We start from the raw sequence: 57,671 nt of genomic DNA, 5'->3' as shown, positions 1-57,671 counted from the left end.
GACGCCGGGACAGGCCGAGGCGCCCGCCGACGACGACTTCTGGAACGACGAGGAGTCGCCGGACCCGGTGTGCACACCGGGCACCGCGACGCGCTTGACCGCCGAGCAGCAGCAGGCCGCCGGCTCCACGTACATAGCCGCCGCTGCCCGGGTGTTCGTCGCAGGCGACGACCGGGTCCGGCCCCTGCTGGACGGCTCCGGCGTGAGCGCGGAGTCCGCGGGTCCCGCCCGCGTCCTCACCCACGCCGTCGGCGCCCGTCGCGCCGGCGCGTTCCTGCCGGACCCCTCGATGAAGGTGGACGGCGGCCGGCTGTGCGAGCAGGTCGACCCCGACCCGGCGACGGCCTGCCTGAACACTGACGAGTCCGGCGCGTCACCGCACTTCGCCGGCTGGGAGACGGAACGGGAAGCGGGCCGCAACGCCGTGGCGCTCGACTGGTCGACGCCCGGTTCCGCGGTACGGGTGCAGCCCGAGCGACCGGTCTCCGTGACCGGAGCCGAGTCGCTGGCCCTGCGCGTCATCGTGCCGCCGAACACCACCGGCACCCGCATGGACGTGTCCCTCACGGACACCGCGGGCCGACGGGCGAAGCTCGGCGACATCCGCCTCGACGGACTGCCGGGCTCCTGGCGGACGGCCTCGTACTGGGGCCAGGAGGTACGCGTACCGCTGACCGCCGCGACCGCGGCCGGGCTGGACCTCAAGCAGGTGAAGTCCCTGGAACTGACCCCCCGCAGTGGATCGGGGAAGGCGTGGCTGATCGACGCCTGGGGCTGGCGCCCCGGCATGGCGGAGGTACAGCCGGTCTCACTGCCCCGCGTCGACATCGGCAGGCTGACCGCCGACGAGGGCGACTCCGGAGTCAAGACCTACCGCGTGCCGGTACGGCTCTCCGGGCAGGGCAGTGGACAGATCCGGCTCTTCGTCTCGGACTCCAAGACCCGTGAGACCACGTCCAGGGTGGTGACCGTGCGCCCCGGCGGCGAGAACATCGACGTGCCGGTCGACGTGCCCGGCAACACCCGCTACGACTACGGCACGACGTACAACGTGTTCGCGAAGGCCGTCCACGACACGGTGGTCGGCAACCACCTCGGCGGCATGATCGTGAAGGACGACGACCCGCTGCCCACGTTCAGCGCGACGCCGGTCCCGAACCGGGTCACCGAGGGGCAGAGCATGACCTGGCGCATCACCATGTCCGCGGTCGCCGACACGGAGATCTGGTTCGACGCCGAGTTCGCACCGGTCGACGGCGCCGAACTGTCCACCACCGACGTCGATCCGACCTGGCTCGGCGAAGTCACCGATGAGTCACCGCCCCCCGCCCGGCGGTCACCGACCCCCGACCGGCCGCTGTCCCAGCTGGAAGGGCTCCATCTGTCCATCGCCATCGCCCCGGGCGAGCTGAGCACCGACGTGACCGTCCCCACCGTCGTGGACGGGGTGAGCGAGCCGGAGGAGTCGCTGCGGATCCAGCTGTCCCTCTGGACGAGGGAAGGCGAACGCGTGGAGGGGCCCACGCTCGATGGCACGGTGACGGACGCGGCGTAGTGGCTCTGTAGGAACGGGAATCAGCTGCGGGGGCCCGGAAGTTCCGGGCCCCCGCTTCGCGTTCCCGGGTTCAGTCCGTCGGCCCGTGCGCCATGATGCGGCGCAGTTCCTCGCTGAAGTCGGCCACCGTCGGCTCCAGCAGCAGCGCCGCCAGGGGGATGTCCGCCCGCAGCCGTTCCCGGAGGGTCTCGACGACGCGCAGCACCTTGAAGGAGTCGCCGCCCAGGTCGAAGAAGTCGTCGTCCCGGCCGACGGCGGAGACCTGGAGCACCTCGCACCACACCTCGGACACGACGCTCTCCACGTCCAGATCCATGTCCGTATCCGTATCCGTATCCGTATCCGCATCCGCATCCGCATCCGCATCCGCATCCGCATCCGCATCCGCATCCATGTTGCGCGCGGGCACGGATTCGGCGGCTTCGGCCGACCGCTTCGCCGCCCAGGTCTCCAGGAGACGGCGGTCCAGCTTGCCGTTCGGCGTCAGCGGGAGTTCGTCCGTCACCTCGATGGCCGACGGCACCATGTACGGCGGGAGCCAGGTCCGCAGAGCCTCGCGTACGGACGACGGCAGGCTGTCCGGTGCCACGCCGTTCTCGGGCACCACGAACGCGGCGAGCCGCTTCTCGGGACCCGAGCCGTGCGCGACAACAGCCGCCTGCCGGACCCCCGTACAGCGCTTGGCGGTCTCCTCGATCTCACCGGGCTCGATACGGATGCCCCGGATCTTCACCTGCCGGTCGGCCCGGCCCAGGAACTCCAGCGCCCCGTCGGGCCGCGCCCTGACCAGGTCGCCGGAACGGTAGAGACGGCCGTCCGGGCTCACGGCGAGGGAGGTGACGAATCGCTCGGCGGTCAGTTCGGGCCGGTTCAGATAGCCGAGGGCGACGCCCGCGCCGCCGATGTAGAGCTCGCCCGGTTCCCCGTCGGCGACCGGAGTGCCGTTCTCGTCGAGGATCCACAGCTCGGTGTCCTGGATGGCGGGACCGATGAGCACGGTGTCCAGGCCGGGATCGCGCGGGCACACCCAGGCCGTGCTGTAGATCGTGCACTCACTGGGCCCGTAGATGTTGGTGAGCGACGCGGTGGAGCGTGAGTGGAAGCGCCTGACCAGGTCGGCACCGAGTACTTCGCCGCCGGTGAGCACCTGCCGCAGCCCGTCGTACCGCTCGGCGGGATCGCGGGTCAGCAGGAAGAGTTCGAGCTGGGACACGCCGAAGTAGACCGTCGTGATCCCCCGGTCGCGTATCAGCTCCGCGAGGTGGTCCGCGTCGCGATGGCGGCCCGGGGCCGCGATGACGACGGTGGCACCGGCGAGCAACGGCCAGTACAGCTCGCCGAGATGCATGTCGAACGTGCACACCGTGTGGTGCATCATCCGGTCGCGCTCGTCCATGCGGTGCGTGGTCTGCAGGGCCGTGATCCGTGAGACGAGAGCGCGGTGGCTGATCAGCGAGGCCTTGGGGCGGCCGGTGGACCCGGACGTGTAGATGACGGCGACGGGGTCGTCCGCCGAGGCGTCCGCCCGTACCGGCTCGGGCGTCGGCGGGTACGTGGCGCACTGCTCGTCCGTCAGGACGACCAGGTCCGGCAGACCCTGCACGTCCGGCACGTCCGGCAGGCCCGGTACGTCCGAAAAGCGGTCGCGCAGCGCGGAGTTGGTGAGTACGGCCCGGGGCGCGCAGTCCTGGACGGCGCGCAGGATCCGCTGCGGCGGGTCGTCCACGCCGAGTGCCGCGTGGGCGGCGCCCGCGAACATGGCGCCCAGCACGGCCACCACGAACTCGACGGAGCGCTCGTGGTGGATCACGACACGGTCACCGGCCCGTACGCCGTGCGCGCGAAGGGCCGCGGCCGTCCGCAGGACCCGGTCCCTCAACTCGCCCACGGTGAGGACGGTTTCGCCGGAGACGATCGCGGGGAGCCCGGGATCACGCTCCCACCGTTCGAGCAGGAGTACGTCGAGCCGGTGGTCCGCCGCATCGGCTGACGGGCGGTCGGCGGAGGCCTGGACGGTCGTCATGGAGGTCAACCTCGGTTCGGCCGGGCGGGAGGGCTGGGACTGGGACCGGGCTAGGGCTGTTCAGCCGCGAACTGCGCGAACTGGTCGAGATTGCCGACGAGGGCGTCCACCACCAGCGCGGGGCTGTCCGTCAGCAGCATGTGTCCGCCCGGCAGCCAGACATTGCGGGTGTTCTCGCTGAACAGGGCCCAGTCGGCGGTCCGTTCCTCGGGGCACAGCGGGTCCTCGTCCCCGATCACGGTGAGGAGCGGACACCGAAGAAGGGGGTCGGGGCCCGACGAGTAGTCCTCGACGGCACGGATGTCCGCCACGATCGTCGGCAGCACCAGTTCGAGCATCTGCTCGTTGGCGGCGAGCCTTTCGGGGACTCCGCCGAACCCGTCGAGGATCGCCAGTACGTCGTCGGCGTCGTCCGTGTCGCGCAGCAACCGGCGCTCGGGGTCCGGCTTCTCGGTCACCGCCCACTGCGAGACGGCCACCATGCCTGCGACGCGGACGCCGTCGTCCCGCTGCAGTGCGCGCACGGCCTCCAGGCCGACGATCGCGCCGAAGCACACCCCGACGACGACCAGGGGGGCGGTGCCGGGCAGCGCACGGGCCGTGGCCACGACGTCGTCGACCAGACCGGGCAGCTCCGGAACGCTCTCCCGGATGCGCGTCTCCCTGCCCGGCAGCCGGGCCGTGGCCACCAGCCAGTCGGCCGGGGCGTGCTCCGCGAAGCCCTGGCCGCTCGCCGCCCCGGCGCCCGCGTGCGGAACGATCAGCACGCGCAACGAGGCGTCCTGCGGGTCGGCGCCCTTGAGCGCGAAGGTCTTTGCCGACAACGTTCTGTCACTCTCCATGATTGGTCTTCGATACCGGATGCGGGTTTCCGTGCGGGACCCGCTCTCAGCTCGTCGTGACGAATTCGGCGAGCGCCTGCGCCAGATAGCCGGGGTCCCTGGCGCCGACGAGTTCCCGTGCGGAGTGCATGGACAGGCCGGGCACGCCCACGTCGACCGTCGTGACGCCCAGGCGGGCCGCGGTGATCGGCCCGATCGAAGTCCCGCAGGGCATGGCGTTGTTGGACACGAACCGCTGCAGCGGCACCCCGGCCCGCTCGCACGCGGCCGAGAACGCGGCGAGGCCGGTGCCGTCGGTGGCGTACCGCTGGTTGACGTTGACCTTCACCACGGGGCCGCCGTTGGGCAGCGGGTGGTTGTCCGGGTCGTGCCGCTCGCTGTAGTTCGGGTGGACCGCGTGGGACATGTCGGCCGAGACGCAGAGCGCGCCCGCGAGGGCCCGCGACCAGTCCTCGCCGCTGCCGCCGCGGGCGGCCACCGAGCGGTTCAGGAGGCGCTCCAGGAGCGGGCTCTGGGCACCGGTCTCGGAGCCGCTGCCGACCTCTTCGTGGTCGAAGGCGGCGAGCACCGGAACCCGGAACGACTCGGCGTCGGCGTCCTGCGGCCAGGCCTCGGTCGCCGCCGTCAGCGCGGTGACCCCCGCGTGCACGGACACCAGGTTGTCCAGGCGCGACGACACCAGGAACTCGCGCTCCGCGCCCAGGTGTCCGGGTGCCTGGATGTCGTGCAGCATCAGGTCCCAGCCGAGGATCTCGGTGGGTTCCAGATCGGCCTCGTACGCGATCCGGCGCAGCAGCGCGCCCTGTTCGGGTCTGCCGAGGGACCAGATCGGCTGGGTCTGGCGCTGGCGGTCCAGGGCCATGGACTCGTTGACCGAGCGGTCGAGATGGATGGCCAACTGCGGTACGCGGAACAGCGGTTCGTCGACCTTGACGAGGGTGGAGGTGCCGTCGCGCAGCGTCAGACGTCCCGAGATTCCCAGGTCGCGGTCGAGCCAGGTGTTGAGCGGGACGCCTCCGTAGATCTCCACGGCGACCTGGCGCCACCCCGCGGAACCGGTGTCGGGCCTCGGCTTGACCCGCAGGTTGGGCGAGTCGGTGTGCGCGCCGACGATCCGGAAGGGGGTGTGGGCGGGCGCGCCCTCGGGGACGTACCAGGCGATGAGCGCACCGCCGCGGGCGACGAAGCAGCCGCCGCCGCGCCCCGTCCACTCCTCGGTCTCGCTCAGCTCCGTGAAGCCCGCCTTCTCCAGGCGGCGCGCGGCCTGGGACACGGCGTGGTAGGGCGAGGAGCTGCCCTGGAGGAAGGCGAGCAGGTCCTCGGTGTGGCTGGGGTCGGTGGCCAGGGTCATTCGGCGTCCGCCTTCCGGGGCGTCGTGTGCGGGTCGAGCAGTGCGGCGACCGGACGGTCGGGCCGCGCGCACAAGTCTCCGATCACCGAGACGTACTCGGCGAGCAGGTCTTCGGCCGATTCCCGATCCCAAAGATCGGCCGAATACTCCAGGAAGGTCCGGTAGCCGAGGCCCGGATCACGACGCGGCGAGAGACCGAAGACCAGCTCGGCCCGGGCGACCGGCGGGGCCACGTCCTCCACTTCGACGTCGAGGCCGGGGATCTCGATGTCGGAGTCGGCGTAGTTCTGGAAGGCGAGGCCGTTCGGCACCCGGTCGGGGACCTCGGTCGCGCCCGCGTCGCGCATCGCCTGAAGGATGCGGGCGGTGGGCAGCACGTTCGCCATGATCCCGAGGGCGCCCGCGCCGGTACGGGTCACCAGCTCGGCGACGGTCTCGGCCGGGTCGATCCGCACCCTGACCAGGACGGCAGTGGAGACCACCGACACGAGCGACTCGCAGTCCAGGTCCTCGCGGTTGGCGTACGGGACGCTGAGCAGTACGTCCCGCTCCCCGGAGAGCCGGGCGAGGTGGATGCCGAGCGCGGCGGCGGCGACCGCGAACGGCGTCACGTGCCGCTCGGCCGCCAACTCCTCCATCGCCGTACGGAGTTCACCGGAGGCGGACCCGCGTACGGTGCCGCCGTCGCCGCTCAGCCGCTCGGGCCTGGGGCGGTCGGTCGGAGTGTCGAGCCGGCACGGCACCCCTTCCAGATAGGCGGCGCAGTGCGCGGCCCGCCGTTCCTCGTCCGACAGGGCCTTCGTCTCCAGCTGACGGCGGGCGAAGTGCGTCGCCTGGACCGGGGGCGCGTCGAGTGTGTGCGCGGTACCGGCCGCTGCCGCCGTGTAGAGCGCGGCCAGCTCCGCCATGAGCACGGAGTGGGCCCAGCCGTCGGCGCAGATGTGGTGCATGACGAACATCAGCACCCACTCGTCGCGCTCGACCCGCAGCAGCCTCAGCCGGGGCAGGGTCGGACGGGTGAGGTCGACGGGCGCCGCGGCCATCGCACGGCACACCTTGTCGACGCGGGCGGCACGCTTCTCCGGTTCGAGGCGGGTGAGATCGTCGATCCGCAACCGCAGCGGCGGCGCGGCGACCACTTCCTGCCACCAGACTCCTTCGCCGTTCCCGCCCCCGCCTTCGCCCCCTTCCTCCCGCACGAAGCGGGTACGCAACGAGTGGTGGCGCTCGATCAGTTCGGCGAGGGCCGCGCGCAGGGTGTCCGGGTCCAGGGCGCCTCGGAAGCGGATCCGCGTCGGCACGTTCCAGACCTGGGCCTGGGGAACGGCGTAGTGACCCGCGATCATCCGGTTCTGCTGGTCGCTGGCGGGGGCGCGGTCCACGACCTCGGGGTCGAGGGAGGGGGCCGGGGCGGCCTGGACCACTTCAGCTCCGGCTTCGGTCACGGAGGCGTCGGCGGGCTCATGTGGGTCCCCACCGAGTCGACGTGCCATCGCGCCCAAGGTCGCGTCCGCGAAGAAGTCCGCGAGGCCGATGTCCACGTGCAGCGCGTCACGCACGCGGTTGACGAGCCTGATCGCCGCGATCGAATTGCCGCTGAGATCAAAGAAGTTGGCGTCGTCGGCCACATGGTCGACGTCGAGGACCGACTTCCAGACGGTACGGAGCGTCTCCAGGACGGAGGGGGCCGATGGGACGGACACGGTCGCGGCCGGGACCGAGTTCGGAACCGAGACCGGGACCGGGGCGGCGGTGTCCCGCACCAGCTCCGCGCCGCCCGACACCATGGCGCCCAGGATCCGGTCGAGGTCGCCCAGACAGTCCCGTACCGTCGCCGCGTCGAAGAGATCGGCGTCGTAGCGGATGCGCAGCCGGAGCCCCGAACCCGTGCGGACGGCCATCAACCCCATCTCCAGCGGCGCCGATTCGGAACCGCCGTCGATCGCCTCGGCGTACAGCCCCGGCAGCCGGATCCCGGCGAGCGGGGCGGTGTCCAGGTCCGCCGAGACGGTGATCAGCGGGCGCGGGTTGCCGGGGTCGGGGTTGACGGCGGCGAGGAGCGCGTCCAGGTCGACGTGTTGATGCGCGTCCGCCGCGAACAGGGCGTCCCTGGTGGCCCGTACGGCGTCGGTCAGCGGTGTCGACTCCGTCAGCGTGGCCCGCAGCGGAAGGAGCGCGACATGGAATCCCACCGTGCCGGCGGTCTCCGGGGTGCGCCGCCCGAAGGTCGAGCCCACGACGAACTCGTCCTGGCCCGAGCGCTCGCGCAGCACCAGCTGCCAGGCGGTGAGCAGCGTGGCGAAGAGCGTGACGCCCTGTCGGCCGCTCCACTCCTGCAGTGCCGCAGTGCGGACGCCGTCGAGCCGGATCCCGGCGGCGGCCCCGCTGCCTGCCACCCGTCGGCCGCGCGGACGCCGGGTGGGCAGGGCGGGTACCGGTGGCAGCGGGTCGAGGTACCGCCGCCACCACTCCAAGTCCGCTGGATCCCGGTCGGGTTCGGCGGCGCCGGCCGTGCTGCCCGCGGGCGCCGCGAACCGCGCGGGGCGCCCCTCGACCACGGCCTTGTAGAGCTCCTCCAGGTCAGCCGCGAGGATGCCGGCCGAGTGGGCGTCGGTGATGATGTGGTGCAGCCCGAGTACGAGCACGTGGTCGTCGTCTGCGAGCGTCAGGAGCCGTGGGGTGAACAGCGGCCCCTCGGCGAGGTCGTACGGCCGCGAGCTCTCTTCCCGCAGCACCGCAGCGACGGCCGCGTGGGGTTCGTCGGGCCCCGGTGCCTGTGAATCGGTCAACTGCCCTCGGACGTCGGTCACTCGGAGCGGGACGCGCATGGCGTGCCGTACGACCTGCAGTACCGTCTCGTCGCCACCGCCCGGGCGGAACACGGTCCGCAGGCCCGCGTGCCGCTCGACCAGCCCGTCGACCGCGGCGGCCAGCGCCTCCGCGTCCAGCGGGCCGCGCAGCCGTACCGCCTGGATCTCGTTGTACGCGGCCGGGTCGCCGATCAGCTGGGAGGCGAGCCAGACTCGGCGCTGGGCGTCGGTGGCGGGCGCGGAGACGTCGGAGTCGGGAGGGGCGCCCACGGGGCTTGCGTTCTGGTGGCGCTCGCGCAGCGCGTCGAGGTGTTCGAGCCCGGAGCGCATCAGGTCGGTGGGCATGCCGAAGTCGACGAGCGCGGCGATCTCGTCGACACCCGCCTCGTACAGCGCGTCCACCACGGGCGCGCAGGTCTCCGGCGTGCCGATCAGGGCCCGCTCGTCGCAGTACCCGTCGTACGCCCGGCGGAAGAGGTACTCCAGGTCCTCCTCGCTCGCCGTGGCCAGGTCACGCGGATCGCCGCCCGGCGTGCCCAGCGCGCTCGCCGCGGAGCGCAGCTGCAGCGAGGAGCGCAGATAGCGGGTCATCGGCTCCAGCGCCTGGGCGCGTGCCGTCGCGTGGTCGTCGCCGAGGTAGGTGTGCAGGAGCACGGTCACCCGGCCGGTGTCGGGGTCGAGACCCTGCTGCTCGCGGGCCTTGCGGTAGTGGCCGATGTTCTCGGCGAGTTCGGCGACCGTCTGGTTCATCAGGTTGGTGACGATGCCCAGACCGCGCCGCGCCGCCTCCTCGTACGACTCACGCCGCCCCGAGGTGGCGAGGAACATGGGCGGCATGTCCTGCACCGGGCGCGGGTGGATACGTACCGCGGTCTCCCCGCCGTCCCCGGTCCGCCGCGACAGGGTGCCGCCGCTCCACAGCGTCCGTACGTCGTCGAGGTGGGCGAAGCCGAACTCCTTGCGGCGGGCGAAGCGGTCCGGGTGGAGGGCGAAGTCCCGCGCGTGCCAGCCGGTGGCGCAGCCGATGCCGACCCGGCCGCCGGAGAGGTTGTCGACGACCGACCACTCCTCGGCGATCCGGACGGGGTCGTGCAGCGGCAGTACGACGGAACCGGCGTTCAGCCGGATCCGGGTGGTCTCGCGGGCCAGCGCCGCCGCCAGCACGGACGGGTTGGGGAAGAGGCCGCCGAAGGAGTGGAAGTGCCGCTCCGGCACCCAGAGGGAACTGAAGCCCCGCTCGTCGGCGAAGCGGGCCGTCTCCACGATGTGGTCGTAGGCGTCGGAGGGGCGGGGGGCGTCCGGTCGGCCGCCCGCGGTTCCCTCCTCGCCGGCGGTGGCCTCCGCATCCGGGTAGTCGCCGAAGAAGTAGACGCCGAAATCGGCGGCCGGGCGGGGGCGCGTGGACTTCGACTGCGGCAGGGGCCGGGAGCGAGGGCGGGGGCGGGCCGTGGGGAAGAAGCCGCCCTCGCGCAGGGCTCGCAGGGAGTCCTTCACGGCGTCCGAGACGCGCTCGACGTCCGCGTCGGTGTGTGCGGTGGAAAGGTAGAAACTGCGCCACTCCCAGACGTAGATGCCACGCAACAGCAGGTGCTGGTAGAGCAGTTCCATGTCGGCCCGGTGCGTGAACCGGAACATGGACCCGAAGTGGCTGAGTTCCAGGGGGAATTCCTCGGCCCTGAAGAACTCGTTCAGGCCTTCGGCCAGCATGTCGGTGCGGGCGTTGAGCCGTTCCTGGAGGGCGGGGCCCTCGACGGCGAGCTGGGTGAGTACGGCTTTGGCCGCCGCCATGGACAGCGGGTGCTGCATGTACGTACCGCCGAAGAACGTGGTCTCGGTCTCCGGTCGGCTGTCGTCGCCGTACCGCCAGAAGCCGCCGTCGACTCCGTCCAGGATGTCGGCGCGGCCCGCGATCGCGCCGATCGGGAAGCCGCTGCCGAGCGCCTTGCCGTAGGTGGCGAGGTCCGGGACGACGCCGAAGTGGTGCTGGGCGCCGCGCGGATGGGGGCGCAGCCCGGTGAGCATCTCGTCGAAGAGGAGCACGATGCCGCGGCGCCGCGTGAGGTCACGCAGCTCCCGCAGGAACGCGACCGGGCGCAGGGCGGGGTTGCGGCACTGGACCGGCTCGACGAGGACCGCCGCGATGGTGTCGCCGAGCGCTCCGATGGTGTCGAGGGCTTCCTGGCTGCCGTATTCGAGGACGATCAGCTCGGAGACGGCGCTGTGCGGGATGCCGCGCGAGACGGGCACGGCGTTCGTGCCGTCCGGCCCCGGGCGGCCGAGCACGGAGTCGATGTGGCCGTGGTACGAACCGCGGAACATGACGATGCGGTCGCGGCCGGTGGCGGCGCGGGCCAGCCGAATGGCGGCGGAGTTGGCCTCGGTACCGGAGCCCGCGAACGCCACGCGTTCCATGCCCGTCAAGTCAGCCAGCAGCTGGGCGACTTCACCGGCCTCGACCGGGCGGGGGCCGAATCGTAGGCCCTGAGCAAGGTGCTCCCGCACGGCCTCGGTGACGGCCTCCGGCTCATGGCCGAGCAGCAGGGCGCCGAAGCCCATCGTGATGTCGGTGTACTCGTTGCCGTCCACGTCGGTCAGACGCGCGCCCCGGGCCGAGCGGGCCGCGAGCGGGTACAGCGTCTCCTTCGTGGAACGCCGGAACCCGACGACGGCCCGGCTGTCGGCAAGCACGGCACGCTGCCGCTGGGCCAACTCCTTCGATGTGCCGGTCCGTTCGGCCAGCCTGCGACCTAGCTCGACGGCATGCGCCCGCTGACCGGCATTCGCGTCGGCGCCCGCGCCGACCATGCCTGAGCCTTCGGGGAGGGTTACTCGGGGGCCGTGGAGGGTGGGTTGCGGGGTCCCCGGCACGGAGGTGGGGCTGGGGGTGTGGGTAGGGGCCGAGGCCGGTCCGGGTGGCTGCGCCGCCGAATGTCTCTTGGCCGCGGCGAGTTGTGCCGTGAGCTTCCGGGAGAGTTCCGCGGCCCGGTCCGCCGCCGTCGCACTCATCGGACACGCTCGGCACCGAGCAGGGATATCGCCTCGGAGAGCTGGGTCAGCATGGCCGCCTGCGTCTCGGCCAGCAGATCGATCTGCCGACGAAGCTCGGCGACCTCGGAGCGGAGCGCGTGGTCGGAGCGGAGCGCGTGCTCGGGGCCCGCGGGTGTCGGGCCCGCGGGTGCCGGGGCGGACGCCGCCGCGGGCTCCGCGGAAGACACGGCTGCTGGCGCTGGCGCGGTCACAGGCGCAGGGGCAGTGGCCCAATCCGACGCCGGAGCCGGAGCCGGGGCAGGGGCAGACGCCGGAGCCAAAGCCGGAGCAGACGCTGGCACAGGCACAGGCACAGGCACAGAAGCAGGCGCGGGTTCCGGGCCGATGTCGTCCGGCCCGGTCTCCGACCGCGAAGTCGGTCGCGAAGTCGGTCGCGGCCCCTGCGACCCCGTCCGCGCGGCGATCAGACGGGCCGTGAGCTCAGGAGTGCCCGCCTCCTCAAGGATCTCCCGGACGGACATCCGCACACCGAACTCGCTCTCCAACTGCCGCAGCAACCCGATGAGTTGCAGCGAGTCCGCACCGAGGCCGACGAACGTCTGCCCGGCGCCGAGCTCGTCGGCGCCGTGGCCGAGATGCCGGGCCGTGAGCTCCCGTACCCGTTCGAGTACTGCCCGTTCGAGTGCTGCCTGTTCGGTCATGCCGTCCTCCACTGAACCTTCCTCTGCAGGTAATCGGTCCACTCCCGGACCGGGATGCGGTGGCGGACCGGTCCAGTACGACCGGTGCTGGAACGGGTAGACGGGCAGCGGAATCCGGCGCCCCCCGCAGCCGTCGAGGAGCGCCGCCCAGTCGAGGTCCACCCCGGCACAGTGCAGGCGGGCGACCGCCGTCCACAGCCCGTCGGTGTCCGCGCCGCGGCCCTGCGTAGGCACGCAGAGGGCCTCCGGAACGGCACGGCGGGCCATGCCGGTCAGCGGCGCACCGGGCCCCAGTTCCACCAGGGCGCCCCTGGGCGCGAGCGTGCGCAGCACGGCATGGAAGTCGGCGGTGTGCCGCGCCTGCCGTACGAGATAGTCGGGGTCGGGCAGCCAGCCCACGGGATACGCCGTACCGTCCAGCCCGCTGACGAACTCCACCTGTACAGGCCGGAGTTCGGCCTTGTCGGCGGCGACACGCAGCTCGTCGAGCATCGGGTCGAGCAGTGCCGTGTGGAAGGCACGGTCGACGGGGAGCGGCTCGCCCGCCACGTCGTGCTCGGCCAGCCAGGCCCGGGCCGCCGCGACCGCGGCCGGCGGACCGGCGACGACGTGATGCGCGGGGCCGTTGGACACCGCCAGTTCGAGACGCCCGTACCGCGTCGCGTCGATGTCCCCGAGCAGCCGCCGTACGAGTTCCGGCGGGGCGAACACGGCGAGCATCGCGCCCGGTTCGGTGTCCTGCATGAGTCGGCCCCTGCGGCAGACGAGCCGCATGCCGTCCTCCGGCGACAGGGCTCCCGCGACGCACAGGGCCGCGTACTCGCCCACGCTGTGCCCGGCGACGGCCGACGGTCGCACGCCGAACTCCTGCCAGAGCCGGGCCTGCGCCACCTGCAGCGCGAACAGCGCCGGCTGGGCGAAGGCGGTGTCCCACCGCTCAGGGCCCCCGCCGCCGACGACCCGGTCGAGGAAGCCCGGCTCCCCGGTCTCCTCCTGATGGATGCGGGCGCACCGCTCCAGGACGTCGGCCACCACGGGAAACCGGCCGGCGAGCGCCGCGGCCATCCCGGGCCGACCGCCGCCCTGCCCGCTGAAGACGTACGCGGGTGTGACCGGGGCCGGGGTCTGGGCCGGGGCCGGGATCGGGGTGTCCACGGTTCCGGTGTGGTACGCGGCGGCGGGAGGTGCGGGACGCCCCGGGTCCGCCAGGAAGGCGTCGAGGCCACGGACGAGCCCGCCGACGAGCCCACTGACAAGGTTGTCGACAAGGTTGTCGGCCGGGCCATCGGTGGGCGCCGTGACGACAAGCCGGTGGCGCAGGTGCCGACGCCCGAGCGCGGTCGTCGTGAGGAGGTCGGCCGGGGCCATGTCCGGGCGCCGCACCAGGGCGTCGCGGAAGGAACGGGCGTACTCCTCAAGGGCTTTGGGGCTGTGAGCGGAGAGCGGCAGGAGTACGGGAACCGAGGTATCCACGATCCGACCCGGGCCTGCCGGGGCCTCTTCCGGGATCTCCGGAATCTCCGGAATCACCGGGGCCTCTTCGAGGATCACATGGGCATTGGTGCCTCCCATCCCGATGGAGTGCACGCCCGCCCGCCGGGGCCCGTCGCCCGCCAACGGCCAGGGCATGGCATGTAGCGGGAGCGTGAACGGGCTGTCCTCGACACCGAGTTGAGGGTTGGGCCGGGTCAGGTTCACCAGCGGCGGGACGACACCGTGCCGCAGCACCAGAACGGCCTTGACCAGCCCCGCGAGACCGGCCGCGCTGTCCAGGTGTCCGATGGCGGGCTTGGTGGACCCGAGCGCGCAGAAGCCCTTGCGGTCCGTGTGCCGCCGGAACGCCTCGCTGAGCGCGGCGAATTCGATCGGATCACCCTTGTACGTACCGGTGCCGTGCGCCTCCAGATAGCCGATCGTCTCGGCCCCGACCCCCGCGCGGTCCAACGCCCCGAGCACGGCGTCGCGTTGGCCCGCGACACCCGGAGCGGCGAAACCCGCCTTGCCCGCACCGTCGTTGGTGACGGCGGAGCCCAGGATGACGGCGTGCACGGTGTCACCGTCGGCGAGGGCGTTCGCCAGCGGCTTGAGGAGTACGGCCGCCACTCCGTTGCCGCCGACCGTGCCGTCCGCGGCGGCGTCGAAGGCCCGTACGGCACCGGACTTGGAGATCGTCGAGCCCTTCACATGGCGGTGCCCGGTGACCTGCGGCAGATGGAGGGCGGCCGATCCCACCACCATGAGGTCCGCGTCGCCCGCGAGCAGCGCCTGGCAGGCCAGATGGACCGAGACGAGCCCACTGGAACAGGCGGTCGCGACATTCACCGCCGGACCGTCGAGCCCGAGCCGGAACGCGGCCCGGTTGGCGGTGAAGTCCGGGTAGTTGCCGACCTGGATCTGCTTGACCGTGGTCCAGTCGTCACCGCGGCTCGCCTCACCGAGGTTGGAGGCCAGATAGCTGTGCAGCGAGTAGAGCCGATAGCCGACACTCGCGTAGACCCCGATCCGTACGCCCCCGGACCGGCCGCCGCCACCCCCCTCGCCGCCCCGGTCGCCGGATCCGGCGTAGCCACCGTCCTCCAGCGCGTGGTGAGCGCACTCAAGGAACAGCCGCTGCTGGGGGTCGGTGAGGGTGGCCTCCCGGCCACTCATCCCGAAGAACCCGGCGTCGAAGCCGTCGACACCGTGCAGCAGCGCGCTCGCTCCGGTGAAGTCCGGGTCCCGGTAGAGATCCTCGGGCAGGCCCGCGGCGGCGAACTCGGAGTCGGTGAAGGGGCGTACGTGGGACACACCGGACCGGATGTCCTGCCAGTACTCCTCGGGTGTGTCAGCCCCCGGAAACCTCAGCGCCATCCCGATGACCGCCACGCGCGGGTCCTGCACCGCTCTCCCCCTCCCGCTCGTCACTCCCCGGCTCGTCACTCCTCGGCTCGTGACTCCCTGGTACGTCGCTCTCCGGTACGTCGCTCCCGGGTTCGGCTTCCTGCGCTCGGCGCCCCCGCAGCACCCGGGCCACGTACACCAGGGCGAGGACGATGGCGGCACCGTGCGCGACGCCGACGACCGACAGCGGCGTGAAGACGTCGAGGGCCGCGGCGACCACGATCATGCCGACGCCGAAGCCGAGGTTCTCCACCGTGGCGGAGAGCCCGAAGGCGTGGGTGCGCAGGGGGTTCGGCAGGGTCTGCAGATGCGAGGTGTACGACACCTCGGTCAGCCCGTCGGCCGCACCGGCCAGCAGCGCGACCACCACCGTCGCGGCCCAGGGAAGCCCGGCGAAGGCCAGGATGAAGGTGCCCGACATGGCGATGGTGCCGAGCCCGAAGCCCAGGGCACCGACCGAGCGTCCCGTCCGCTTGGTGTACCGCTGCAGCACCTGCTGGACGAGGACGTTGCCGAGCGCCCAGACACACCAGAAGACGCTGACGAACACGGCCGGGTTGTCGGCGTCGAGTTCGGTGGAGTACACGGGCAGCGCCGCGTTGTGCGAGGAGGACCCGAGCGCGTCGATACCGCGCAGCGCCACCATCAGCCCGAGCACAGGAACCGTACCGAGCGCCACGAGAGCGGCGGGCACCCGCCGCCGACGGCCCTGGCCGTCCATCTCGCTGCCCTTCTCGCTGTCGCTCCCGCCGTCGCTCTCGTCGCCGCCGCGCGCCGGGCTCAGGGGCATCGGGAGGAGCAGGACGGTGAGGGCACAGACCAGGAAGGTGGCCATGTCCACGAGGAAGGCGGCGGTGTAGCCGAGCAGTGACACCACCACGCCCGACGACGCGAACCCGGCGACCATCGCCATGGAACGCCCGCTGACCATCAGCGAGTTGGCCCAGGTGTGGCGCCCCTCGCCGACCATGTCCGGGATGGAACTGCGCAGCGTGACCATGAACAGGGTGCCCGAGGCCCCGACCACCGCGGAGACGGCGAACAGCGTGCCCGTACGGAATCCGTCGGGAGCCAGCACGAGCAGGAGCAGGGCCGCCGCCTGGGCCACGTTGGCCCAGAACATGACGCCCTTCGCGGACCAGCGGGCCAGGACCGCCACGACGGCCAGGCCCGCGACGAACCCCGCGGCGAGTCGTACGGCCATGAACACACCGACGGCCAGCGCCCGGTCCGTGACCGCGTAGACGTACAGGCTGAGCGCCACGACGTTGAGGAAGGTGCCGTACGAGGAGATGGCGTAGCCGGTGACCAGGATCCGGTACCGGCGCTCCTGAAGTGCTGCCCTCCCGGACGTCGTACCGGACGTCACGAACGAACCTGCGCCAGGACGTCCTCGTGTCGTACAGAGTCGGGCATGACGGCATCCTTTGCGAACACATGGGCGAAGGGGCTCCGCGCACCATAGGCAACCGGGCCCACCGCCCGCAGGCAGAAGCCGTAACTCACGATGATTATGCGGCAGTTGCGAAACATGATCACTTCCGTGCCGCACGACAACGGTGTTCTCGGGACGACGGAGAAGCTGGACAACGCGGTGTCTGGACAGCGCGGTGTCAGGACAGCGCGGTGTCAGGACAGCGCGGTGTCAGGACAACGCCGACCGCCTGCCCGGCGAGGGCGGAAGCTGCTGAAGCAGTTCCCAGAGCGGCCGTGAACCCGCCGCCCACTCCCCCAGTGTTCCGCGGTCGACGAGATGCAGCTTCTGGGACTTCGCCAGTGGCTCGCACCCCGCGGTGAAGCGCCCGTTCGTCACGAGAACGACGACGTCCCCGCCGTGCAACTGGCGCCCGGTGCCGTTGAGCACGTGCAGATCCGGGGTGCCCACCGCCGATCCCAGGGCCCCGTCCTGCCGGTGCTTGCACTGGATCACCCAGCGCCTGCCGAGCGGATCGGTCGCCGTCACGTCCGCGCCGTTGTCCCCGGCCCCGCCCACCTGTACGGCATCAGCGCATCCGTCGCGGCGCATCAGATCCCGTACCGCGAACTCGAAGTCCTCGTGGTGAAGCCCGTCGAGCTGGGGCAGCTCGTACCGCAGCCGCCGCACATGCGCCCGCTCCCACCAGGCCCTCGCAGCCCACTGAGCGAGCCAGAGACCACCGGCACCACCCAGAACGGCGGCAAGCAGAGCAATCAGCCACCAATTCCCCAACAGCCACTGCCCCACGGCGACACAGAGCCCGCCGCCCGCCGCAGCCGCGACTCCGAGCACCAACGGCCGGGGCCCTCTGGGCTGGACCGGACTGGAGACCCGCTTCACGGACATCCGCTTCGCGGACTTCGAACTCGACTTCCGCTTCGCAGACTTCGAACTCGACTTCCGCTTCGCGGACTTCGGGGTCAGCACACGTTTCACAGGCTTACGACGAGTCCGCCGCACCGGCGCCCGCCGGCTCACGGCTGCCCCCGGAGGTACGCAGCGTCATTCCTCACGCACGGATCGGTCCAAGGCACCGTATCCCCCTCGGCGCACCCGTCTGCGGCCACGCCGACCGCCCAACAGGCTTTTGCGCAGGCGCCTCTGACACTAAGTCAGTCTCTGCGGCCCGCCACGACCGAGAGCTCGTTCGGGCCACTCCGAACACCCATCGACTCCAGCGGAACGCCACCGACGAGAGCCCACCCAGCACTCCCGCCCCTCACCCCGCAGCCAAGAATTCCGCCCCCGACCGGAGGTACGCCATGTCACCCACCATCCGCCCGCCGCATGCCTCCACGACGCACCGGTTCCCTTGCCGGGCCCTCGCCAGGAGGCGCGGCTCCGGACGGGACCCACCTGGTGATCCGCCCCTCCCCCACAGGGAGACGACCGAACTCGGCCGAGAACCGCCTGAGGAGAATCAGCGGCGCGGTACCGCACGAACCTGCTCGCCTGCTCGCCTGCACGCCGAGGCCCTCGACCACCCGTCGGTCGAGGGCCTCGGCGCATGGCTGCACTACAGTCGCCCCCGCTCCTTCAGGACGGTCAGCCACATGGTCATGGATGCGACGAACGCCCCGCCTCCGGCCTTGGCTGCGCCGGTGGGTTCGTCCCCTCCCCAGCTCATCACCATGCCCGTCGCCAGCGCGACGGCAAGTGAGCAGAAGATGGCCGCCAACAGCCACGCGGACCTGGCCTCGGAGGATTCGGGGGGCTCGGCACCGCCGGCCCCCGAGGAATCCGGGCGCTGTGATGAGCTCAACTGACCTGTTCCTTCCTGGTCTTCTTCGGACGCATTACGGTCACCGCTTCCTGCATGACCTGCTCGGCCCATGCGGCCCGGGAGCGCTCGACGGCTTGGGCGAAGTCGCGGTGCGTGACGATCTGCCGGTCGTAGGCCCTGAGTCGGTCGCCGATGCGACGCTGCTCGTCCCACGGCGGAAGAGGTACAGGGAGCTGCCGGAACGACGCGGTGCTGATCGACCCGATGGCCGTAGTGGCCGTGGAATGGATCCGGATCCATTCCTCGACGGCCGGCAGGGAGAGGAACGCCAGCAGATATTCCGGCAGAACCTCCCGAACCGGGTCGACGAACCGACGAACGCGGAGCAGGTTGCTGCCCAGGATCCAGCCTTCTTGCGGGGCATCCACCAACGCTGAAGGGCCGGTTGTCCCCGTCCGCACGCACAGGATGTCGCCCGCTGCCACCTGGTAGTTCCTCAGCCGCCCCTCAGCGTGCTCACGTGGCACCAGTACCTGATCCGGCAACGCGACGATCCGGCGGTCCCTCAGATGGGTCGGCAGCACCATGGGCACGTCGCCCTCCGCCGACCGAGTGCTTTTGACGAGCGAAGGAGAGGGCCCGGCCTGCACTTCACAGAGTTCGCCCAGCGGCCGTTCCTCCCAGTGGCCGAGCACACTGTCACCGGTCAGTGCGCGAACAAAGTCCGACTCCCTCTGCACCTGCTTCATGCGCACATCTGCACCGATCATGAAGTGCCGTGCACGGCGGACCGCTTCCATACTGTCCGCGAGTTCCCTTTCCAGGTCCTCGGCATGGCGCGTCGCGGCCATCTCTCGCACCACATAGTCGGCCGGGTTGAGTGAATAGCCCCGGTCGCGGATGTCGTCCGGCTCGGCGGCCGTACTGAGACCGTCGACTCCGACGTGCGAGACCGAGCGTTCCCCGTCGGACCGCCAGGCCTCGACGGCTCGCACGATCGCCGCGGTGTTGTCCTCGGTGAGGATCCGCCGGGTGCGCGACTGCATCACCCCCATGTGCCGCGCGTCGACGAACAGGACTTCCTTCCTTCGGCCCGGGGCATACCTCAGGATCCATACGGAGACGGGGATGGCCGTCCCCCGAAACAGTTGCTTGGGAAGCGCGATGACGCACTCCAGAGCTCCCCGCTCCACCAGGCTCTGGCGTATGTACTGCTCCTGCCCGTTGGCGGAGGAGAGAGCGTTGTTCGGCATGAGCACCGCCGCACAGCCGCCGGGATTGAGCTTGCCGAGTGCGTACTGGATCCAGGCGAAGTTGTCGTTTCCCGGGGGAGGCGGGCCGTAAGGCCACTGCTCGGGTTTCCTTCCACGGACCGCGGAGACACTCGCGTTGAACGGAGGATTGAGAAAAATCCGGTCCGCGGTGAGTGAGGGCTGGTCCAGCTCTGTCCACGGTGCGGCACTACCGGTTTCGAGTCGTGCCGGTACTCCTTGCACCATCAAATGCATGCCGGCGAGCCGGAGAGTGTCCTCGTTCGGACCGGCACCGCGCACAGTCGGCAGAGCGACAGAGCTGCCGGCCCGGCGCACCGCTTCGACAGCGGCTGTGAGCAGCTCGCCTCCGCGCAGGTACGGATCGTGGACGGCAATCGGCGCGCTCCCCTCGCACACCAGTAGCTCTGCCATCACCTGCGTCACCGCACGCGGGGTGAAGAACTCACTGCTCGTCAGACCGGCATGCTCCTCATACTGTTCGAGCAGCAACGGGAAGGCTTCGGGGCCGAGATCTCCGGACAGCCGGATGACATGCTGGAGGTCCGCATACGAACCGGGTCGGAGCCGGTCCAGCGAACGCCTGATTCCGGGCAGGATTCCCTCGCCGCGCAGAGCGTCGTCCGTCGCGTCCCCGATGCGTTGGAGCAACCGTTGGGCCTCTTCCCGGCTGCGATGGGGTGGGGCAGCCCGCAGCAGCACCGTCCAGCGGGCCGGCGCGCATGCCCGGACGAAGGTGAGGGACGCAAGCAGGTTCACGTAGTCGGAGACGAGGCCGGCACCCCGGACCCTCTCCGCCAGGGGGCCCATGAGTTCGGCGACGAGCTGCCTGGAATCCGGTGCGTTCCGGCTGGGCTCGATGGGCTCGGCGACGTGCCGCTGCTGTGAACCGGCGCCCGGCCGACCGCGACGCGCTCTGTCTCCGTAGGTGGTCCCCACCGGCTCGTGCTGAGCCAGGCATCTGGACGGGATGACACGAGAGTCCAGGAAGACCAGGACGCGGCTGAGTGGAAAGCACTCCACACCGCCCGAGTGGACGGCCGCGGGGAAGTCCGGATGGCGCCTCTGCCAGTTGTTGACAGCCGGACGTTTCACCCCTGCCAGCCGCGCGATGTCGGCGCCCTTGAGCAGTGGATCGGTGGTGTTCATGGCCGTCACGGTAGGCGGCTCACCAGAAGCCCGACAACCGCGCAGTGCACTGCGCAACAAGCACCACGAACGCGTCACTGGACCGAACACCCCTTGGGGCGCGCACAGTTACGTGGCCTGACCTGTATGTTCCATGAAACACGAGCAGAGGACAGCGGTCACAGTAGGCCGTTACTTGTTAACCATGTTTCTTGCGCCCGGCCCAGGCATGCACACCTGGTGCTCCATGCCGGGCCAGGCGAGCTCGCCGCCGGCACGGCTGCACATACCGACCCAGCGACGTTCAGCCGGCTCGCGCTCGACCCACAGAACTGCGCGTACGCTCCCCGCTCTTGCCAGAAGTCGGTCCTGGTGGTCCAGGATCTGTCCCAGGCCGACGCGTAGTTGTGACGACTCGTTCGCCACCGCAAGCGACTTCACTTCGCAGACGGCGAGTTCACCGTCCCGCGCACGCCACGCCAGATCGAACTCCGGGCCGGCAGGACCCGGCGAGAGCACTTCCAGACCGCTGAGCATCCTGAAGCCCCATGTGCACAGCGAAGTTACGGCCCACGAGGTCAGGATCGGGAACACTTCACCGACCGACGACCGGCCGTGCGCGCTCGCCCACCATCCGACAGCCCCTGCCGCTGCCGCTGCCGCTGCCGACACGAACGTCCGCCGGTCCGGCCGACACGGCAGCCACACCCGGTGCCCGCTGCTGAACTCCGTGGACCGACCCCGTCTCCTGGAAGAGGTTGCGGACGATCTCCCACTGTTCGTCCGACAACCGGTGCGGACTGCCCGCGAACGGCCGGGTAGGGATGCCTACTCCGGCCACCGCCGGTGCGTCCAGGTATCACCGACGAGGGATCGGCACGTCCGGCCAGCGATCCATCTCCACCATCAGCCCCAGAGACCCACAGAACAAACCGATCCCCCGCCTCAGGCTCGCTCCGAACCGGCGTCTAAGCCCACAACTGAGCCTAGAACTGAGACTGGGGACCACCGCGCGGCCCGCGCTCGCCGCCGGCGCCGTATCCACCAAAAGCAAAAGCCCCAGGTCACGGCGAGTGAGTCCTGAGGCTTCCACAGAGCCGCCTTCGGGATTCGAACCCGAGACCTACGCATTACGAGTGCGTTGCTCTGGCCATCTGAGCTAAGGCGGCGTGCTGCCAGAACTATGGTGCGATCGGCAACGTGCGTAAGTCTACACAGTATCGAGGGGTGCTCCGTACAGGGTTTGGGAGCACCCCCGGACGACCGCGTGATCATGCCCCTGAGCAGCGCTTTCCGTCCTTCGGAGGGGTGCCTGCGAGGAGGTAGTCGTTGATCGCGGAATCGATGCAGGCGCTGCCCCTCCCGTAGGCCGTGTGGCCGTCGCCGTCGTAGGTGAGGAGGGTGCCGGAGGAGAGCTGGGCGGCGAGGGCCTGGGCCCAGCGGTAGGGGGTCGCGGGGTCACGGACGGTGCCGACGACGACGATGGGGGCGGCGCCCTTCGCCTCGATGGTGTGGGCTTCGCCGGTCGCCTTCACGGGCCAGTACGCGCAGTTCAACGAGGCCCAGGCGAGGCTCTCGCCGAAGACCGGGGAAGCCTGCTCGAAGGAGGGGAGCGCCTCCTTCACCTCCTCGGGCGAGGAGAAGGCCGCCGGCAGGTCCAGGCAGTTGACCGCCGCGTTGGCGAACATCAGGTTCTCGTACTTGCCGTCGGAGTCGCGTTCGTAGTAGCTGTCGGAGAGGGCGAGCAGGCCCGCGCCGTCCTTGTCCTTCATGGCCATGTCGAGGGCGTCGCGCAGTTGGGGCCAGGACCCCTCGTCGTACATCGCGGCGATGACGCCCGTCGTGGCCAGCGCCTCGCCCAGCTTGCGGCCGTCCGCGTCGCCCGCCTCGATGGGGGCGCCGTCCAGCTGCCGGAAGAATGCCTTGAGGTTCTTGCCGACCTGCTCGGTCGTCGTGCCCGCGCCGCCCAGCGGGCAGTCCGACTCCTGCACGCAGTCTTTGGCGAAGGACTCGAACGCCGTCTCGAAGCCGGCCGTCTGGTCCTGGTTCGTCTTCCGCGCGGGCAGCGACGGGTCCAGCGCGCCGTCCAGGACGAGCCGGCCGACCCGCTCCGGATACAGGCCCGCGTACGTCGCCCCGAGGAACGTGCCGTACGAAGCACCCACGTACGTCAGTTTCTCGTCGCCCAGCGCCGCACGCACGATGTCCATGTCACGGGCCGCCTCGACCGTGGACACATGGCGCAGCAGGTTTCCCGCGCGCCGCCCGCAGCCCTCCGCGAACTCCTTGAAGGCATCGACCAGTTCACCGGTCTCGCGCACGTTGTCGGGGGTCGTGTCCGTCTGCGTGTACGTGTCCATCTCGCGCCCGGTGAGGCATTCGACGGGCTCGCTGCGGGCGACTCCACGCGGGTCGACCGCGACCATGTCGTAGCGGGCGCGGACCTTCGCCGGGTAGCCGATTCCGGCGTACGCCTGGAGGTAGCCGACCGCCGAACCGCCCGGCCCGCCCGGGTTGACCAGCAGCGAACCGAGCCGCTTGCCCGGACCCGTGGCCTTCTTGCGGGAGACGGCCAGCCGGACGTCACCCTTGGCCGGCGCGGCGTAGTCGAGCGGGGCCTTCAGCGTGGCGCACTCGAAGCCGGAGACACCGCAGGCCCGCCAGGCCGGCCGCTGGTCGTAGTACGGGGCCAGCGCCGACGGGGTGGCCTCGGGCAGCGCACGCAGCGCGGCCGCCGCCCCGGCCGGGCTCGCGGAACTCGTCGAACTCCCCGCGGAGCAGGCGGAGACGAGCAGTCCGGCGACCGCGAGCAACGTGCCGCACGCGCGAAGGGATCGGTTGGCCCGAGGTGACCTGGGCCGGCGCCTGGTGTACATCGAGCGAGAGTAACCCTGCGCGATGAATCGATCGCTCAGAGTCGTCAACCCGACCTCGTACGAGTGACGCCGTCAACTCCGGACGGGACGTGCGGGGCATGCGGGGCATGCGGCGTGTGTCACGAACTCTGGACAGGACGGACGACGTGCGTCACGAACTCCGGGCAGACGGGCAGACGGGCAGACGGGCAGACGGGCAGACGGGCAGACGGGCAGACGGGCAGACGGGCAGCGTGCGTCCCGGGGCCCGGGCCGCGTCAACCGGCCCGCAGCGCCATCGTCATCGCCTCCACCGCCAGCAGCGGTGCCACATTCCGGTCGAGGGCCTCGCGGCAGGCGGCGATCGCCTCTATCCGGCGCAGGGTGGTCTCGGGGGACGAGCCGCGCGCCAGCCGGTCCAGGGTGTCTCGCATCTCCGTGTTGGCGAGGGCGAGATCGGAGCCGAACTGGAGGGCCAGCACGTCGCGGTAGAAGGCCGTGAGGTCGATCAGGGCCAGGTCCAGGCTGTCGCGCTGCGTACGCGTCTTGCGGCGCTTCTGCTTGTCCTCCAGCTCCTTCATCACGCCCGCCGTACCGCGCGGCATCCGGCCGCCCTGGGACGCGCCGAGTGCCGCCTTCATGTCCTCGGTCTCCTTGACGTCGGTCTCCTCGGCGACCTGCTTGGCGTCCTCGGAGGCCGCGTCGATCAGCTCCTGGGCCGCCTTGAGACAGGCGCCCACGTCATCGACACGGAGGGGCAGTTTGAGGACGGCGGCACGCCGCACGCGGGCACGCTCGTCCGTGGCGAGGCGGCGGGCCCGCCCGATGTGCCCCTGGGTGGCGCGGGCCACGGCGGCCGCCACGTCCGGCTCGATGCCGTCGCGGCGTACGAGGACGTCGGCGACCGCGTCCACGGGAGGTGTCCGGAGCGTGAGGTGACGGCAGCGGGAGCGGATGGTGGGCAGGACGTCCTCGATGGAGGGCGCGCACAGGAGCCAGACCGTGCGGGGGGCGGGCTCCTCGATGGCCTTCAGCAGGACGTTGCCCGCGCCCTCCGTGAGGCGGTCGGCGTCCTCCACGATGATGACCTGCCAGCGGCGGCCCGCCGGGGACAGCTGTGCCCGGCGTACGAGATCGCGGGTCTCCTTCACGCCGATGGAGAGGAGGTCGGTGCGGATGATCTGCACGTCGGCGTGGGTGCCGATCAGGCTCGTGTGACAGCCGTCGCAGAACCCGCAGCCGGGGGATCCGCCGAGGGCCCGGTCGGGGCTCACGCACTGGAGGGCCGCGGCGAAGGCCCGCGCGGCGGTGGAACGGCCCGAGCCCGGCGGCCCCGTGAAGAGCCAGGCGTGCGTCATCTTCGACGCCTCGGCCACCGGGGTGTGGTCCGCCACGGCCGTGACCTGGGCGTCGGCGTCCCGGGCGGCGGCGTCGAGCTGCACGCTCACCTTCTCCTGGCCCACCAGGTCGTCCCACACGGTCATGGGATGCCGCCCTTCCGTCGCACCGGTGCCTTGCGCACTCCATTGTGCGGGAGGGCACTGACAACGCGGTCCACACGGCCCCCGCACTCACCACCGACGCTCACCGCCGACGCCCGCCGCAGAGGCCACATCACAACCGACGCCCACCGCACGCATCAGCGCCGACGCCTGCCCCAGCCACAACCACAGGACAGGCCTCCGGCCGCTCGTCAGCGCCGCCGGCGCCCCCGCCCCTCGTCCGACTCGTCGTCGCGGGGACCCAGCAGTTCGTCCGCCAGCGTAGGAAGGTCGTCCAGCGGAGTCTCCTCCGCCCAGTCCGAACGGGGACGCCGCCGAGGCGTGCCCTCCTCGTCGACCTGAGGCAGCTCGCGCGTGCGGGCGTCGGTGCCCTCGCTCCCCGGCCGCTCGTCACGGAAGTACCCCGGGGGCACCCGGTCCGCCGGACCGCTCCCGTGTTCGCCGCCACCACGGTCCTCCCGTACGGGAGGAAGGACAGCCGTCTCGTCCGCGGCGGAATCCCGCCCGACCGACGGCAGCACGGCCGTCTCGTCGGCAGCCGATCCCGGCCTCACCGGCGGCAGCACAGCGGTCTCGTCGGCCGCTCCCTGTGGCGCCGGAGGCTGCGGCAGTACGGTCGTCTCGGCGTCGTCGGGCCCGGCCTCGCGAGGCCGTACCGGAGGAAGCACCGCCGTCTCGTCGGCCGGCCCTCCGGACGCGTTCGTGGGTGTCACGACGGGCGTCGGCACCGTCGTCTCGTTGTCCCGGCCGGCCCTCGGACCACTGGAACCAGCGCCTCCGGAAGCGGACCCGCCAGAAGCCCCGGAGGCCCCGGAAGCCGGACCAGAACGCGAACCGGAAACCGACCCGGACTCCGCGTCCGCGGCAGCCGCACTGGAAGCCTCCGCCTCCCGCTGCGCCTCCTCCTCGGCCTCCCTCTGAGCCTCCCTCTGCGCCTCCGCCGCCCGCCGAGCCTGCTCGGCCCGGAGCAACGCCTCCTCGGCCTTCCGCTGCTTGTCCAGCCGCCGCTCTTCCGCCTCGGCCCGGAGCCGCGCCTCGTCCTCGGCCTGCTTTCGACGACGGGCCTCCTCGGCCGCGCGGGCCTGCTCCTCCGCGAGCTGCCGCGCCTGTTCCTGCTCGGCACGCACGCGTGCCGCCTCGGCGCGCTGCCGGGCCTCCTCGGCCTGCCGCTCGGCCTCGCGACGCTGGGCCTCCTCCAGCTCGCGCTGCTTGCGCTCCTCTTCCTCCGCGCGCAGCCGGGCGAGCTGCTCCTGGCGCTCGCGCTCCAGCCGCTCCTCCTCGGCCTTGCGGGCGGCCTCTTCCTCGGCACGCCGACGCGCCTCCTCCTCGGCCGCCTTGCGGGCCTCCTCCTTGGCCTTGATCTCGGCCTCGGAGAGCGGGAGTACGACATCGAGCCGGTGCCGGATCACCGTCGTGACGGACTCGGGCTCCTGCCCGGCGTCGACGACCAGATAGCGCGCCGGGTCGGCGGCGGCGAGTGTCAGGAAACCGGACCGCACGCGCGCGTGGAACTCGGCGGGCTCCGACTCCAGCCGGTCCGGCGCCTCCGTGAACCGCTCACGGGCGGTCTCCGGCGCCACGTCGAGCAGCACGGTCAGATGAGGCACCAGCCCATCCGTCGCCCAGCGGTTGATACGCGCGATCTCGGTCGGGGACAGATCACGCCCGGCCCCCTGGTACGCCACGGACGAGTCGATGTAGCGGTCGGAGACGACCACCGCGCCCCGCTCCAGGGCGGGCCGCACGACGGTGTCCACGTGCTCGGCGCGGTCGGCGGCGTACAGCAGCGCCTCCGCGCGGTGCGAGAGACCGGCCGACGACACGTCGAGCAGGATCGACCGCAGCCGCTTCCCGACGGGCGTGGCACCCGGCTCGCGCGTGACCACGACCTCGTGTCCCTTGGCGCGGATCCACTCCGCGAGCGCCTCGGCCTGGGTCGACTTCCCAGCCCCGTCGCCGCCCTCCAGGGCGATGAAGAAGCCCTTCGTGGCGGCCACCTGCACGGGGTCGTCCCCGCCGCGCAGCGCGTCCAGCAGGTCGTGCCGCAGCGGCACTCCGGAGCGGTCGTCGGCCTTGGCCAGCACCAGGGCGGCCACCGGCAGGAGCAGTGCGCCGACCAGCATCAGCGTGAAGGCCGCGCCGCCGTGCGCGAACACGAACTTGCCGTTCTCCACGCGGTGCGGGCCGATGGCGGCGGCCACCAGTGGGGCCACCAGCGCGCCCAGGGCGACGAAGACCCGTACGACCGCGTGCAGGTGTTCCGTCGTACGCGTGCGGCGGTACTCCTCGGCCTCCTGGTCGAGGAGGGCGTGCCCGGTGTTGGCGGCGACGCCCGCGCCGACGCCCGCCAGGCCGACGATGAGGATGACCGTGGTGACGTCCGGGACGAGGCCCGCGGCGAGCAGCGCGATGCCCGTGAAGGCGATCGCCAGCGCGAGCAGCCGGCGCCGGGACAGGGACGGCAGCAGCTTGGCGGCCGTACGGATGCCGATCACGACACCGCCGGTCAGCGCGAGCACCAGCAGCCCGTACGTCACCGGCCCGCCGCCGAGGTCCTTGGCGTGCAGCACGGAGACGGCGACGGCCGCCGCGATCGCCCCGGCGACGGCCGCGCAGGCGAGCACCAGAAGCGGGATGGCCCCGGTACGGCCCTTGTCGATGCCGGTGCCCGTCTTGGGGCGGCGCAGCCCTTCGAGCGGCGACCGCGCGCGCGGGGTGCGCGTGTTGGGCAGTTCGAGGAAGGTGAGCACCGAGAGGGACGCGGCGAACAGGCCCGCGGAGACGTACGAGGCGAGCGCCGCCTGATGCAGCTCGAACCACGCGATCCCGGCGCCCAGCAGGTTGTTGAGGAGCGCCGCGACGAGGAGCGTGGCCGCCGCGAGGGGCACCGCCACGAATCCCGTACGCAGTGACAGGCGCCGCAGCGCGTCCATGTGGTCCGGCAGCGGGCGTACCGTCGCGCCCTCCAGCGGCGGCGCGGGCAGCAGCGCGGGCGCCGCGCTCTCGCGGCACACCATCCAGAAGCGCTCGGCGACCCCGATGACGAAGGCCGTCACCAGGAGCACGGCCAGCGCGTTCTCCGGCGTCCAGTCGATCCACAGGGGGGCGATGATCAGCAGCACGGCCCGCACGCCGTCCGCGCCGACCATCGTCCAGCGGCGGTCGAGCGGCCCCTCCTGCGAGGTGAGGGACGTGAGCGGGCCGAGCAGGACCGCCCCGAAGAGCAGGGTGGCGAGAATCCGTGCCCCGAAGACCGCCGACACGGCGAGGGCCACTCCGCGGTAGCCGCCTCCGAAGGAACCGTCGGAGACCGCCGCCTGAAGGGCGAGCAGGACCAGAACGAGCAGCGCGAGGGCGTCGCCGACGCCGCCCACCAGCTGGGCGCTCCACAGGCGCCTCAGTTGCGGCACACGCAGCAGCGCCCGGACGGCGCGCTCCCGTGAATCTGCGACCAGGGCGTCGTCGGGGGCCGGGTTGTGGGCCGTTGGCTGCTCGGCTCGCGTCATCCTGCCAGCCTATCGGGAGGGGCTGACTCCCCGAATAGGCCCCCGAACATGCGAACGCCCCCGACACCAAGTGGTGCGGGGGCGTTCGTTTCACGAACCAGAGGTGAAGAACTCGGTCCCGAGCCGGAGGCGGCCTCCGAAGGCTCTCATCCGAAGCGGGACCCGAAGGACTCAGTCCTCGTGGGCCTCAGCCCCTCGTCGGCCTCAGTCCTCGGCCGTCGCCCGGGAAGCCGTCGCCTTCTTTGCGGTCGTCTTCTTGGCAGTGGTCTTCTTTGCCGCCGTTTTCGTGGCCGCGGTCTTCTTGGCGGCGGTTTTCTTCGCCGGCGCCTTCTTGGCCGACGCCTTCTTGGCGGCCGCCTTCTTCGCCGTCTTCTTGGCGGGCGACTTCGCGCGCTTCTCCGCGAGCAGTTCGAAGCCGCGCTCCGGAGTGATCTCCTCGACGCTGTCGCCGGACCGCAGGGTGGCGTTGGTCTCGCCGTCGGTGACGTACGGGCCGAAGCGGCCGTCCTTGACGACGACGGGCTGCCCGCTGACCGGGTCCGCGCCGAGCTCCTTCAGCGGAGGCTTGGCGGCGGCCCGCCCGCGCTGCTTGGGCTGCGCGTAGATCGCCAGGGCCTCGTCGAGGGTGATCGTGAAGAGCTGGTCCTCGGCCTGGAGGGAGCGCGAGTCGGTGCCCTTCTTCAGGTAGGGCCCGTAGCGCCCGTTCTGTGCGGTGATCTCCACGCCCTCGGCGTCCTTGCCGACGACGCGCGGCAGCGACATCAGCTTGAGGGCGTCGGCCAGCGTCACCGTGTCGAGGGACATCGACTTGAACAGCGAGGCCGTACGCGGCTTCACGGCGTTCTTGCCGGTCTTCGGGGTGCCCTCGGGGAGCACCTCGGTGACGTACGGGCCGTAGCGGCCGTCCCTGGCGATGATCTGGTGGCCCGACTGGGGGTCGGCGCCGAGCTCGAAGTCACCGCTCGGCTTGGCGAGCAGCTCCTCCGCGAGCTCGACGGTCAGCTCGTCGGGTGCCAGGTCCTCGGGCACGTCGGCGCGCTGGTGGTTCTCGGAGTCCTTCTCGCCGCGCTCGACGTACGGGCCGTAGCGGCCGACGCGCAGCATGATGTCGCTGCCGTCCACGCGGAACGACGACACCTCGCGGGCGTCGATGGCACCGAGGTCGGTGACGAGCTCCTTGAGACCGCCGAGGTGGTCCCCGTCGCCGTTGCCCGCCTCCGCGGCGCCGGTCGCGTCGCCCTCGCCGAAGTAGAAGCGCCTGAGCCACGGAATGGCCTGCGCCTCGCCCCGCGCGATGCGGTCGAGGTCGTCCTCCATCTTGGCGGTGAAGTCGTAGTCGACGAGCCGCCCGAAGTGCTTCTCCAGGAGGTTGACCACGGCGAAGGACAGGAAGGACGGCACGAGTGCCGTGCCCTTCTTGAACACATATCCGCGGTCGAGGATCGTGCCGATGATCGACGCGTACGTCGACGGGCGGCCGATCTCGCGCTCTTCGAGCTCCTTGACCAGGCTGGCCTCGGTGTAGCGGGCCGGGGGCTTGGTCGCGTGGCCGTCGACCGAGATCTCCTCGGCGGACAGCGGGTCGCCCTCGTTGACCTGCGGAAGCCGGCGCTCACGGTCGTCCAGCTCGGCGTTCGGGTCGTCGGCGCCCTCTACGTAGGCCTTGAGGAAGCCGTGGAAGGTGATCGTCTTACCGGACGCGCTGAACTCGGCGTCGCGGCCGTCGGAGGCCGTGCCCGCGATCTTCACGGTGACGGAGTTTCCGACCGCGTCCTTCATCTGGGAGGCGACGGTCCGCTTCCAGATCAGCTCGTACAGCCTGAACTGGTCACCGGTCAGACCCGTCTCGGCCGGCGTGCGGAAACGATCACCCGAGGGGCGGATCGCCTCGTGCGCCTCCTGCGCGTTCTTGACCTTCCCGGCGTACGTACGCGGCTTGTCCGGCAGATAGTTCGCACCGTAGAGCTGCGTGACCTGGGCCCGGGCCGCGGTGATCGCGGTGTCCGAGAGGGTCGTGGAGTCCGTACGCATGTAGGTGATGAAGCCGTTCTCGTACAGCTTCTGGGCCACCTGCATGGTGGCCTTCGCGCCGAAGCCGAGCTTGCGGCTGGCCTCCTGCTGCAACGTCGTCGTACGGAAAGGCGCGTACGGCGAACGGCGGTACGGCTTCGACTCGACGGACCGTACGGAGAAGTTCGAGTTCTCCAGGGCGGCGGCCAGCGCGCGGGCGTTGGCCTCGTCGAGGTGGAGCGTGTTCGCGCCCTTGATCTGGCCGAGCGAGTCGAAGTCGCGGCCCTGGGCGACGCGCTTGCCGTCGACCGCGGTCAGACGGGCGACCAGGGAGGCCGGGTCGCTCGCGTCACCGGCGCGGCCGGTGCCGAAGGTGCCGGTGAGGTCCCAGTACTCGGCGGAGCGGAAGGCGATGCGCTCGCGCTCCCGCTCGACGACGAGGCGGGTCGCGACGGACTGGACGCGGCCCGCCGACAGACGCGGCATGACCTTCTTCCAGAGGACCGGCGAGACCTCGTAGCCGTAGAGGCGGTCGAGGATGCGGCGGGTCTCCTGGGCGTCGACCAGCTTCTGGTTGAGCTCGCGCGGGTTGGCGACGGCGGCCTGGATCGCGGCCTTGGTGATCTCGTGGAAGACCATCCGCTTGACCGGGACCTTGGGCTTCAGCACTTCCTGAAGGTGCCAGGCGATGGCCTCGCCCTCGCGGTCCTCATCGGTGGCGAGGAAGAGTTCGTCGGAGTCCTTGAGCAGGTCCTTGAGCTTCTTGACCTGGGCCCGCTTGTCGGCGTTGACCACGTAGATCGGCTCGAAGTCGTTGTCGACGTCCACGCCGAGGCGGCGCACCTCGCCCGTGTACTTCTCGGGCACCTCCGCGGCGCCGTTGGGGAGGTCGCGGATGTGCCCGACGCTCGCTTCGACGACGTAGCCGGGGCCGAGATAGCCCTTGATCGTCTTCGCCTTGGCGGGCGACTCGACGATGACGAGTCGGCGGCCGCCGTGTGCGGTCTCGCTGGTCGGGGACAACTTCGCTCTTCTCTCCGGTCGACGCAGGGGGTCTCGCCCCAGGCCTTGAACCCGGGGGTCGGGTCATGCTGACGCTGCGGAGTGTGACGGTACATCCCGCCCCCGTGTCAAACGGGAAAAGCCCGCAACGGCCACTCGAACGGTAACCCGACTCCCGCCATTCCTGCCGCCCGGAGTACCGACCTGCCGTTTCTGAGCTATCCGGAGGGTGACCTCTCAGTTACTGGAGGTCTGTGTTCCGGAGGGCCCCGGGCCTTGTCCGCGACGGCCGCCGGCCGTCGATTCCCGGACACCGGAGGTGACTCTTCCCGGCCAGGGCGGCCGCTCGGCCGCGGCCCCGCCGGGGGTGTCGCCGGAAGGGGCGACGCTCAGGTACGAGTGAAACACCACACGGCGAGGAGCAGCGCGGACGTGCCCGCGAAGGCCGCGACCGCCGCGGAGGCCACGGGATGCACCCCGTGGGCGACAGGGGCACGCTGCCGCAGCCGGACGGCCGTCCACACCAGGAGCCCGCCTCCGAACAGGGCGAACACCGATCCCGTGAAGATCGCCGGTCCGCTCTCCATGGTTCGTCTCCTCCGCCTTTGGTACCCAGCACCGGGACGCTGACACCTCCGGGCAGCCGGAACACCAACCCCGGGTGAACGCGGGGCGGACAGCTCCGTGCGCCCTCATGCGGAATCCGTCACACCGCCACAGACGTCGGTGACGGTGGCGCCGGCGGTGGCGGTGGCGGTGAGCCGGGGCTCGGGGGGCGGGGTGGCTCGGGCCGCAGCGCGATGCCGCGGTCGGCGAGCGGCACGCACGCGTGCCGCTCGCCGGAATCGTCCGCTGTCAGAAGGATGTTGGCCGGTTTCACGTCCCCGCGCGGAATCCCGGCCCGGTGCCCTCGGCCGGAGACCGGAGACCGGAGACCGGAGACCGGCCGAGCGTCGAGCACGCCGAGCCCCGTCCGGGCCCCTCGTGCGTCAACACGTCGTGCACGGTCGCCGCATGCGGGCCGACCGGCCGTCCGCGGGCCGGCTCCTCGTCTCCTCGTCGTACGCGAGCCGGACCGGGAGACTCACCCGGCGGCCCCGGGAGGACTCACCGGGCGGGCTCGATGAACCCCTGCTCGACCAGCAGCCGGATCTGGGACGGGGTCCGGTCCCGCAGCAGGACCGGGTCCTCTCCGACGAGTTGGGCGATGGCGTCCAGGATCCGGCCGGCGCTCAGCGTGCCGTCGCAGACGCCCGCGAAGCCCGCGCCGACGGTGTCCACCTTCGTGGCCCGCCGCATCCCGCGGTGCTGGCGCAGCACGACGTGCTCGGGGTCCTCGGCGCCGGGCAGCCCGACCTGCTCCTGCACGACCTCGCCCGCGAGCCTGAAGTGCCCGGCGAGCAGGGCCGCGTCGTCGTGCGCCCGCAGATAGTCCACGCGGTCGAAGTGCGCGCGCACGGTGTCGCCGAGCGGCTGTTCGACGGGGTGCGGCCACTCCTCCACGACGACCGAGGGCCGGTCGGCCGCCGACTTGCGCAGGCTGATCCAGCCGAAGCCGACGGACTTCACCTTCCGCGCCTCGAACTCGTCCAGCCACGCGTCGTACCGCGCCTGGTACTCCACCGGGTCGGAGCGGTGGTCGCCCGCGTCCCGCAGCCACAGCTCGGCGTACTGCGTGACGTCCTGGACCTCGCGCTGCACGATCCACGCGTCACAGCCGCGCGGCACCCAGGACCTCAGCCGGTCCTGCCAGTCCTCGCCCTCCACGTGCTGCCAGTTGGCGAGGAACTGCGCGTACCCCCCGTCGTTCAGCCGGTCGCCCGCCTCCTGAACGAGCGTGCGGCACAGATCGTCCCCGCCCATCCCGCCGTCGCGGTAGGTGAGCCGGGCGCCGGGAGAGATCACGAAGGGCGGATTGGAGACGATCAGGTCGTACGTCTCGTCGTCGGCGATCGGCTCGAAGAGGGAGCCCTCGCGCAGGTCCGCCGCAGGGGCGCCGGACAGGGCGAGCGTGAGCGCGGTGATGTGCAGCGCGCGGGGGTTGAGGTCGGTCGCGGTCACGCGCGTGGCGTGCTGCGCGGCGTGCAGGGCCTGGATCCCGGAGCCGGTACCGAGGTCGAGGGCCGAGCCCACCGGCATACGCACCGTGATGCCCGCGAGCGTCGTGGACGCACCGCCCACGCCGAGTACGACTCCTTCGTGATGGCTGCCGATCCCGCCCGCTCCGCCGACCGCGCAGCCGAGGTCGGAGACGATGAACCAGTCCTCGCCGCCCGGGCCGCCGTACGGCCGTACGTCCACCGCCGCCACGACCTCGTCCCCGCCGGTCCGGGTCAGCCAGCCGCTCGCCAGGCAGTCCGCCACCGGCAGGACGTCCGCCACGCGCGCGTGCGGCACGGGCCGCTGCAGCAGGAAGAGCCGGACGAGCGCCTCCAGCGGTGAGTCGCCCCGGGTGGCCCGGAGCGCGGGCACGGTCTCGCTGCGGGCCAGCGCCGCGTACGCGGGGGCGCCGAGCAGGTCGAGCAGCCCGTCGGCACTGAAGGAGGCGCTCAGGAGGGCGTCCCGCAGGCGCGCGGTGACGTCGGTGCGGTCGGACGAGGGCAACGGTGCCAGGCTGCTGTTACTCACGCCTCCATTGTGTCCGCTCCCGCCGCCGTGGCGCGCGCCCTGTGGACAGACGGATCGAGACGGACCGGCCGGGCAGCCCGATCGGCTGGACGGCCGGAGTCCGCGTCCGCGGGCGGTGTCCGTGGAGACAGGCCGAGGGCCCGGTACGCGTGCGCGTACCGGGCCCTCTTTCGGTTGACGAACGATCGATGCCCCAGGGTGGGGTCTCGCTCCTCAGGCCTTGTTCGCCGACGGCGACGTGGAGGCGGACTTGCAGCTCTCCTGCTTGGCCATCGCCTTGCCCACGTCACCCTCCTCCAGCTTCTTGAGGGCGTCGTTGCCGCTCTGGCTGAGCTTGTCGAGCTGGGTGGCGATCCCCTTGAGACCGTCGGCGAACTTCGCCTGGTCCTTCGTGTCGAGGCCGTCGACCTGCTTCTTGAGGTCGGCGTACGACGAGGAGATGGTGTTGAGCTCCGTGACGGCGTCCTTCTGCTTCTTCTCGCCGTCGTCGACGTCGGGCGCCCCGGCCTTGTTCACGGCGGCACCGATCGCCTTGTAGGCGTCGGACATGTCCTGGAAGGCCTTCGAGTCGGTCTTCTGGACGTCCGCCGGGGTGCTGTTGTCCGAGGTCTGCTTCTGGATCGCGGTATTGGCGGCCTCGATCTTCACCGCCTGCGGCTGCACCGCGTCACACACCTGCTTGGCCCAGGAGTTCAGCTTGTCGCTGTTGTCGTCACTGTTGCATCCCGACAGCGCCAGTACCAGTACCGCACCGCCGGACAGTGCGGCCGCGAGCTTCTTGTTCACCGGATTGGTCCCTTCCATGGCTCTCGGCCCCGGAACATACACGCCAAGTGGGCGACACCAGCGTGACGAAGGTCCACTTCATCCGTTATTGAAGCCATTTGCACCAAGCGAGATAAGGCTCACGAACAGGGCGTGGACACACACGGGCGGGCGGACGGCACGTCAATACGCGCCGTCCGCCCGCCCGTTGAGCGGAGCCCTACCGGGCTATGACCCGGCCGGTTGTCCGATGGCTACGAAACCACCGCCGGATCCACCGACTTGGCCACCCGCTCGGAGTTGCCTTCGTCACCCACGGCGATGCCTCGCCGCTTGGACACGTACACCGCGCCCACGATGACGGCGAACGAGAGCACCGCGATGAGAACCCGCATGCCCACGCTCTTGTCCTCGCCGTAGCTGAATTTGACCACCGCGGGCGCGATGAGCAGCGCCACCAGGTTCATCACCTTCAGGAGAGGGTTGATCGCCGGCCCCGCGGTGTCCTTGAAGGGGTCGCCGATCGTGTCGCCGATCACCGTCGCGGCATGGGCCTCGCTGCCCTTGCCGCCGTGGTGGCCGTCCTCGACGAGTTTCTTCGCGTTGTCCCACGCGCCACCGGAGTTGGCGAGGAACACCGCCATCAGCGTGCCGGTGCCGATGGCGCCCGCGAGGAACGAGCCGAGCGCGCCGACCCCGAGCGTGAAGCCGATCGCGATCGGCGTCAGTACGGCAAGCAGCCCCGGTGTGGTCAGCTCGCGCAGCGCGTCCTTGGTGCAGATGTCGACGACGCGCCCGTACTCGGGCTTCTCGGTGTAGTCCATGATCCCGGGGTGCTCGCGGAACTGCCGCCGCACCTCGTAGACCACGGCCCCGGCGGAGCGCGAGACCGCGTTGATCGCCAGCCCCGAGAAGAGGAAGACGACCGCGGCGCCCGCGATGAGCCCGACCAGGTTGTTGGGCTGTGAGATGTCCATCATCAGGTTCATGGGCGCGCCAGGCCCTGAGACCTTCTCGCCCACTTCGTTCGCGGCCGTGAGGATCGCGTCGCGGTACGAGCCGAAGAGCGCCGCCGCCGCCAGTACCGCGGTCGCGATGGCGATGCCCTTGGTGATGGCCTTGGTGGTGTTGCCGACGGCGTCCAGGTCGGTGAGCACCTGCGCGCCCGCGCCCTCGACGTCGCCGGACATCTCGGCGATGCCCTGCGCGTTGTCGGAGACCGGACCGAAGGTGTCCATGGCGACGATGACGCCGACCGTGGTGAGCAGGCCGGTACCGGCCAGGGCCACCGCGAAGAGCGCCAGCATGATGGACGTACCGCCGAGCAGGAAGGCCCCGTATACGCCGAGGCCGATCAACAGGGCGGTGTAGACGGCCGATTCGAGACCGAGCGAGATACCGGCGAGGACGACGGTGGCCGGGCCGGTCAGCGAGGTCTTGCCGATGTCCCGTACGGGACGCCGGGTGGTCTCCGTGAAGTAGCCGGTGAGCTGCTGGATCAGCGCGGCCAGGACGATGCCGATGGCGACCGCGACGAGCGCGAGGAACCGCGGGTCGCCGGCGTGACCGAGGATGGCCTCGTCCGTGACACCGTCCAGATCGGCGTACGAGGACGGCAGATAGGCGAAGACCGCCGCCGCGACGAGCGCCAGCGAGATCGCCGCGGAGATGAAGAACCCGCGGTTGATGGCGCTCATCCCGCTGCGGTCCGAACGGCGCGGAGCCACGGCGAAGATGCCGATCATCGCGGTGAGTACGCCGATCGCGGGCACGATCAGCGGGAAGGCGAGCCCGGAGTCGCCGAACGCCGCCTTGCCGAGGATCAGCGCGGCGACGAGCGTGACGGCGTACGACTCGAAGAGGTCGGCGGCCATGCCCGCACAGTCGCCGACGTTGTCGCCCACGTTGTCCGCGATGGTCGCGGCATTGCGCGGGTCGTCCTCCGGAATGCCCTGCTCGACCTTGCCGACCAGGTCGGCGCCGACGTCGGCGGCCTTGGTGAAGATGCCACCGCCGACACGCATGAACATGGCGATCAGCGCGGCACCGAGCCCGAAGCCCTCCAGGACCTTGGGCGCGTCGGCCGCGTAGACGAGAACCACACAGGACGCACCAAGGAGTCCGAGCCCCACGGTGAACATGCCGACGACGCCGCCCGTGCGGAAAGCGATCTTCATGGCTTTGTGCGAGACGGCGGTGAGATCCTTTTCGGGCTCACCTTCCGCCGGAGTCGCTTCCCGTGCCGCGGCGGCCACGCGGACATTACTGCGCACGGCGAGCCACATGCCGATATAGCCGGTGGTCGCCGAGAACGCCGCGCCGATCAAGAAGAAGACCGATCGTCCGGCGCGCTGATTCCAGTCGTCCGCGGGCAGCAGCATGAGCAGGAAGAACACCACGACGGCGAAAACGCCGAGCGTGCGCATCTGACGCCCCAGGTAGGCATTCGCGCCCTCCTGGATCGCCACCGCGATCTCCTTCATGCTCTCGGTGCCCTCGCCCGCCGCGAGTACCTGGCGTACCAGGACCCCGGCGACGACAAGCGCCGCAAGGGCGACGGCCGCGATGACCATCACGATGAGACGGTTGTCGTCGGTCAGTACTGCGGCTGCGAAGGTTGTGGGTTGGTCAAACTGATGAGGGGAAGACAGCCCCGCCATTCGTCCTCCTTGACGCTTGGACCGAGCTCAAGATGTGGACGGATTGTAGGTACCGGAACCTGATCAAAACAGTGCGCGGTAAGTGGAATCAGCCTTCACATGCTCTTCAGCAAATGATCCACGTACCGCTACGGAACCCGAAAGCGGTAATGCCTCAAAAGCATTGACGCGTGATCCATTGGCGCCCGGCGTGGCGAAAAGCCGATCGTATTGTTGATCGTAATCCAGATAGTGAATTGATTCACGAAAACGCGGGGCTTGATCAGAAAAGGAAGCAGACATGCGAAAGGGCCCTGCTCAGCAGGGCCCTTTCGCACATGTTGGGGCAGTACCAGGGGGCGGATCAGGGAACGAGCGCAGCCGGCGGCGTGGTGGGCCAGCTCATCCTGATCAGGCCGCCGTTCTCACCGGCGGTCACTTCGACGTCGTCGACGAGGCCGCTGATGACCGCGAGGCCCATCTCGTCCTCCTCGGTCTCAACGTCCACGCCGTTGGCTCCGCCATGGGCGCCCGGCGTCTTGTCGCCGGGAACCGTGTGCGGGGCCTCGTCGCCGACCTCGATGGAGAACTGCTTCTCCTCCTCGATCAGCGACACCCGCACCGGCGCCGAGATTCCGCCACTCTGGTGCAGGCCGACGGCCCGGGTGCAGGCTTCGCCGACGGCGAGCCTGACCTCATCGAGAACGGCCTCGTCCACTCCGGCCCTGCGCGCCACCGCTGCCGCCACCAGACGGGCGGTCCTGACGTGCTCGGGCAGCGCGCTGAAGCGGAGTTCAACGGTGGCCATGCATCCCCCTCGGAACTACGGGCGTGCGGTCGGGGGGCCGGGTCGCCGAGACCCGGCCCCCCTCCATTGACTTCTGCCTCCCGGACACGGCCCGGGATCCGGCTGTCGGCCGCTGACCGGCCAGTCAGGGACGGGCCGGTCCACGGCCGGTCAGTCGGTGGCCGCCACCGCTTCCTCGACCGAGGTGTGGATCGGGAACACCTTGGTGAGGCCGGTGATGCGGAAGATCTTCAGAATGCGCTCCTGATTGCAGACGAGCCGGAGCGAACCCTCATGGGCACGCACCCGCTTCAGGCCGCCGACCAGAACGCCGAGCCCGGTGGAGTCGAGGAAGTCCACGCCCTCCATGTCTACGACGAGGTGAAAACTGCCGTCGTTCACCAGCTCGACCAACTGCTCGCGCAGCTTGGGCGCGGTATATACATCGATTTCGCCACCGACCTCGACGACCGTACGATCGCCGACGGTACGGGTCGACAGGGACAGGTCCACGGATCCTCCAGCACCTTGCTATCGAGCGGTCATCCCAAGGGACACCTCGGCAGAGCCCCCGGGACGGTTCGCCAGCCGCGATGGCATTCAATCACTTACCGGCAGGCGTGCACGACGCCTTGGGTCCATTGTCCGTCATGCCAGTGACACACTCGATGCCGATGGCCAAGAATCACCGATCCGATCGAACCTCGACGGACACCGCATCCCGCCCCTCGCCGGGCGAGATCCTGGACCGGCTCGCCTCGGGGCCGAGCCGGGCTTCGCGCATCACTCATACGGAGCACTTGCCCCCACGTGAGGGTCGTCATGCCGTGTGGCCCGACCGGATCCGCGCGGAGGTCATCGCCGCGGTGCAGTCAGCGGGAATCGAACATCCCTGGGCCCACCAGGCACTCGCCGCCGAGCACGCCCTGGACGGCGACTCGGTGATCGTCTCCACGGGCACGGCCTCCGGGAAGTCCCTCGCGTATCTCGTCCCGGTCCTGTCGACGCTCCTCGACGGCTCCGAGGCCCCGAACGGCCGTGGCGCGACCGCGCTGTACCTCGCTCCGACGAAGGCACTGGCGGCCGACCAGCGCCGATCTGTGAAGGAACTTTCACAACCTCTGGGCAATGCCGTACGCTCCGCCGTCTACGACGGCGACACACCCGTCGAAGAGCGCGAATGGGTACGCCAGTACGCCAACTACGTCCTCACCAACCCCGACATGCTGCACCGCGGGATACTTCCGTCACACCCCCGCTGGTCCTCCTTCCTGCGCGCCCTGCGCTATGTCGTCATCGACGAATGTCACACCTACCGGGGCGTCTTCGGGTCCCATGTCGCCCAAGTGCTGCGCCGGCTGCGCCGCCTGTGCGCCCGTTACGGCTCCTCTCCCGTCTTCCTGATGGCCTCGGCCACCGCCGCCGAGCCCTCGGTCGCCGCCTCCCGTCTCACCGGCCTGCCCGTACTGGAGGTCGCCGACGACGCCTCACCCCGCGGTGAACTGGTGTTCGCCCTCTGGGAACCGCCCCTCACCGAACTCCACGGCGAGAAGGGCGCGCCCGTCCGCCGAACCGCCACCGCCGAGACCGCCGACCTCCTCACCGACCTGACCGTGCAGGGTGTCCGCTCGGTCGCCTTCGTACGGTCGCGACGCGGCGCCGAGCTGATCTCGGTGATCGCCCAGGAACGCCTCTCGGAGATCGACCGCTCGCTGGCCCGCCGCGTGGCCGCCTACCGCGGCGGCTACCTCCCCGAGGAACGCCGCGCCCTGGAACAGGCCCTCCACTCCGGCGAACTCCTCGGCCTCGCCGCCACCACCGCCCTCGAACTCGGCATCGACGTCTCCGGACTGGACGCCGTCGTCATCGCCGGCTACCCGGGCACCCGGGCCTCCCTGTGGCAGCAGGCGGGCCGCGCCGGTCGCTCCGGGCAGGGGGCGCTGGCGATCCTGGTCGCCCGCGACGACCCGCTGGACACGTTCCTCGTCCACCACCCCGAGGCCCTGTTCGACCAGCCGGTGGAATCCACCGTCCTCGACCCCGACAACCCGTACGTCCTGGCGCCCCACTTGTGCGCCGCGGCCGCCGAACTTCCGCTGACCGAGGACGACTTGCCCCTCTTCGGCCCCGCCACCGCCGAGCTGCTGCCGCAGTTGGAGGCCGCGAAGCTGCTGCGCCGCCGTACGAAGTCATGGCACTGGACCCGCCGGGAACGGGCCGCCGATCTGGCCGACATCCGCGGCGGGGGCGGCAGCCCCGTACAGATCGTGGAGGCCGTTTCCGGGCGCCTGCTGGGCACGGTCGACGCGGCGGCCGCGCACACCACCGTCCACGAGGGCGCCGTCCACCTCCACCAGGGCCGTACGTACCTGGTGAAGGAGCTCCACCTGGACGACTCCGTCGCCCTGGTCGAGGAGGCCAACCCCCCGTATTCGACGGTCGCCCGCGACACCACCACCATCTCCGTCCTGGAGACGGACGTCGAAGTCCCCTGGGGCGACGGCCGGTTGTGTTACGGCTCCGTCGAAGTCACCAACCAGGTCGTCTCCTTCCTGCGTCGTCGTGTCATCACCGGCGAGGTGCTCGGTGAGACCAAACTCGACCTCCCGCCCCGCACCCTCCGCACCCGTGCCGTGTGGTGGACGGTCACCGAGGACCAGCTCGACGCCGCCCGCGTGAACCCCGAGATCCTCGGCGGCGCCCTGCACGCCGCCGAACACGCGTCGATCGGCATGCTGCCGCTCTTCGCCACCTGCGACCGCTGGGACATCGGCGGCGTCTCCGTCCCGCTGCACCCGGACACCCTGCTGCCCACCGTCTTCGTCTACGACGGCCACCCCGGCGGCGCCGGCTTCGCGGAACGCGCCTTCCACACGGCCCGCGAGTGGCTCACCGCCACCCACCAGGCCATCGCCTCCTGCGAGTGCGACGCCGGCTGCCCGTCCTGCATCCAGTCCCCCAAGTGCGGCAACGGCAACGAGCCACTGCACAAACGGGGAGCCGTGCGGTTGCTGACGGTGCTGCTGAAGGGGGCACCGGAGAAGCCGGCCGGGGAGAGCTGAGGCTGAGGGTTACGGCCCCACCTCCTCGACGGCTCGGCCGGACGCTCTGGTCGGCGCCGGAGGTGTGCCGGGACCAGCTGATCCCGGCGGATCCGCCGACCCCGCCGATCCGGGAGGACCGGCCGGAACCACAGGCCCTACGGGCCCTACAGGCCCCGCCGGTCCCGCCCTGGCCCGTACCTCCGCCGTCAACGGTCCCCGTCCCGCCGCGACCGTGACGTCCGAGACCTCGCCCTGGACGGCACACCGCACGACCCGGGTGCCCTGGGCCCGTGCCACCCGCTCCGCCTGCCCGCAGGCCGCCGCCCCACCCTCCATCCAGCGGTCGGCCGCCGCGAGCGCCGCCAAGTCGGCCGCTCCGCCCGCGCGGTGACGGATCACCACCGCCTGGCCCATGGCAAGGACGGCACCGAACACGACGCACAGCACGGCGATCGCACCCACGGTCCAAACGGTCGCCGACCCTCGGTCCGACGCGAAGGCCTTCACGGGGGCCCTGGCGACGGCCCTTGCACGCGCCCGCCCACGCGGACCCGTGCCCACTCGCGCAAGCGCCCTCCCACTCGCTCTCGTAGCGGCCTTCGCACGTGACCGGAGTCCTTCCCTCCTCATCCGCCCGCCCCCACCGTCTCCTCGGCCAGGGCCGCGGCCTCGTGCGTCAGGTCCAGGGTCAGCGCGTCGGGCCCCGGTGTCTTCGCCTCGACCCGTACGTGCACCAGGTCGCCCTCTCTCCGGACGGTGACCCGCGCGCCGCTCGGCGCCGTGTCGCGGGCCGCCGCCAGCACCGTGCCCGGCGGGTCCTGCCTGGCCGCCGCGCGGGCCCCCGCCCTGGCCGCGTCCACGCACTGGATCAGCGCGGCCGCCGCCATCAGCGCCCAGATCAGCGCCATCGCGAACGCGACCAGCACGGGCAGCACCACGGCCGCCTCCGCCGTCACGAAACCCCGGTCCCGGGACATCTCCAGAGGCACGTCCGCACCGGACGCCCCAGCCTCAGAACTGTCCATTGAGCGCCCGCCCCACGATGTCCTGCAGAGCGCCACGCACCTGCCCGCTGGTCAGCACTTCATAGAGCACCACGGCGAACCCCACGGCCGTGATCAACCCCATGGCGTATTCGGAGGTGACCATCCCGGCGTCCCTCCGCGCCTTCCAGTCCCGGCCCGCCAGGACCCACGCCCGCACCGGCCCCAGCACTCGCACTCGTACTCGCCGCATTGCCTTGCTCATCCGAACCCCCGTACAGCTCTGTTCCGTTGACCTTTGAAGTTGGACCTTGGCCCTTCGGCCCCACGGCACTTGGCCGTTCGCCGTTTAGCCGACCTTGATCACTCGTCGTTCACGCCATTCCGTACGTCACCCACCACCCCCACCCAGCACCCCGCCCGCGAGCCCGATCACCACGGGCAGCACGCCGATGGCGATGAAGGCGGGCAGGAAGCACAGCCCCACCGGCGCGGTGACCAGGACACCCGCCCGCCGAGCACGGGCCGTGGCGGTGCGCCCCCACTCCGCGCGGGCGTCGGCGGCGATGCGTGCGACGGGCCCCGCCGCCGGTACCCCGGACTCGCCCGCCCGCTCCAGCAACCGGGCCAGCGCCCGAGCCCCGGGCAAGGCGGCCAATCCCCGCCACGCCTCGGCCGGTTCGCCTCCGAGCCGTACCTCGGCCGCACCCCGCGCCAGGCGCTGCCCCACGGGCCCGTCCAGCGCCTCCCCCACCGCCTGGGCGGCCACAGCGGGACCGGCACCCGCCGCGATACAGGCGGCCAGCAGATCGGCGGCGAGGGGCAGTTGCCGCGTGGCCAGCCCCACGTCGAACTCCTCCACCGGCGCCGGTCTCCGCTGCCACCGCCACATCCCGAAGCCGGCAACCAGCCCGACCACGACCCCGGTCGCGCCGCCGACGACGGCCCAACAGACGCTCAGAGCACCGAAGACCGGCAGCCACCGCCTCAGCTCACCGCGCATCTCCAGGCGCCGCCCGCCGGACTCCGACTCCACGGCCGGCCCGGTGCCCACAGCCGCCCCCGTGCCCACGGGCACCACGGCCTTCAACCGCCTTCGCGTTCTCCGCTCCCGCCGCGCCGTACCCAGGGCCCGGGCGAGCGCCCACACCGCCACCACGACGCACAGCTCGACCCCCAGCCTGTGGACAACTTCCGTGCTCATCCCGCCTCCGCTCCCCGTACGATCCGCAGCACCCACCACAGTCCGACGCCCTCCAGGACCCCGCCGACGAACAGACAGCCCAGCCCCGCGCCGGTGTGCAGCACGACATGGAGCGGATCGGCGTCGAGCGCGGTGCCGAGGAGCAGTCCGAGCACCGGCAGTCCCGCCAGCAGGACCGCTGTGGACCGTGCCCCGGCCAACTGGGCACGCAGGTCGGCCCGTTGGTCCCGCTCCGCGCGCAACGCGCCCTCCAGCCGGTCGAGCCCGGCCGCGAGTCCGGCGCCCCGGTCCACGGCGACCCGCCAGCACGCGGCGAGGCCCAGCAGTCCTTCGGCTCCCGGTCGTCGTGCCGCGTCGGTGAGCGCGCCGGGCACGTCCCCGCCGAACCGGGCCGCCGCCAGCACCACCGCCTGCGCGCGGCCGAGCCCGCCCGAGTCACGGGACGCGCCGAGCAGGGCCTCACCCGGCTGCCGCCCGGCGCGCACCTCCCCCGCGAGCGCCCCGCACAGCGCGATCACGGCGTCGGCCCGCCGCTCCCGCGCCCGCCGTGCCGCCCCCGCACGCCTGGCCCGTCGGACCAGCGGCACCCCGAGTGCCCCCGCGACGAGCGGCACCACGGACGCCCCGAGCAGGCCGACCACGGCCCCGGCGACCAGAACCCACCACTCGCCCCGCAGCCGGTGCCACCGCCGCAGCCGCTCTCCGGCCCGCACGGCCCGCTCCCACACCGGCGGCCCGACCCCCACCGCACCGCCGCCCGCACACACCAGCCGTGCCCGCCGCGCCCCCGGCCCGCCCATCAGCCAGGCCGCCACACCGGCACACGCCATCGCGGCACTCACGGGCACCGACACCTCACCGACCCCCGTCACAACCCCTCACCCCTCTCGCGGACTTCACCGAATTCCCCGACTTCGCCGATGCCAGACCGCCGCCCCAGGTCCCGGAGGACCCAGGGCGCCCCGAGTCCCCGGAGTCCGCGGCGTCCCCGGAGCCCCAGCCGTCCCCGACGTCCCCGGTGCCGCCGAGCAGCCCCCGCAGCCGCTCCCACCCCCGCTCGTACGTGAAGGCATCCGCGCCCCACCGCAGTGCCGGCACCGTCACCACCAGCCCCGCCGGATCCCGTTCCAGCACATGTACCTCGGCGATCCGCCGCCGCCCGGCCCGGTCGCGTACGAGATGGAGCACCACCGAGAGCGCGGCCGCCACCTGGCTGTGCAGAGCGGCCCGGTCGAGCCCAGCGGCCGTGCCCAGCGCCTCCAGCCGGGCCGGCACTCCCGAGGCCGCGTTGGCGTGGACGGTCCCGCAGCCGCCTTCATGGCCAGTGTTCAGAGCTGCCAGAAGAGCGACTACTTCAGGCCCGCGCACCTCGCCGACGACCAACCGGTCCGGCCGCATCCGCAGGGCCTGGCGCACCAGGTCCTGGAGCGTGACGAGTCCGGCGCCCTCCTGGTTGGCGGGTCTGGATTCCAGCCGTACGACGTGGGGATGGTCGGGGCGCAGCTCCGCCGAGTCCTCGGCGAGCACGATCCGCTCACCCGGCCCGACGAGGCCCAGCAGGGCGCTCAACAGCGTCGTCTTGCCACTGCCCGTACCGCCGCTGATCAGGAAGGACAGCCTCGCGTCGAGCAGCGCCCGCAGCAGCCGGTCCCCGCCCGGCGGTACCGTCCCCGCCGCCACCAGCTCGGAGAGCGTGAAGGCCCGTGGCCGTACGACCCGCAGCGACAGGCATGTCGAGCCGACTGCGACCGGTGGCAGTACCGCGTGCAGACGGGTGCCGTCCGGGAGCCGCGCGTCCACCCAGGGATGCGCGTCGTCGAGCCGCCGCCCGGCCACGGCCGCCAGGCGCTGCGCGAGGCGTCGTACGGCCGCCGCGTCCGGAAAGGAGACGGCCGTCAGCTCCAGGCCGCCGCCCCGGTCCACCCACACCCGGTCGGGCGCCGAGACCAGCACGTCGGTGACCGAGGGATCACCGAGCAGCGGCTCCAGCGGCCCGCTGCCGACCAGCTCCGACCTCAACCTCTCGGCCGCCCCGAGCACTTCGGCGTCCCCGAGCACCCGCCCCTGTTCCCGCAGGGCCTGCGCCACGCGCGCGGGAGTCGGCTCGGCCCCGCTCTCGGCGAGCCACTGCCGGACCCCGTCCAACAGCCCCGTGTCAGAAGCCGCGTTCCCGCCCGCACGCCGACCCGCCGAGCTCGCGTCCCCGGGCCCACTCAGGCCCGTACGCCACCCCGCGAGCCCCACATCCGCAGCCAAACCTCCGCTCGCACGGCGACCCGCAGGCCTCACATCCGCGCCCAGACCCCCGCTCGCCCGGCGACCCGCAGGCCCTTCGTCCAAAGGCAGCCCCATATCCGAAGCCGCCCCCGTACGCCCGCCCGAGACTCCCGCCTGCCCCGCCGCGGCGCCACGCACGCGCGTGCCGCCGCTCATACGCCCCCTCCCGCGACAGCCGTCCGCTCCCAGAACGTCGAGCAGAAGCGGGCCAGCGGCCCCCGGCCGTCAGCGCCGGGCGGGGCTCCTCGCTCCTGGGCCTCCAACAGCCCCGTCTCCACCGGCACTTCGCCGGCCAGTGGGAGCCCGAGCAGTCGGGCGACCTCCCTGTCGTCCAGACCGGGCGCGTACGGTCCGCGCACCACTACGCGCAGGTCCTTCAGGACCATGCCGACCGCGGACGCCACCCGCCCGGCCGCCGCGACGGCGCGCAGTTCGGCGGGGACCACGAGGAGACCCAGGTCCACCTGGGCGAGGGCCTCCGCGACGCCCTCGTCGATCCGGCGCGGCAGGTCCACGACCACCGCCCCGCCTCGCCGCCGGGCAGCGGCCAGCACGGCCCGGACGGCCTCGGGTGCGATCGTGACGCAGTCGCCGCGGTCCCAGCTGAGGATCCGGAGGGCGTGCAGCGAGGGCAGCGACTCCTCCAGGGCGCCGCCGCCGACCCGGCCGTGCGACGCGGCGAAGTCCGGCCAGCGCAGCCCTTCGGCGGCCTCTCCTCCGAGGAGTACATCGAGTCCGCCGCCCAGCGGATCCGCGTCGACGAGGAGCGTGCGCCTGCCCTGGCTCGCCGAGATGACCGCGAGCGCGCAGGCGAGCGTGGAGGACCCGGCACCGCCGCGACCGCCGATCACGCCGACGGTGAGGGCGGGCGGACCGACTCCCTCGGCCACGTCGGCGATCCGGTCGACCAACCATTGTTCGCCATCCGGCAGCAGCAGAACATGGTCGGCGCCGATCTCCACAGCCCTCCGCCAGACCCCGGAATCGTCCTGATCCCGCCCCACCAACACCACGCCGCGTCTGCGCGCGGCCCCTCGCACCCGCCGCGCGGCATCGTCGCCGACGAGCACCAGGGGCGCCGTCTCCCAGCCGCCGCCACGTTCCGGCACCCCGTGGTGGACCTCGGGCCGGGCGCCGGCCGCGGCGCACAGCCGCAGCAGGTCGTCCAGCAGATCCGCGTCCTCCGTGACGATCAACGGTCCGCCCTGCCGCCCCTCGGCGGCCGACAGCCGGTCGTGTGTGATTGCTCCCGCCACGATCTCCAGCCCCCTTCGCTGCTTCCTCGCGGCGCCCCTGCGGCCCCGCGATTCCCGCCCGCGCGAAGAACCGGCAACCGGCCCTCCATATGAACCGCCGATACGAACCGGCCATAGCCGCCGGACAATCGGAACCGGCCATGAACTGCCGCGAGCGGTGCGCGTTGGAATCACGGTGCAGCGATCCAGGAAAACGTGTGGATCTTGGTCGATAACTGTGGACAACTCGATGGTTGTGAATATCGCCTTCACCCAAACCGGTGACCGGCGAGTGACCGATGGGTGATTGTTGTACGACTTCCACAGAGCAGCACAGCGACTACTCAAAGTGACGAATCCTGTGCAGACACAGAGGAACGCCGCAGCCCGCACAACAGGGCCCGGCGTTCGAAAAAGTAAGGTTGAAAACCCACCCGGACATGCGACGACCCCCGCCGGGGGGGAGAGCGGGGGTCGTCCCCACGGTCTGACTCGGGGGGGGAGGAGCCGGACCGGGTTAGCACGGTCGCGAACGATCCGTGACTTCCATGGTGTACCCGAGAGCCCTCTCAGGCAAACCCACGCGCCCCACACTAGCCCGAATGGCGGGCGCATATGCTCGACCCCGTGGAAAACCACTCCTTGCCCCGCACAGCGGCCTTCTTTGACCTGGACAAGACGGTCATTGCGAAGTCGAGCACGCTCACCTTCAGCAAGTCGTTCTACCAAGGCGGTCTGATCAACCGCCGGGCCGTGCTGCGCACCGCATACGCCCAGTTCGTCTTCCTCGCGGGCGGCGCCGACCACGACCAGATGGAGCGGATGCGCGAGTACCTGTCGGCGCTGTGCCGCGGCTGGAACGTCCAACAAGTGAAGGAGATCGTCGCCGAGACCCTTCACGACCTGATCGATCCGATCATCTACGACGAGGCCGCCTCCCTCATCGAGGAGCACCACATCGCCGGCCGGGACGTCGTGATCGTCTCCACGTCGGGGGCGGAGGTCGTCGAACCCATCGGCGAACTGCTCGGCGCGGACCGGGTGGTGGCGACCCGGATGGTCGTGGGCGACGACGGCTGCTTCACCGGCGAGGTGGAGTACTACGCGTACGGCCCGACGAAGGCCGAGGCCGTCAAGGAGCTGGCCGCGTCCGAGGGGTACGACCTCTCGCGCTGCTACGCCTACAGCGACTCGGCGACCGACATCCCGATGCTCGAAGCGGTCGGTCATCCGCACGCCGTGAACCCCGATCGCGCACTGCGCCGCGAGGCCACCGCGCGCGCGTGGCCCATCCTCGACTTCCACCACCCGGTCCGGCTGAAGCAGCGGCTGTCGGTGCCGCCGCGGCCGGCCCTCGTCGCCGCCGCGGCGATAGGAGCGGCGGCCGCCACGGCGGGTCTGGTCTGGTACGCGAACCGCCGGCGCGGCGCAGCCGTGTGATCCACGGACCGCGAGTGCGCCCGATTCACTCCCTTTGATCCTAAAAGTAAAGAAGTACGGCGAGGGGTTCCGCTTCCTCCGGACCAGGAGTACAAAGGGGTTAACGGCCCGCGAGACCAAGGACATCCGAGAGGATTACCTTCAAACGCAACCGAGGCCCCACGGACCGCGCATGAAAACCGGGCACCCACGCGACGTCGACCCGTCGATTACGGGCCAGCCGCACCAGGCGACGGGCAACAGTTCCCGACCTGATGGGCAATATCTCGAGGACGCTTGGTAACCGGGTGGACATGCCAGCGGCGGTACGGATCCCGTACCGCCGCAACCCTGTTCAGGGGAGCTCAAGGGCCAAGGTGTTCAGAGCCCAGGCACTCAGCGACCCAAGCGCTCGGAGACCCCAAACACCCAGGCGCCCGCATACCTACGCGGCCCCTCGCTGAAGCGCCTCGCACACCGCCGTCGACTCCCTGGCGCCGAGTTCGATCGCCTTGCCGCAGTGGGCGATCCAGGTCGCCATCCCCTCCGGAGTACCGAAGACATAGCCTTCGAGGGCCGAGGCGTAGGCCGCGCGGCCCAGTTCCCCGTGACCGACCTCCGCCGGGCAGACGGACTTGGGGTCGAGGCCGCTGCCGACCAGGACGATGCGTTCGGCCGCGCGCGCGACCAGGCCGTTGTGGGACCCGAAGGGGCGCAGCGCGAGGAGTTCGCCGTGCACGATCGCGGCGGTCACCAGGGCGGGCGCGGAACCCCCGGCGATGACCAGCCGCGCGAGGCCGTCGAGACGGCCCTCTACCTCGGCCGCGTCCGGCAGCGGAAGTCCGATCAACGGCGGTCCCGCGGCGACGGCCGCGGCTGTCTCCGTGACGGATTCACCGTCCCGTCGTGGACGCCCGACCGTGTCCCCCTTGTCGGCGGCGGCCACCAGGTGCAGCCGCGCCAGTACCCGAAGGGGCGACTGCCTCCAGATGGACAGGAGTTGGCCCGCCTCGGCGGTCAGCCTGAGCGCGGAGCCCACCACCCGGGCCTCGTCGTCGCCGCTGAAGTCGGCCCGCCGGCGCACCTCTTCGAGCGCCCAGTCGGCACCGGACAGCGCCGCGGAACCGCGCGCGCCGCGCAGCGCCGCCTCCGAGGTGATCGCGTTGCTGCGGCGCCGCATGATGCGGTGCCCGTAGACCCGGTCCACGGCCTTGCGCACGGACTCCACGGATTCGGCCACGCCGGGCAGCGACCCCAGCGCCGCGAGCGGGTCGGCGTTCCCACCTGTCGTACTCATGAGTACGACCCTACGCACACCAGGCCCGCGCCCCACTAATGAGTGGTCTTCTTCACGTGTGGCGGCCCCCGGACGCCATCTCGCCGGTACCTTAATGAACATGAAAATTGCTTTCGTTGGGAAGGGCGGCAGCGGCAAGACCACCCTGTCCTCGCTCTTCGTGCGCCACCTCGCGTCCACCGGATCGCCCGTCGTCGCGGTGGACGCCGACATCAACCAGCACCTCGGACCCGCGCTCGGCCTCGACGACACGGAGGCCCAGCGGCTGCCCGCCATGGGCGACCGGCTCGCGCTCATCAAGGACTACCTCCGCGGTTCCAACCCGCGCATCACGTCCGCCGAGACGATGATCAAGACGACCCCGCCCGGCGAGGGCTCCCGGCTGCTGCGGGTGTGCGAGGACAATCCGGTGTACGAGGCCTGCGCGCGGCCGGTGGAACTCGACGGAGGCGCCGTCCGTTTGATGGTCACCGGCCCGTTCACCGAGGCCGACCTGGGAGTGTCCTGCTACCACTCCAAGACCGGTGCAGTGGAGCTCTGCCTGAACCATCTCGTCGATGGCCAGAGCGAGTACATCGTCGTCGACATGACGGCGGGCTCGGACTCCTTCGCGTCCGGCATGTTCACCCGTTTCGACATCACGTTCCTCGTCGCCGAGCCGACCCGGAAGGGAGTCTCCGTCTACCGCCAGTACAAGGAGTACGCGCGCGACTTCGGCGTCACCCTGAAGGTCGTCGGCAACAAGGTCCAGGGGCAGGACGACATCGACTTCCTCAGGGGCGAGGTCGGCGACGACCTGCTGCTGACGGTCGGTCACTCGGACTGGGTGCGCGCCATGGAGAAGGGCCGCCCGCCCAGGTTCGAGCAGTTGGAGGACGGCAACCTCCGTGCGCTGCGCGCTCTCCAGGCCGCGGCCGACGCCACGTACGAGCAGCGCGACTGGGAGCGCTACACCCGCCAGATGGTCCACTTCCACCTGAAGAACGCCCAGTCCTGGGGCAACGAACGAACGGGCGCCGACCTGGCCGCCCAGGTCGACCCCGAGTTCGTCCTGCGCGAGGCCGAGGCCGCCAGGGCCTGAGCCTCACGCCGTACGGCCGGGCGCCGCTCCCCCGTGCCCGCCCGACCGACCGACCAACCGTCTGCCCGCCCAGCCGGACGGTCCCCGTGCCGGCCCGGTGCGCCCGCAACACCCGGCCGGCGCGTGCCGACCACTCACGCCCGCCCACCTCGCTCACCCCGGCCAGGGCTACCGCTTGACCGCCGGTGCCCCCGGGACGCCCTTCGGGGCCGGGGCGGGCTGCTCGGAGAGGAGTGCCGAGGACGGGTGCTCGGAGAGGAACGACGTCCAGCCGCCCTTCGGGTCCTCGCCCACCTTGAGGGTGCGGAGCCTTTCCAGGGTCTTCGGGTCCTGGATGTCGAGCCAGTCGGCGAGTTGACGGAAGGAGACACAGCGCACCTCGGGCTTGGTGCAGACGCGCTCAATGGTCTCCTGGACGGCGCGCATGTACGTGCCGCCGTTCCAGGACTCGAAGTGGTTGCCGATGATCAGGGGCGCGCGGTTTCCCTTGTAGGCGCGGGAGAAGCCCTTGAGCAGGCCGTCCCTCATCTGGTCGCCCCAGTACTCGTGCTTGGCCGGGTTGCCCCGGGTGGTGGCGCCCGACTGGTTGACCAGGAAGTTGTAGTCCATGGTCAACGTCTCGAAGGCACGCCCCGGGACGGGGACGAGCTGCATCGACAGGTCCCACAGGCCCTTCTCCTTCTTGGGCCAGACCTGGTTGTTGACGCCGCTGGTGTCGTAGCGGAAGCCCAGCTCCCGCGCTGCGCGCATGAAGTTCTTCCGCCCCTCCAGGCAGGGAGTGCGGGCGCCGATGAGTTCCTTGTCGTAGTCGAAGGGCAGCGGGGAGGCCTTCGTCGTACCCGTGGTGCTCTTCCAGGATTTGACGAACAACTTGGCCTGGGCGATCTCGTCCTTCCACTCCTCGACCGACCACTGGCCCACACCGCCCCCGCCGCCGCAGAAGTGGCCGTTGAAGTGCGTGCCGATCTCGTTGCCCTCCAGCCAGGCGCCGCGCAGTTGCCGCACGGTGTCCTTGATGCCCTGCTCGTCATTGAAGCCGATGTCGGAGCGGCCCGGTGAGTGCTGCGGCGGCCGGTACAGCTCACGCTTCGCCTCCGGAAGCATGTACACACCGCTCAGGAAGTACGTCATCGTCGCGTTGTTGGCCTTGGCCACCTTGCGGAAGTGCGAGAACAGCCGCTGGCTGTCCTCGCCGGCCCCGTCCCAGGAGAAGACCACGAACTGGGGCGGTTTCTGACCGGGCTTCAGCCGCTCGGGGCGCGGCAGGTGCGGCTGGGCGCCGGTGAAGGCGGTGGAGCCGTCGCCGATCAGCCGGACCGCGTTCCTGGGTGCCGGGGCGCCCGCGGCCTTCGTCGCGTCGCGGGCGACGTCACCGTGCGCGCCCTTCTCGGCGCCGGTGTCACCGACACCGCAGCCGGCGAGCGCGGCTGCGCAGGCCGCGGCGGCCGTGACACCCGCGACGATCCTCTGAGTGGTGGTCATGTTCCGCCCACCTTCTTCCTTCAGTCGGGCCAAAGCGGAAGGGATTCCGTGCGGTGGAATCCCGGAGAACCCCGAGAAAACGGACAGAAACCGACAGCTATCCCAAGATCGCAGGGGTCCCGGAAGGAATTAGTACGACAAGCCGATCAAAATGATTAATCACTCCCCGGAGTGAATTACTGACCCATTTGCGCTACTTTTTCGCACACGTCCTTTACTCTCCATTACGATTCATTTACCGAGCGTTGAGAAATCCCGCCGCTGTACGCCGTGACCCACGGCCGCGCCCCAAGCGACCGCGTAGCCCCGGAGGAAGACGGGAACCATGCCTGCCTGCGTCCCCACCCGCACCGACGACTCATCGCACATGCCGGACGAGGGGCGGCCGCACAGCCCGCCCGAGCCCCGCCGCCGAACCCCCCGGCTCCCCCGCGTCCCCCACATCGCCGGCGCCGATCTGTCCGCATCGATCGCCGTCTTCCTGATCGCCCTTCCGCTGTCCCTGGGCATCGCCCTCGCCACTGGGGCCCCGCTGCAGGCGGGGCTCGTCGCCGCCGCCGCGGGCGGGCTGGTGGCCGGCCGCCTCGGCGGCGCCCCGCTCCAGGTGAGCGGCCCCGCCGCCGGGCTCACGGTGGTCACCGCCGATCTCATCCAGAAGTTCGGCTGGCGTACGACCTGCGCCATCACCGTCCTCGCCGGTCTCGCCCAACTCGGCCTGGGCTTCCTGCGGGTGGCCCGCTCCGCCCTCGCCGTCAGCCCCGCGATCGTGCACGGCATGCTGGCCGGCATCGGCATCACCATCGCCGTCGCCCAGCTGCACATCGTGCTCGGCGGCTCCCCGCGCAGCTCGGTCGTCGCCAACATGCGGGAGCTGCCCGGACAGTTGGCCCACCCCCAGGTGGCGGCGCTGTCGATGAGCGCCCTGACCCTGATCGTCCTGCTGGCCTGGCCCCGGATCCCCGGACGCGTGGGCCGAGCCCTTCGCAAGGTGCCCGCCGCACTCGTCGCCGTCACCGCGGCCACCACGACGGCGGTGCTCGCCGGACTCACCCTGCCCAAGGTCGACCTGCCGTCCTGGCGGAGCCACGCGCTGGCCGGACTGCCCGAGGGGCCTGCGCTCGGGATCACCGCCGCCGTGCTCACCGTCACGCTGGTGTGCAGCGTCCAGTCACTTCTCGGCGCCGTCGCCGTGGACAAGCTCACGGCCGGGCGGCCGACTCAGCAGAAGCGCTCCGACCTCGACCGCGAGCTGCTCGGACAGGGCGCCGCCAACATCGTCTCCGGATCGCTCGGCGGGCTCCCCGTCGCGGGCGTGGCCGTACGCAGCTCGGCGAACGTGCAGGCGGGAGCGGTCAGCCGGAACTCCACGATGCTGCACGGCGTCTGGGTGGTGGTCGCCGCCCTGCTGATGGTCCCGGTCCTGGAGTTCATCCCCCTCGCGGCGCTCGCCGCCCTGGTGATGGCCGTCGGCATCCAGATGGTGTCCCTGCACCACATCCGCACGGTCACCCGTCACCGAGAGGTGCTGGTGTACGCGGTCACGACCCTCGCCGTCGTCGTCCTCGGCGTACTGGAGGGCGTCCTCCTGGGGATCGCCGTGGCCGTCGGAGTCGCCCTGCACCGGCTCACCCGCACCCGGATCACCCACGACGAGGACTCGGCCGGCGTCCACCACGTACGCGTACGCGGGCAGTTGACGTTCCTCGCCGTGCCGCGCCTCAGCCGGACCCTGCATCTCGTGCCCCAGGGAGCCGATGCCGTGGTCGAGCTGGACGGCTCCTTCATGGACCACGCGGCGTACGAGTCGCTGCACGACTGGCAGAGCACGCACCTCGCACAGGGCGGCTCCGTCGAGCTGACCGGACGCACCGGAGCCCGGCTGGCCGCGCCCCACGTCCAGGGAGGCACAGGAGAGACCTCGCACTGCCACTGCCGGCCCTGGACGCCCTGGCGCAACCACCACTGCGAGCGCCCCGAGAGCAGCGCCCCGCAGGCCGGGCGTCGGAGCGGGCACCAACTGGCCAGCGGCATCAGCTCGTTCCAGCGCAACACCGCGCCCCTGGTGCGTGGCGAGCTGGCCAGGCTCGCGCGGGAGGGGCAGCAGCCTTCCCAGCTCTTCCTGACCTGCGCCGACTCCCGGCTGGTCACGTCGATGATCACGTCCAGCGGCCCGGGCGACCTCTTCGTCGTACGGAACGTCGGCAATCTCGTACCGCCCCCGGGCGAGGAGAGCGCCGACGACTCGGTCGCGGCCGCCATCGAGTACGCGGTGGAGGTGCTGCAGGTGCGGTCCATCACCGTGTGCGGGCACTCCGGCTGCGGGGCGATGCAGGCGCTGATGAACACCGAACCGGGCGGCGCGCAGACGCCGTTGAAGCGGTGGCTGCGGCACGGGCTGCCAAGTCTGGAGCGGATGGCCGCCAAGGACCGGCCCTGGACGCGCATCGCCGGACGGGCACCGGCCGACGCCGTCGAGCAGCTCTGTCTGACCAACGTGGTGCAGCAGTTGGAGCATCTGCGGGCGCACGACTCCGTGGCGCGGGCGCTGCAGGAGGGCGCACTCGAACTGCACGGCATGTACTTCCACGTGGGCGAGGCCCAGGCCTATCTCCTCACGGAGCGCGCTCATCACGAGGAGCCGGACGGCGAGGTCTTCGACCGGGTCGCGGCGACGGCACTGCACGACACACCTGTCTGAAAAGTCACACCCGCCCGAACCACCCGTTCCAGAAACCCCGCCGAGCCCACGATGCTGTTGGCGAATCCGTGCGGCGAAGCAACTGTCGCGTGAGTCCCGGCGGCACGCCGCGTTCACGGCGTGTCGCCGGGACTCACCGCCCACTTACCGGGGCCCGCCCCGACCCCTCCCACGGGGCCGCCCCGCTCGCGAGCCTGAACCGCGCTCCTTTCCCGTCCGTGGGAACGTATGGCCCCCCGTGTCCGCGGGAGGCCGCACGCGCACATGATCCCGCCCACAGGTCTAAACCAATTTTCGGACGGCCCTTGTCACCAGGGGTCCCCGTCTGATGAGCTGTGGCCTGGGACACAACGGTCGCCCCTGGCACAGCACCGCAAGGGAGATGTCGTGAGCAACGAAAGCCTGGCCAACCTGCTGAAGGAAGAGCGCAGGTTCGCGCCGCCCGCCGACCTGGCCGCGAACGCCAACGTCACCGCGGAGGCGTATGAGCAGGCCAAGGCTGACAGGCTCGGCTTCTGGGCCGCGCAGGCCCGTCGGCTGACCTGGGCCACCGAGCCGACCGAGACCCTGGACTGGTCCAACCCGCCGTTCGCCAAGTGGTTCAAGGACGGCAAGCTCAACGTCGCGTACAACTGCGTGGACCGCCACGTCGAGGCCGGGAACGGCGACCGGGTCGCCATCCACTTCGAGGGCGAGCCCGGTGACGGCCGCGCCATCACCTACGCCGAGCTGAAGGACGAGGTCTCCCGGGCGGCGAACGCCCTCACCGAGCTCGGAGTCGGGAAGGGCGACCGGGTCGCCATCTACCTGCCGATGATTCCCGAGGCCGTCGTCTCGATGCTGGCCTGCGCCCGCATCGGCGCCGCGCACTCCGTGGTCTTCGGCGGCTTCTCGGCCGACGCGATCGCCACCCGCATCCAGGACGCCGACGCCAAGCTGGTCATCACCTCGGACGGCGGCTACCGCCGGGGCAAGCCCTCCGCGCTCAAGCCGGCGGTCGACGAGGCGGTCTCCCGGGTCGACGGCGTGGACAAGGTCCTCGTCGTCCGCCGTACGGGCCAGGAGGTCGCGTGGACCGAGGGCCGTGACGTCTGGTGGCACGAGATCACGGCCAAGCAGTCCGCCGAGCACACCCCCGAGGCGTTCGACGCCGAGCACCCGCTGTTCATCCTCTACACCTCGGGGACCACGGGTAAGCCGAAGGGCATCCTGCACACCTCCGGCGGCTACCTCACCCAGGCCGCGTACACCCACCACGCCGTCTTCGACCTCAAGCCGGAGACCGACGTCTACTGGTGCACGGCCGACATCGGCTGGGTCACCGGCCACTCGTACATCACGTACGGACCGCTGGCGAACGGCGCGACGCAGGTGATGTACGAGGGCACGCCGGACACCCCGCACCAGGGGCGCTTCTGGGAGATCGTGCAGAAGTACGGCGTGACGATCCTCTACACGGCGCCGACGGCCATTCGTACGTTCATGAAGTGGGGCGACGACATCCCCGCGAAGTTCGATCTCAGCAGCCTGCGGGTGCTGGGGTCCGTCGGTGAGCCGATCAACCCCGAGGCGTGGATCTGGTACCGCAAGCACATCGGCGGCGACCGCACCCCGATCGTGGACACCTGGTGGCAGACCGAGACCGGCGCGATGATGATCTCGCCGCTGCCGGGCGTCACCGAGACCAAGCCCGGCTCCGCGCAGCGGGCGCTGCCCGGTATCGCCGCGACCGTCGTCGACGACGAGGCGCGGGAAGTGCCGGACGGAGGCGGCGGTTACCTCGTGCTCACCGAGCCGTGGCCGTCGATGCTGCGCACCATCTGGGGCGACGACCAGCGGTTCCTCGACACGTACTGGTCGCGCTTCGAGGGCAAGTACTTCGCGGGCGACGGCGCCAAGAAGGACGACGACGGCGACATCTGGCTGCTCGGCCGGGTGGACGACGTGATGCTCGTGTCCGGGCACAACATCTCGACCACCGAGGTCGAGTCGGCGCTCGTCTCGCACCCGTCGGTCGCCGAGGCGGCGGTCGTGGGCGCGGCCGACGAGACGACCGGCCAGGCGATCGTGGCCTTCGTGATCCTGCGGGGTACGGCGTCGGAGACCGAGAGCCTCGTGGGCGACCTGCGCGACCACGTCAGCAAGGCCCTCGGCCCGATCGCCAAGCCGAAGCGGATCCTGCCGGTGGCCGAGCTGCCCAAGACCCGTTCCGGCAAGATCATGCGCCGGCTGCTCCGCGATGTCGCAGAGAACCGTCAGCTCGGTGACGTCACCACGCTCACCGACTCCACGGTGATGGACCTCATCCAGACCAAGCTCCCGTCGGCGTCCAGCGAGGACTGACGCAGGGACGACTGACGTACGGCATGAAGAGGGGCACCCGGCGCCGGACGCGCCGGGTGCCCCTTTCGCTTCTAGTGCTGTGGCCGCGTTGGTTCGCCGGGTCGGCGGTCGTGGCGGTTGGATGTGCGGTGACGTCCGATCCGATCGCTGGAGGAGCGGTGGCCG

35 protein-coding genes and 1 tRNA gene (1 of these 36 running past the window's edge) are annotated in these 57,671 nt (G+C 71.1%); 6 read left to right on the top strand and 30 right to left on the bottom strand.

The genetic code is table 11. The annotated features are described in order from the left end of the window. Positions 1 to 1,555, top strand: the 3' portion of a protein-coding gene (locus tag ACH4YP_RS41455; protein ID WP_398496327.1) for a hypothetical protein. The gene continues 1,256 nt to the left of window position 1, outside the view; the window shows 1,555 of its 2,811 coding nt (coding positions 1,257-2,811); its start codon lies off the left edge, out of view; it ends in the stop codon at positions 1,553 to 1,555. 70 nt (positions 1,556 to 1,625) lie between these two features. On the opposite strand, the gene ACH4YP_RS41450 is transcribed toward ACH4YP_RS41455, so the two are convergent. The 21 genes from ACH4YP_RS41450 to bldG all read right to left on the bottom strand — a co-directional run bounded on the left by ACH4YP_RS41450 (position 1,626) and on the right by bldG (position 38,956). Beyond that, positions 1,626 to 3,578 (bottom strand): amino acid adenylation domain-containing protein, encoded by a 1,953-nt coding sequence (locus tag ACH4YP_RS41450; protein WP_398496325.1) that lies wholly within the window; start codon positions 3,576 to 3,578, stop codon positions 1,626 to 1,628. A gap of 50 nt (positions 3,579 to 3,628) precedes the next feature. Next, positions 3,629 to 4,420, bottom strand: a complete 792-nt coding sequence (locus ACH4YP_RS41445; protein ID WP_361050189.1) for an alpha/beta fold hydrolase — start codon at positions 4,418 to 4,420, stop codon at positions 3,629 to 3,631. Positions 4,421 to 4,466: 46 nt separating this feature from the next. Continuing rightward, positions 4,467 to 5,771 carry a M18 family aminopeptidase gene (locus tag ACH4YP_RS41440; RefSeq protein WP_361050192.1) on the bottom strand — a complete coding sequence of 435 codons (1,305 nt, stop codon included), beginning with the start codon at positions 5,769 to 5,771 and terminating at the stop codon, positions 4,467 to 4,469. Further along, positions 5,768 to 11,386: a MupA/Atu3671 family FMN-dependent luciferase-like monooxygenase gene (locus tag ACH4YP_RS41435; RefSeq protein ID WP_398496323.1), complete on the bottom strand. Its 5,619-nt coding sequence runs from the start codon at positions 11,384 to 11,386 to the stop codon at positions 5,768 to 5,770. The genes ACH4YP_RS41440 and ACH4YP_RS41435 overlap by 4 nt, the downstream gene beginning before the upstream one ends. A gap of 197 nt (positions 11,387 to 11,583) precedes the next feature. Then, positions 11,584 to 15,150 (bottom strand): type I polyketide synthase, encoded by a 3,567-nt coding sequence (locus ACH4YP_RS41430; protein ID WP_398496321.1) that lies wholly within the window; start codon positions 15,148 to 15,150, stop codon positions 11,584 to 11,586. Further along, positions 15,095 to 16,519 carry an MFS transporter gene (locus ACH4YP_RS41425; protein WP_398496319.1) on the bottom strand — a complete coding sequence of 475 codons (1,425 nt, stop codon included), beginning with the start codon at positions 16,517 to 16,519 and terminating at the stop codon, positions 15,095 to 15,097. Before ACH4YP_RS41425 ends, ACH4YP_RS41430 begins: the two co-directional genes overlap by 56 nt. A gap of 276 nt (positions 16,520 to 16,795) precedes the next feature. Continuing rightward, complete coding sequence (locus ACH4YP_RS41420) at positions 16,796 to 17,563, bottom strand: restriction endonuclease (protein ID WP_398496317.1); 768 nt, start codon at positions 17,561 to 17,563, stop codon at positions 16,796 to 16,798. A gap of 580 nt (positions 17,564 to 18,143) precedes the next feature. Beyond that, positions 18,144 to 18,389, bottom strand: coding sequence for a hypothetical protein (locus tag ACH4YP_RS41415; protein WP_361050207.1), 246 nt, complete (start codon positions 18,387 to 18,389; stop codon positions 18,144 to 18,146). Beyond that, positions 18,386 to 20,272, bottom strand: a complete 1,887-nt coding sequence (locus tag ACH4YP_RS41410; protein WP_398496315.1) for an N-6 DNA methylase — start codon at positions 20,270 to 20,272, stop codon at positions 18,386 to 18,388. The genes ACH4YP_RS41415 and ACH4YP_RS41410 overlap by 4 nt, the downstream gene beginning before the upstream one ends. 1,572 nt (positions 20,273 to 21,844) lie before the next feature. Beyond that, a tRNA-Thr gene (locus ACH4YP_RS41405) sits at positions 21,845 to 21,918 on the bottom strand. Positions 21,919 to 22,020: 102 nt separating this feature from the next. Beyond that, on the bottom strand, positions 22,021 to 23,625 hold the full coding sequence (locus tag ACH4YP_RS41400) for an alpha/beta hydrolase (protein ID WP_361050305.1): 1,605 nt from the start codon (positions 23,623 to 23,625) through the stop codon (positions 22,021 to 22,023). A gap of 257 nt (positions 23,626 to 23,882) precedes the next feature. Beyond that, on the bottom strand, positions 23,883 to 25,088 hold the full coding sequence (locus ACH4YP_RS41395; RefSeq protein ID WP_361050308.1) for a DNA polymerase III subunit delta': 1,206 nt from the start codon (positions 25,086 to 25,088) through the stop codon (positions 23,883 to 23,885). Positions 25,089 to 25,297: 209 nt separating this feature from the next. Further along, positions 25,298 to 28,612 (bottom strand): dTMP kinase, encoded by a 3,315-nt coding sequence (tmk, locus tag ACH4YP_RS41390; RefSeq protein WP_361050311.1) that lies wholly within the window; start codon positions 28,610 to 28,612, stop codon positions 25,298 to 25,300. Between the two features lie 204 nt (positions 28,613 to 28,816). Beyond that, entirely contained in the window at positions 28,817 to 31,645 is a 2,829-nt protein-coding gene (topA, locus tag ACH4YP_RS41385; RefSeq protein WP_361050314.1) for a type I DNA topoisomerase, read from the bottom strand. A 368-nt stretch (positions 31,646 to 32,013) separates the two neighbouring features. Further along, entirely contained in the window at positions 32,014 to 32,211 is a 198-nt protein-coding gene (locus ACH4YP_RS41380) for a hypothetical protein (protein WP_361050317.1), read from the bottom strand. 520 nt (positions 32,212 to 32,731) lie between these two features. After that, positions 32,732 to 34,252, bottom strand: coding sequence for a methyltransferase (locus ACH4YP_RS41375; protein ID WP_398496312.1), 1,521 nt, complete (start codon positions 34,250 to 34,252; stop codon positions 32,732 to 32,734). A gap of 213 nt (positions 34,253 to 34,465) precedes the next feature. Further along, positions 34,466 to 35,056, bottom strand: coding sequence for a small secreted protein (locus ACH4YP_RS41370; protein ID WP_398496310.1), 591 nt, complete (start codon positions 35,054 to 35,056; stop codon positions 34,466 to 34,468). A gap of 215 nt (positions 35,057 to 35,271) precedes the next feature. Beyond that, entirely contained in the window at positions 35,272 to 37,677 is a 2,406-nt protein-coding gene (locus ACH4YP_RS41365) for a sodium-translocating pyrophosphatase (RefSeq protein WP_398496309.1), read from the bottom strand. Positions 37,678 to 37,740: 63 nt separating this feature from the next. Then, positions 37,741 to 37,959, bottom strand: coding sequence for a hypothetical protein (locus ACH4YP_RS41360; protein ID WP_398496308.1), 219 nt, complete (start codon positions 37,957 to 37,959; stop codon positions 37,741 to 37,743). Positions 37,960 to 38,020: 61 nt separating this feature from the next. Continuing rightward, complete coding sequence (locus ACH4YP_RS41355) at positions 38,021 to 38,464, bottom strand: ATP-binding protein (protein WP_143640318.1); 444 nt, start codon at positions 38,462 to 38,464, stop codon at positions 38,021 to 38,023. A 150-nt stretch (positions 38,465 to 38,614) separates the two neighbouring features. Beyond that, the gene (bldG, locus tag ACH4YP_RS41350; RefSeq protein ID WP_003975386.1) at positions 38,615 to 38,956 is read right to left on the bottom strand and encodes an anti-sigma factor antagonist BldG; all 342 of its coding nucleotides are present in this window, start codon (positions 38,954 to 38,956) and stop codon (positions 38,615 to 38,617) included. Between the two features lie 80 nt (positions 38,957 to 39,036). On the opposite strand from bldG, the gene ACH4YP_RS41345 reads away from it, so the two are divergent. Further along, entirely contained in the window at positions 39,037 to 41,505 is a 2,469-nt protein-coding gene (locus tag ACH4YP_RS41345) for a DEAD/DEAH box helicase (RefSeq protein ID WP_398496306.1), read from the top strand. Positions 41,506 to 41,514: 9 nt separating this feature from the next. Here the strand turns inward: ACH4YP_RS41345 and ACH4YP_RS41340 are convergent, their stop codons facing one another. The 7 genes from ACH4YP_RS41340 to ssd form a co-directional block, all read right to left on the bottom strand. Next, positions 41,515 to 41,994, bottom strand: a complete 480-nt coding sequence (locus ACH4YP_RS41340) for an Rv3654c family TadE-like protein (RefSeq protein WP_361070626.1) — start codon at positions 41,992 to 41,994, stop codon at positions 41,515 to 41,517. A gap of 119 nt (positions 41,995 to 42,113) precedes the next feature. Continuing rightward, the gene (locus ACH4YP_RS41335) at positions 42,114 to 42,464 is read right to left on the bottom strand and encodes a TadE family type IV pilus minor pilin (RefSeq protein WP_361070638.1); all 351 of its coding nucleotides are present in this window, start codon (positions 42,462 to 42,464) and stop codon (positions 42,114 to 42,116) included. A gap of 34 nt (positions 42,465 to 42,498) precedes the next feature. After that, positions 42,499 to 42,723 carry a DUF4244 domain-containing protein gene (locus ACH4YP_RS41330; RefSeq protein WP_361070624.1) on the bottom strand — a complete coding sequence of 75 codons (225 nt, stop codon included), beginning with the start codon at positions 42,721 to 42,723 and terminating at the stop codon, positions 42,499 to 42,501. Positions 42,724 to 42,861: 138 nt separating this feature from the next. Next, positions 42,862 to 43,674, bottom strand: coding sequence for a type II secretion system F family protein (locus ACH4YP_RS41325; protein ID WP_398496303.1), 813 nt, complete (start codon positions 43,672 to 43,674; stop codon positions 42,862 to 42,864). After that, positions 43,671 to 44,504 (bottom strand): type II secretion system F family protein, encoded by an 834-nt coding sequence (locus tag ACH4YP_RS41320; protein WP_398496430.1) that lies wholly within the window; start codon positions 44,502 to 44,504, stop codon positions 43,671 to 43,673. Before ACH4YP_RS41320 ends, ACH4YP_RS41325 begins: the two co-directional genes overlap by 4 nt. A 25-nt stretch (positions 44,505 to 44,529) precedes the next feature. Continuing rightward, the gene (locus ACH4YP_RS41315; RefSeq protein WP_398496428.1) at positions 44,530 to 46,026 is read right to left on the bottom strand and encodes a TadA family conjugal transfer-associated ATPase; all 1,497 of its coding nucleotides are present in this window, start codon (positions 46,024 to 46,026) and stop codon (positions 44,530 to 44,532) included. 77 nt (positions 46,027 to 46,103) lie between these two features. Further along, positions 46,104 to 47,207, bottom strand: a complete 1,104-nt coding sequence (ssd, locus tag ACH4YP_RS41310) for a septum site-determining protein Ssd (protein ID WP_398496301.1) — start codon at positions 47,205 to 47,207, stop codon at positions 46,104 to 46,106. Between the two features lie 594 nt (positions 47,208 to 47,801). Here ssd and ACH4YP_RS41305 point away from each other — a divergent pair. Continuing rightward, positions 47,802 to 48,626: an HAD-IB family hydrolase gene (locus ACH4YP_RS41305; protein ID WP_361070616.1), complete on the top strand. Its 825-nt coding sequence runs from the start codon at positions 47,802 to 47,804 to the stop codon at positions 48,624 to 48,626. A gap of 424 nt (positions 48,627 to 49,050) precedes the next feature. Here the strand turns inward: ACH4YP_RS41305 and ACH4YP_RS41300 are convergent, their stop codons facing one another. Beyond that, complete coding sequence (locus ACH4YP_RS41300) at positions 49,051 to 49,902, bottom strand: oxidoreductase (RefSeq protein WP_398496299.1); 852 nt, start codon at positions 49,900 to 49,902, stop codon at positions 49,051 to 49,053. Positions 49,903 to 49,996: 94 nt separating this feature from the next. On the opposite strand from ACH4YP_RS41300, the gene ACH4YP_RS41295 reads away from it, so the two are divergent. Next, positions 49,997 to 50,983, top strand: coding sequence for an ATP-binding protein (locus ACH4YP_RS41295; RefSeq protein WP_398496298.1), 987 nt, complete (start codon positions 49,997 to 49,999; stop codon positions 50,981 to 50,983). A 168-nt stretch (positions 50,984 to 51,151) separates the two neighbouring features. On the opposite strand, the gene ACH4YP_RS41290 is transcribed toward ACH4YP_RS41295, so the two are convergent. Next, positions 51,152 to 52,465: a hypothetical protein gene (locus ACH4YP_RS41290; protein WP_398496296.1), complete on the bottom strand. Its 1,314-nt coding sequence runs from the start codon at positions 52,463 to 52,465 to the stop codon at positions 51,152 to 51,154. Between the two features lie 325 nt (positions 52,466 to 52,790). On the opposite strand from ACH4YP_RS41290, the gene ACH4YP_RS41285 reads away from it, so the two are divergent. Both ACH4YP_RS41285 and acs read left to right on the top strand, forming a co-directional pair. After that, the gene (locus ACH4YP_RS41285; protein WP_361070606.1) at positions 52,791 to 55,163 is read left to right on the top strand and encodes a SulP family inorganic anion transporter; all 2,373 of its coding nucleotides are present in this window, start codon (positions 52,791 to 52,793) and stop codon (positions 55,161 to 55,163) included. A 387-nt stretch (positions 55,164 to 55,550) separates the two neighbouring features. Next, the gene (gene acs, locus ACH4YP_RS41280) at positions 55,551 to 57,506 is read left to right on the top strand and encodes an acetate--CoA ligase (RefSeq protein ID WP_361060941.1); all 1,956 of its coding nucleotides are present in this window, start codon (positions 55,551 to 55,553) and stop codon (positions 57,504 to 57,506) included. The last annotated feature ends 165 nt before the right edge of the window (positions 57,507 to 57,671 follow it).

The sequence above is a fragment of the Streptomyces sp. NPDC020747 genome (assembly GCF_044334695.1).
In the GTDB taxonomy this organism is placed as follows: domain Bacteria; phylum Actinomycetota; class Actinomycetes; order Streptomycetales; family Streptomycetaceae; genus Streptomyces.
Note: the sequence above shows the minus strand (reverse complement) of the source record. Positions and strands in the feature narration are given on the sequence as shown.

Coding starts and splice junctions, on each gene's coding strand:
- ACH4YP_RS41355 (WP_143640318.1), bottom strand. CDS start 38,464: ATGGCCACCGTTGAACTCCGCTTCAGCGCGCTGCCCGAGCACGTCAGG.
- ACH4YP_RS41295 (WP_398496298.1), top strand. CDS start 49,997: ATGAACATGAAAATTGCTTTCGTTGGGAAGGGCGGCAGCGGCAAGACC.
- ACH4YP_RS41445 (WP_361050189.1), bottom strand. CDS start 4,420: ATGGAGAGTGACAGAACGTTGTCGGCAAAGACCTTCGCGCTCAAGGGC.
- ACH4YP_RS41320 (WP_398496430.1), bottom strand. CDS start 44,504: ATGGCGTGTGCCGGTGTGGCGGCCTGGCTGATGGGCGGGCCGGGGGCG.
- ACH4YP_RS41440 (WP_361050192.1), bottom strand. CDS start 5,771: ATGACCCTGGCCACCGACCCCAGCCACACCGAGGACCTGCTCGCCTTC.
- ACH4YP_RS41300 (WP_398496299.1), bottom strand. CDS start 49,902: ATGAGTACGACAGGTGGGAACGCCGACCCGCTCGCGGCGCTGGGGTCG.
- ACH4YP_RS41365 (WP_398496309.1), bottom strand. CDS start 37,677: ATGGCGGGGCTGTCTTCCCCTCATCAGTTTGACCAACCCACAACCTTC.
- ACH4YP_RS41290 (WP_398496296.1), bottom strand. CDS start 52,465: ATGACCACCACTCAGAGGATCGTCGCGGGTGTCACGGCCGCCGCGGCC.
- ACH4YP_RS41285 (WP_361070606.1), top strand. CDS start 52,791: ATGCCTGCCTGCGTCCCCACCCGCACCGACGACTCATCGCACATGCCG.
- ACH4YP_RS41400 (WP_361050305.1), bottom strand. CDS start 23,625: ATGTACACCAGGCGCCGGCCCAGGTCACCTCGGGCCAACCGATCCCTT.
- ACH4YP_RS41335 (WP_361070638.1), bottom strand. CDS start 42,464: ATGTCCCGGGACCGGGGTTTCGTGACGGCGGAGGCGGCCGTGGTGCTG.
- ACH4YP_RS41305 (WP_361070616.1), top strand. CDS start 47,802: ATGCTCGACCCCGTGGAAAACCACTCCTTGCCCCGCACAGCGGCCTTC.
- ACH4YP_RS41360 (WP_398496308.1), bottom strand. CDS start 37,959: ATGTCTGCTTCCTTTTCTGATCAAGCCCCGCGTTTTCGTGAATCAATT.
- ACH4YP_RS41330 (WP_361070624.1), bottom strand. CDS start 42,723: ATGCGGCGAGTACGAGTGCGAGTGCTGGGGCCGGTGCGGGCGTGGGTC.
- ACH4YP_RS41315 (WP_398496428.1), bottom strand. CDS start 46,026: ATGGGGCTGCCTTTGGACGAAGGGCCTGCGGGTCGCCGGGCGAGCGGG.
- ACH4YP_RS41435 (WP_398496323.1), bottom strand. CDS start 11,386: ATGGTCGGCGCGGGCGCCGACGCGAATGCCGGTCAGCGGGCGCATGCC.
- ACH4YP_RS41370 (WP_398496310.1), bottom strand. CDS start 35,056: ATGGAAGGGACCAATCCGGTGAACAAGAAGCTCGCGGCCGCACTGTCC.
- ACH4YP_RS41345 (WP_398496306.1), top strand. CDS start 39,037: ATGGCATTCAATCACTTACCGGCAGGCGTGCACGACGCCTTGGGTCCA.
- ACH4YP_RS41325 (WP_398496303.1), bottom strand. CDS start 43,674: ATGAGCACGGAAGTTGTCCACAGGCTGGGGGTCGAGCTGTGCGTCGTG.
- tmk (WP_361050311.1), bottom strand. CDS start 28,612: ATGACGCGAGCCGAGCAGCCAACGGCCCACAACCCGGCCCCCGACGAC.
- ACH4YP_RS41380 (WP_361050317.1), bottom strand. CDS start 32,211: ATGGAGAGCGGACCGGCGATCTTCACGGGATCGGTGTTCGCCCTGTTC.
- ACH4YP_RS41450 (WP_398496325.1), bottom strand. CDS start 3,578: ATGACGACCGTCCAGGCCTCCGCCGACCGCCCGTCAGCCGATGCGGCG.
- ACH4YP_RS41395 (WP_361050308.1), bottom strand. CDS start 25,088: ATGACCGTGTGGGACGACCTGGTGGGCCAGGAGAAGGTGAGCGTGCAG.